The sequence below is a fragment of the Gluconobacter frateurii genome, assembly GCF_002723955.1.
GTDB classification, from domain to species: domain Bacteria; phylum Pseudomonadota; class Alphaproteobacteria; order Acetobacterales; family Acetobacteraceae; genus Gluconobacter; species Gluconobacter frateurii.
Genome location: NZ_BEWN01000002.1, coordinates 456310 through 513980, shown reverse-complemented (window position 1 = coordinate 513980; position 57671 = coordinate 456310). Strand labels below are relative to the sequence as shown.

Annotated in this window: 51 protein-coding genes (2 of these 51 only partly in view); 22 read left to right on the top strand and 29 right to left on the bottom strand. The window is 56.9% G+C overall.

The window, feature by feature from the left end:
* Together GFR01_RS07805 and GFR01_RS07800 are read left to right on the top strand one after the other, a co-directional pair.
* Window positions 1-193, top strand: partial view of a lytic transglycosylase domain-containing protein gene (locus GFR01_RS07805; protein ID WP_099181958.1) — the 3' end only. It extends 1049 nt beyond the left edge of the window; the window shows 193 of its 1242 coding nt (coding positions 1050-1242); the start codon falls outside the window, past its left edge; the stop codon is at window positions 191-193.
* A gap of 169 nt (window positions 194-362) precedes the next feature.
* Window positions 363-1778, top strand: a complete 1416-nt coding sequence (locus GFR01_RS07800; protein WP_099182135.1) for an amino acid permease — start codon at window positions 363-365, stop codon at window positions 1776-1778.
* Between the two features lie 70 nt (window positions 1779-1848).
* On the opposite strand, the gene GFR01_RS07795 is transcribed toward GFR01_RS07800, so the two are convergent.
* Genes GFR01_RS07795 through pstC form a run of 6 tightly spaced genes read right to left on the bottom strand, consistent with a single transcriptional unit; the run spans window position 1849 to window position 7185 of the window.
* On the bottom strand, window positions 1849-3108 hold the full coding sequence (locus GFR01_RS07795; RefSeq protein WP_099181957.1) for a sensor histidine kinase: 1260 nt from the start codon (window positions 3106-3108) through the stop codon (window positions 1849-1851).
* A gap of 3 nt (window positions 3109-3111) precedes the next feature.
* Window positions 3112-3834 carry a response regulator gene (locus tag GFR01_RS07790; RefSeq protein ID WP_007281579.1) on the bottom strand — a complete coding sequence of 241 codons (723 nt, stop codon included), beginning with the start codon at window positions 3832-3834 and terminating at the stop codon, window positions 3112-3114.
* Window positions 3831-4553, bottom strand: coding sequence for a phosphate signaling complex protein PhoU (gene phoU / locus GFR01_RS07785; RefSeq protein ID WP_063903135.1), 723 nt, complete (start codon window positions 4551-4553; stop codon window positions 3831-3833). The genes GFR01_RS07790 and phoU overlap by 4 nt, the downstream gene beginning before the upstream one ends.
* A 6-nt stretch (window positions 4554-4559) precedes the next feature.
* Complete coding sequence (gene pstB, locus GFR01_RS07780; RefSeq protein WP_240284709.1) at window positions 4560-5330, bottom strand: phosphate ABC transporter ATP-binding protein PstB; 771 nt, start codon at window positions 5328-5330, stop codon at window positions 4560-4562.
* A 17-nt stretch (window positions 5331-5347) separates the two neighbouring features.
* Window positions 5348-6220, bottom strand: a complete 873-nt coding sequence (gene pstA / locus GFR01_RS07775; protein ID WP_099181956.1) for a phosphate ABC transporter permease PstA — start codon at window positions 6218-6220, stop codon at window positions 5348-5350.
* Complete coding sequence (gene pstC, locus GFR01_RS07770; protein ID WP_099181955.1) at window positions 6217-7185, bottom strand: phosphate ABC transporter permease subunit PstC; 969 nt, start codon at window positions 7183-7185, stop codon at window positions 6217-6219. The genes pstA and pstC overlap by 4 nt, the downstream gene beginning before the upstream one ends.
* Window positions 7186-7444: 259 nt before the next feature.
* On the opposite strand from pstC, the gene GFR01_RS07765 reads away from it, so the two are divergent.
* Together GFR01_RS07765 and dps are read left to right on the top strand one after the other, a co-directional pair.
* Complete coding sequence (locus GFR01_RS07765; protein WP_099181954.1) at window positions 7445-9976, top strand: glycosyltransferase family 2 protein; 2532 nt, start codon at window positions 7445-7447, stop codon at window positions 9974-9976.
* A gap of 57 nt (window positions 9977-10033) precedes the next feature.
* Entirely contained in the window at window positions 10034-10573 is a 540-nt protein-coding gene (dps, locus tag GFR01_RS07760; protein WP_063903139.1) for a DNA starvation/stationary phase protection protein Dps, read from the top strand.
* 88 nt (window positions 10574-10661) lie between these two features.
* Here the strand turns inward: dps and GFR01_RS07755 are convergent, their stop codons facing one another.
* Window positions 10662-11081 carry a hypothetical protein gene (locus GFR01_RS07755; protein WP_063903140.1) on the bottom strand — a complete coding sequence of 140 codons (420 nt, stop codon included), beginning with the start codon at window positions 11079-11081 and terminating at the stop codon, window positions 10662-10664.
* Between the two features lie 215 nt (window positions 11082-11296).
* Between GFR01_RS07755 and GFR01_RS07750 the strand changes: the two genes are divergently transcribed.
* Complete coding sequence (locus GFR01_RS07750) at window positions 11297-12436, top strand: glycosyltransferase family 32 protein (RefSeq protein WP_099181953.1); 1140 nt, start codon at window positions 11297-11299, stop codon at window positions 12434-12436.
* A gap of 19 nt (window positions 12437-12455) precedes the next feature.
* Here the strand turns inward: GFR01_RS07750 and GFR01_RS07745 are convergent, their stop codons facing one another.
* From GFR01_RS07745 to GFR01_RS07720, 6 genes are all read right to left on the bottom strand, one after another.
* Window positions 12456-13691: a glycosyltransferase family 4 protein gene (locus tag GFR01_RS07745; RefSeq protein WP_099181952.1), complete on the bottom strand. Its 1236-nt coding sequence runs from the start codon at window positions 13689-13691 to the stop codon at window positions 12456-12458.
* Between the two features lie 126 nt (window positions 13692-13817).
* Entirely contained in the window at window positions 13818-14729 is a 912-nt protein-coding gene (locus tag GFR01_RS07740; protein ID WP_099181951.1) for a hypothetical protein, read from the bottom strand.
* Between the two features lie 134 nt (window positions 14730-14863).
* The gene (locus GFR01_RS07735) at window positions 14864-17818 is read right to left on the bottom strand and encodes a glycosyltransferase (protein ID WP_099181950.1); all 2955 of its coding nucleotides are present in this window, start codon (window positions 17816-17818) and stop codon (window positions 14864-14866) included.
* 6 nt (window positions 17819-17824) lie between these two features.
* The gene (locus GFR01_RS07730) at window positions 17825-19597 is read right to left on the bottom strand and encodes a tetratricopeptide repeat protein (RefSeq protein ID WP_099181949.1); all 1773 of its coding nucleotides are present in this window, start codon (window positions 19595-19597) and stop codon (window positions 17825-17827) included.
* Window positions 19598-19659: 62 nt separating this feature from the next.
* Window positions 19660-21117 carry an HlyD family type I secretion periplasmic adaptor subunit gene (locus GFR01_RS07725; RefSeq protein ID WP_063903146.1) on the bottom strand — a complete coding sequence of 486 codons (1458 nt, stop codon included), beginning with the start codon at window positions 21115-21117 and terminating at the stop codon, window positions 19660-19662.
* Window positions 21118-21120: 3 nt separating this feature from the next.
* Complete coding sequence (locus GFR01_RS07720) at window positions 21121-23271, bottom strand: peptidase domain-containing ABC transporter (protein WP_099181948.1); 2151 nt, start codon at window positions 23269-23271, stop codon at window positions 21121-21123.
* A 413-nt stretch (window positions 23272-23684) separates the two neighbouring features.
* Between GFR01_RS07720 and GFR01_RS07715 the strand changes: the two genes are divergently transcribed.
* Entirely contained in the window at window positions 23685-25139 is a 1455-nt protein-coding gene (locus GFR01_RS07715) for a protein adenylyltransferase SelO (protein ID WP_099181947.1), read from the top strand.
* Between the two features lie 4 nt (window positions 25140-25143).
* Here GFR01_RS07715 and GFR01_RS07710 read toward each other — a convergent pair whose 3' ends face one another.
* Window positions 25144-25347: a hypothetical protein gene (locus GFR01_RS07710; RefSeq protein ID WP_099181946.1), complete on the bottom strand. Its 204-nt coding sequence runs from the start codon at window positions 25345-25347 to the stop codon at window positions 25144-25146.
* 126 nt (window positions 25348-25473) lie between these two features.
* On the opposite strand from GFR01_RS07710, the gene GFR01_RS07705 reads away from it, so the two are divergent.
* From GFR01_RS07705 to mdoH, 7 genes are all read left to right on the top strand, one after another.
* Window positions 25474-26841 (top strand): adenosylmethionine--8-amino-7-oxononanoate transaminase, encoded by a 1368-nt coding sequence (locus GFR01_RS07705; protein WP_099182134.1) that lies wholly within the window; start codon window positions 25474-25476, stop codon window positions 26839-26841.
* The gene (locus GFR01_RS07700) at window positions 26838-28016 is read left to right on the top strand and encodes an aminotransferase class I/II-fold pyridoxal phosphate-dependent enzyme (protein WP_099181945.1); all 1179 of its coding nucleotides are present in this window, start codon (window positions 26838-26840) and stop codon (window positions 28014-28016) included. The genes GFR01_RS07705 and GFR01_RS07700 overlap by 4 nt, the downstream gene beginning before the upstream one ends.
* Complete coding sequence (locus GFR01_RS07695; RefSeq protein WP_099181944.1) at window positions 28013-28639, top strand: alpha/beta fold hydrolase; 627 nt, start codon at window positions 28013-28015, stop codon at window positions 28637-28639. The genes GFR01_RS07700 and GFR01_RS07695 overlap by 4 nt, the downstream gene beginning before the upstream one ends.
* Entirely contained in the window at window positions 28632-29399 is a 768-nt protein-coding gene (locus GFR01_RS07690; protein ID WP_099181943.1) for a methyltransferase domain-containing protein, read from the top strand. Before GFR01_RS07695 ends, GFR01_RS07690 begins: the two co-directional genes overlap by 8 nt.
* Window positions 29396-30046: a dethiobiotin synthase gene (gene bioD / locus GFR01_RS07685; protein WP_099181942.1), complete on the top strand. Its 651-nt coding sequence runs from the start codon at window positions 29396-29398 to the stop codon at window positions 30044-30046. The genes GFR01_RS07690 and bioD overlap by 4 nt, the downstream gene beginning before the upstream one ends.
* A 165-nt stretch (window positions 30047-30211) precedes the next feature.
* Window positions 30212-31759, top strand: a complete 1548-nt coding sequence (locus GFR01_RS07680) for a glucan biosynthesis protein (protein ID WP_099181941.1) — start codon at window positions 30212-30214, stop codon at window positions 31757-31759.
* A complete protein-coding gene (gene mdoH, locus GFR01_RS07675; protein ID WP_099181940.1) occupies window positions 31735-33909 on the top strand; it encodes a glucans biosynthesis glucosyltransferase MdoH in 2175 nt (724 codons plus the stop codon). The genes GFR01_RS07680 and mdoH overlap by 25 nt, the downstream gene beginning before the upstream one ends.
* 40 nt (window positions 33910-33949) lie before the next feature.
* On the opposite strand, the gene GFR01_RS07670 is transcribed toward mdoH, so the two are convergent.
* On the bottom strand, window positions 33950-34369 hold the full coding sequence (locus tag GFR01_RS07670) for a winged helix-turn-helix transcriptional regulator (protein ID WP_099181939.1): 420 nt from the start codon (window positions 34367-34369) through the stop codon (window positions 33950-33952).
* Window positions 34370-34473: 104 nt separating this feature from the next.
* Between GFR01_RS07670 and GFR01_RS07665 the strand changes: the two genes are divergently transcribed.
* The gene (locus GFR01_RS07665) at window positions 34474-35238 is read left to right on the top strand and encodes an SDR family oxidoreductase (protein WP_099181938.1); all 765 of its coding nucleotides are present in this window, start codon (window positions 34474-34476) and stop codon (window positions 35236-35238) included.
* A 67-nt stretch (window positions 35239-35305) separates the two neighbouring features.
* On the opposite strand, the gene GFR01_RS07660 is transcribed toward GFR01_RS07665, so the two are convergent.
* Entirely contained in the window at window positions 35306-35788 is a 483-nt protein-coding gene (locus GFR01_RS07660; protein WP_063903158.1) for a DUF2501 domain-containing protein, read from the bottom strand.
* A 233-nt stretch (window positions 35789-36021) separates the two neighbouring features.
* On the opposite strand from GFR01_RS07660, the gene GFR01_RS07655 reads away from it, so the two are divergent.
* A complete protein-coding gene (locus GFR01_RS07655; RefSeq protein WP_218016657.1) occupies window positions 36022-38133 on the top strand; it encodes a S9 family peptidase in 2112 nt (703 codons plus the stop codon).
* A 39-nt stretch (window positions 38134-38172) separates the two neighbouring features.
* Here the strand turns inward: GFR01_RS07655 and GFR01_RS07650 are convergent, their stop codons facing one another.
* Complete coding sequence (locus tag GFR01_RS07650) at window positions 38173-39486, bottom strand: lipopolysaccharide biosynthesis protein (protein WP_099181936.1); 1314 nt, start codon at window positions 39484-39486, stop codon at window positions 38173-38175.
* A 228-nt stretch (window positions 39487-39714) separates the two neighbouring features.
* On the opposite strand from GFR01_RS07650, the gene GFR01_RS07645 reads away from it, so the two are divergent.
* Window positions 39715-40830 carry a CDP-glycerol glycerophosphotransferase family protein gene (locus tag GFR01_RS07645; RefSeq protein ID WP_099181935.1) on the top strand — a complete coding sequence of 372 codons (1116 nt, stop codon included), beginning with the start codon at window positions 39715-39717 and terminating at the stop codon, window positions 40828-40830.
* 37 nt (window positions 40831-40867) lie between these two features.
* On the opposite strand, the gene GFR01_RS07640 is transcribed toward GFR01_RS07645, so the two are convergent.
* From GFR01_RS07640 to GFR01_RS07620, 5 genes are all read right to left on the bottom strand, one after another.
* Window positions 40868-42055: a lipase family protein gene (locus GFR01_RS07640; protein WP_099181934.1), complete on the bottom strand. Its 1188-nt coding sequence runs from the start codon at window positions 42053-42055 to the stop codon at window positions 40868-40870.
* A gap of 117 nt (window positions 42056-42172) precedes the next feature.
* Window positions 42173-43123 carry an efflux RND transporter periplasmic adaptor subunit gene (locus tag GFR01_RS07635; RefSeq protein ID WP_063903163.1) on the bottom strand — a complete coding sequence of 317 codons (951 nt, stop codon included), beginning with the start codon at window positions 43121-43123 and terminating at the stop codon, window positions 42173-42175.
* A 16-nt stretch (window positions 43124-43139) separates the two neighbouring features.
* Window positions 43140-43340 carry a DUF1656 domain-containing protein gene (locus GFR01_RS07630; RefSeq protein WP_099181933.1) on the bottom strand — a complete coding sequence of 67 codons (201 nt, stop codon included), beginning with the start codon at window positions 43338-43340 and terminating at the stop codon, window positions 43140-43142.
* Complete coding sequence (locus GFR01_RS07625) at window positions 43334-45343, bottom strand: FUSC family protein (protein WP_099181932.1); 2010 nt, start codon at window positions 45341-45343, stop codon at window positions 43334-43336. The genes GFR01_RS07630 and GFR01_RS07625 overlap by 7 nt, the downstream gene beginning before the upstream one ends.
* Before the next feature lie 166 nt (window positions 45344-45509).
* Window positions 45510-46004 carry a hypothetical protein gene (locus tag GFR01_RS07620; RefSeq protein WP_244902200.1) on the bottom strand — a complete coding sequence of 165 codons (495 nt, stop codon included), beginning with the start codon at window positions 46002-46004 and terminating at the stop codon, window positions 45510-45512.
* Window positions 46005-46140: 136 nt separating this feature from the next.
* Here GFR01_RS07620 and ykgO point away from each other — a divergent pair, with 136 nt between their 5' ends.
* From ykgO to GFR01_RS07605, 3 genes are all read left to right on the top strand, one after another.
* Window positions 46141-46266: a type B 50S ribosomal protein L36 gene (gene ykgO / locus GFR01_RS07615; RefSeq protein ID WP_007281615.1), complete on the top strand. Its 126-nt coding sequence runs from the start codon at window positions 46141-46143 to the stop codon at window positions 46264-46266.
* 5 nt (window positions 46267-46271) lie between these two features.
* Entirely contained in the window at window positions 46272-46934 is a 663-nt protein-coding gene (locus GFR01_RS07610) for a tetratricopeptide repeat protein (RefSeq protein WP_099181930.1), read from the top strand.
* Window positions 46935-46998: 64 nt separating this feature from the next.
* Entirely contained in the window at window positions 46999-47229 is a 231-nt protein-coding gene (locus GFR01_RS07605; protein WP_082872605.1) for a hypothetical protein, read from the top strand.
* Between the two features lie 47 nt (window positions 47230-47276).
* Here the strand turns inward: GFR01_RS07605 and GFR01_RS07600 are convergent, their stop codons facing one another.
* Entirely contained in the window at window positions 47277-49517 is a 2241-nt protein-coding gene (locus GFR01_RS07600; protein WP_099181929.1) for a primosomal protein N', read from the bottom strand.
* 33 nt (window positions 49518-49550) lie between these two features.
* Between GFR01_RS07600 and GFR01_RS07595 the strand changes: the two genes are divergently transcribed.
* Window positions 49551-50501 carry a tyrosine recombinase XerC gene (locus GFR01_RS07595; protein ID WP_099181928.1) on the top strand — a complete coding sequence of 317 codons (951 nt, stop codon included), beginning with the start codon at window positions 49551-49553 and terminating at the stop codon, window positions 50499-50501.
* Window positions 50498-51397, top strand: coding sequence for a retroviral-like aspartic protease family protein (locus tag GFR01_RS07590; RefSeq protein ID WP_099181927.1), 900 nt, complete (start codon window positions 50498-50500; stop codon window positions 51395-51397). Before GFR01_RS07595 ends, GFR01_RS07590 begins: the two co-directional genes overlap by 4 nt.
* On the opposite strand, the gene GFR01_RS07585 is transcribed toward GFR01_RS07590, so the two are convergent.
* Window positions 51394-51669 (bottom strand): helix-hairpin-helix domain-containing protein, encoded by a 276-nt coding sequence (locus GFR01_RS07585; RefSeq protein ID WP_099181926.1) that lies wholly within the window; start codon window positions 51667-51669, stop codon window positions 51394-51396. The genes GFR01_RS07590 and GFR01_RS07585 overlap by 4 nt on opposite strands.
* A 72-nt stretch (window positions 51670-51741) precedes the next feature.
* On the opposite strand from GFR01_RS07585, the gene GFR01_RS07580 reads away from it, so the two are divergent.
* Window positions 51742-52527 (top strand): meso-2,3-butanediol dehydrogenase, encoded by a 786-nt coding sequence (locus GFR01_RS07580; RefSeq protein ID WP_099181925.1) that lies wholly within the window; start codon window positions 51742-51744, stop codon window positions 52525-52527.
* Window positions 52528-52535: 8 nt separating this feature from the next.
* On the opposite strand, the gene GFR01_RS07575 is transcribed toward GFR01_RS07580, so the two are convergent.
* The 5 genes from GFR01_RS07575 to GFR01_RS07555 all read right to left on the bottom strand — a co-directional run.
* On the bottom strand, window positions 52536-53519 hold the full coding sequence (locus tag GFR01_RS07575) for a hypothetical protein (RefSeq protein WP_099182133.1): 984 nt from the start codon (window positions 53517-53519) through the stop codon (window positions 52536-52538).
* Between the two features lie 219 nt (window positions 53520-53738).
* The gene (locus GFR01_RS07570; protein ID WP_099181924.1) at window positions 53739-54299 is read right to left on the bottom strand and encodes a hypothetical protein; all 561 of its coding nucleotides are present in this window, start codon (window positions 54297-54299) and stop codon (window positions 53739-53741) included.
* A gap of 58 nt (window positions 54300-54357) precedes the next feature.
* On the bottom strand, window positions 54358-55701 hold the full coding sequence (locus GFR01_RS07565; RefSeq protein ID WP_099181923.1) for an ammonium transporter: 1344 nt from the start codon (window positions 55699-55701) through the stop codon (window positions 54358-54360).
* Window positions 55701-56039, bottom strand: a complete 339-nt coding sequence (locus GFR01_RS07560) for a P-II family nitrogen regulator (RefSeq protein WP_029495718.1) — start codon at window positions 56037-56039, stop codon at window positions 55701-55703. The genes GFR01_RS07565 and GFR01_RS07560 overlap by 1 nt, the downstream gene beginning before the upstream one ends.
* Before the next feature lie 149 nt (window positions 56040-56188).
* Window positions 56189-57671, bottom strand: the 3' portion of a protein-coding gene (locus GFR01_RS07555; RefSeq protein WP_099181922.1) for a TonB-dependent receptor plug domain-containing protein. Its footprint extends 1043 nt past the window's final position; 1483 of the gene's 2526 nt are visible here — the last part of the coding sequence; its start codon lies off the right edge, out of view — the gene reads right to left on this strand; the stop codon is at window positions 56189-56191.

The window sequence follows — 57671 nt, the reverse complement described above, 5'->3', positions numbered from 1 at the left end:
AGCCACAATGGCCCGACAGAGCGCCTTCTCTCCCCTTCAGGCTTCGCGCATCGAGATTCAGCCGACTGTCGCACACGGAACACGCTTCTGGAGGGCAAGACTGGCAGGAATCAGCCGCTCAGGTGCTGCTCAGGCCTGCAATACTTTGTCAGGACAGGGGATGGCCTGTATGGCGGTCCCTCCGGGGCATTAAGTTACTCATAAATCGGGGTTTTCGTAAGAAAACTCAATGCGCGTTGGCAACAGGCGTGGTTTGCCGTATGTTCCCATGCAGATTGGACATACCTGCCACGCATGAAGTGTAGGTGATCCCTGTCCAGACATTGTTTCACCACGCCGATCCCGGCTCTCAGGATGCGCAGATGACGACCAGCCCTGCTCACGATTACACTCCCCCATCGGAAGATGTCATCAGCGAGGAAGGGTATCACAAGGATCTCGGTCGTCGACATATCCAGATGATCGCCATTGGTGGCGCCATCGGTACGGGTCTGTTCCTTGGCGCCGGCTCCCGCCTTCAGGTCGCCGGACCTTCCCTTGCGTTGATCTATACCGTTTGCGGTATCTTTTCCTTCCTGATCCTCCGCGCCCTCGGCGAACTGGTCATGTACCGCCCGACCAGCGGCAGCTTCGTCACTTATGCCCGCGAATTTCTGGGCGAGAAAGCTGCCTATGCGGCTGGCTGGCTCTCGTTTCTGAACTGGGCGATGACGGGTATCGTCGATATCACCGCCGTCGCCCTCTACATGCATTACTGGGCCGTTTTCGTGGACGTGCCACAATGGGTGTTCGCCCTTGGCGCGCTGGCAATCGTTGGCACCATGAACATGATTGGCGTCCGCTATTTTGGCGAAATGGAGTTCTGGTTCTCGCTCATCAAGGTCGTGGCACTCGCAGCCTTCCTTATCGCAGGAACGCTGATCCTCGGTAGCCGTGTTCCCGTGGGGGGTCACACGACCGGCCTTCACCTCATCACAGAAAACGGCGGCCTGTTCCCGCACGGGATCATCCCGGCATTTCTTCTGCTTCAGGGCGTTGTCTTTGCCTATTCCGGCATTGAACTGATTGGAACGGCCGCAGGCGAGTGCCACGATGCCCGCGAAGTTCTGCCCCGCGCCATCAACAGCGTAATCTGGCGTATTGCGCTATTCTATGTTGGATCCGTAGTCCTTCTGGTGTGCCTCCTGCCCTGGACGTCCTATCACGCTGGCGTCAGCCCGTTCGTGACGTTCTTCCAGGCTTTGGGCATTCCGGGCGTCGGCACGATCATGAACATCGTGGTTCTGACAGCAGCTCTCTCCAGCCTGAATTCTGGACTTTATTCCACTGGCCGCGTGCTTCGCGCACTGGCACTTGGCGGCTCCGGGCCAAAGATGCTGTCCAAGATGAACCGAAGTTCCGTCCCTTACATGGGTATTCTCACAACACTGGCGGTCTATCTTGTGGGCGTCGGACTGAACTATCTGATTCCGGCCCGCGTCTTTGAAATCGTCCTGAATTTCTCTGCCGTTGGCATCATCAGCACCTGGTCGTTCATTCTGCTCTGCCAGCAACGCCTGCGTGCGGCCATTAACCGTGGAGACATTGCACCCACGGGCTTTGCCATGCCGGGCGCACCAGTTACCAACTGGGTGACACTAGGTTTTCTGGCGTTCGTACTGCTCATGATTGCGTTCGATTATCCGGATGGTACCATCACGATCGGTGCCACCCCGCTGATCGGACTCCTGCTCGTTGGTGGATGGGTTCTTCTGGGCAAGACCCGCAAGACAACCTGATAAGCAGTTGATCTGAAAACGCTCCTTCGGGAGCGTTTTTTTGGCCTGACTTAGGACCTGGCCAAAACCATCACACTGTTTCAGATTGAACGACACTCACCGGCGGGAGCCAGACAAGACACGTTGTCCCCCGCCCCGGAGCGCTCGCCACGCGCAGTCGGCCGCCGTGACGGTCCAGAATATGCCGAACGATGGACAGGCCCAGACCCGTGCCCTGTTGGGCAGGCTCCACCTTGTCCACGACCCGATAAAAGCGTTCAGTCAGGCGTGGAAGATGATGCGCTTCCATGCCACGCCCATTATCCTCCACGCCCAGAAGGACGCCACCGTCTTCCGGCCACCGGTCATCGCGTTCCGGTGCCCTGCGGGCAAATAATGTGACAGAAAAGGGCCGTTCCCGCTCCCGACCATATTTCAGGGCATTTTCGATCAGGTTCAGGAGCACCTGTACCATCTCGTCTTCATCCGCCTTGATGATCAGGTCATCTTCAATAGCCAGATTAAGCGTGCATCCATCCTCATCGAAGCGCGGGGCGACTTCTCCAAGCACAATCGCCATCAAATCCGCGACTTCAACGACATCACGTGGGCGCTGGTGTTCGTGTGCCTGAACGCGGGAAAGATAGAGAAGCCGATCAATCAGCCGTTTCAAACGGGCCGACTGCTGTCCCATGATATCCAGAAACTGTAGGCGCGTTCCCTCGTCCATAGTGCTGCCGCCAGCTCTGAGCGCATCAATAAAGCCGCTCAGAGATGCCAGGGGCGTACGCAGTTCATGACTGGCATGGGCTACGAAATCCAGCCGCATCCTGTCCAGCACCTGTGCCTCGCTCCGGTCCGACATCACAACAAGAACGCGCTTATGACGGTCCTGTGGCCCAGGAAGACCTCTCAACGAGAGATGCAATGTCCGGGGGACGGGAACATCCAGCGTGAAGGTTGTAGAACATACAGGAGGAAGATCATCCGCTCCTTCAGGCTCGGCCCGTAAGGCGGCAGAAAGCGCTGAACGGGCAGCAGGATGCCTGAGAATGGCTCCAACACTGTCTCCGAACTGGATCAGGGCTTCTTCGTTTGCCTGAAGCACAGCCCCGAGCCTGTCCAGCAGAAGCACACTGCCCGGAAAAAGCTCGATGGGGAGCGGAGCATCCGGCAAAGGAAGCGAGAGACCCATCGTGGGAAATTCAGGAACGACGGGCTCGGGTATCGTACGGCGGCGAAAGGCCAGAGCCGCGTATCCCCAGCCAACAACAGCAACACCTGCGAGGATCAGACCAGCCCAGAGAGGCAGCCCGTCATGGGAAATGGCTGCCAGACTGTCGGTCCTCACCCGTTAAAGCCCGTCCGTGACCGGACCGTCATCCAGAGCATAGCCCGCTGCCCGGACCGTACGGACAAGGTCCGGCTCGTTCGGGCCGTTGATAGCCTTGCGAAGGCGGCGGATATGAACGTCAATCGTGCGGATTTCCACATGAATGTTCTGACCCCAGATCCGGCGGAGAAGATCTTCACGCGAGAAGACCTTGCGCGGATTGCGGATCAGAAGGTCCAGAAGGCGATATTCGGTCGGGCCAAGAGAAAGCAGACGCCCCGCACGCTCCACACGATGCGTTTCAGGATCAAGTGTGATGTCGGCAAACGATAGAACATCATAGGATGACTGATGACGCCGCAGCAAAGCGCGCAGGCGGGCATCAAGCGTATCCACGCTGCATGGCTTAACCAGATAGTCATCTGCGCCTGTGTCGAGACCGCGGATCGCGTCCTGCTCTCCAGAACGAGCAGTCAGCAGGAGAACCGGAAGGTCCCGTAGGGCCGGATTGCTGCGAATACGCCGGCAGAGATCCAGACCGGAAAGACCCGGCAGCATCCAGTCCAGAACGGCTGCATCGGGGCGAGCCGTTTCCAGAAACTGAAGCGCTGTTTCCGCATCGGGAGCGGATTCAACACGATAGCCTCGCTGTTCGAGGTTGTATCGCATCATGAGCAAGAGGGCTGGATCATCCTCAACGACGAGGATGAGGCCCTTTGCTCTTACCTGCGTCGTCCCGCTCACCGGTCTTCTGGCTCGGCGGCAGCGTCGATGGATGTCGGACCGCCCCGGGGACGAACTGCGGGAAGATTGTCACCCGTTACGGCATAGAAGACCCGCTCCGCGATATTGGTCGCGTGATCGCCAATCCGCTCAAGGTTCTTGGCAATGAACAGAAGCTCCGTGCAGGCCCGAATATTACGCGGATCTTCCATCATGTACGTGACGAGTTCACGGAACAGGGCCGTGTAATACTCATCCACGGCACGATCCGCATGCCAGACTTCCATAGCCCGGTTGGAATCCTGCTGAGTGATGGCATCAATGGAACGCCTCAGATTGTCCTGAACCAGACGACCCATGCTGCGCAGACCAGAGAGAGAAATCTGACCGTCGGAACCACGGATCCGCAGGGAGCGGCGCGCAATGGACGATGCATAATCGCCAATCCGCTCCAGATCGCCCGTGATCTTCAGAGCCGCAACGATTTCACGAAGATCGCTCGCCATCGGGCTGCGCAGGGCCAGAAGACGGATGGCGAGACTTTCGACATCACGCTCAAGGCCATCCACATCCGGATCCTGACGGGCGGCTGCATCGGCAGCCTCCTCGTTTCGATCTGCGATAGCCGAGAGGGCGAGAGCCACCTGGTTTTCCACGATGCCGCCCATCTGGGACATCATGGACCGGAGCTGACCCAGCTCCTGCTCGTAGCTTTTGACGATATGAGATCTGTCAGCCATGGCGGATTATCCAAATCTTCCGGTGATGTAGTCCTGGGTCTGCTGCTGGCGCGGGTTCGTGAAGATACGATCCGCAGTATCCACTTCAATCAGACGGCCCATATAGAAAAATGCAACCTGATCCGCACAGCGTGCAGCCTGCTGCATGTTGTGGGTCACGATGGCAATCGTGAACTCTTCCTTGAGTTCATCCAGCAATTCCTCGATACGCGCCGTCGAAATCGGATCCAGTGCGGAGGTGGGCTCGTCAAGCAGGAGCACTTCCGGGCGCGTGGCAATCGAACGGGCAATGCAGAGGCGCTGCTGCTGACCCCCAGACAGACCGGCCGCCGGAGCATTCAGACGGTCCCGGACTTCATTCCACAGGGCAACACGCGTCAGAACGTCCTGCACACGGGCATCCATGTCCGCCTTGTTCAGACGCTCATGCAGACGCACACCGAATGCGATGTTGTCATAGATCGACATGGGAAACGGTGTTGGCTTCTGAAAAACCATGCCGATCCGGGCCCGCAGAATATTCAGATCAAGGCCGGTCTCAAGGATATTCCGCCCGTCAAACAGGACTTCCCCTGTCGCCCGCTGCCCTGGGTAGAGGTCATACATACGGTTGAAAATACGCAGCAGCGTGGACTTGCCACAGCCGCTGGGTCCAATCATCGCCGTGACCTTTCGGGCAGGAAAATCGATGTTGATGTCGTGCAGGGCGTGATTCTGTCCGTAGTAGAAATTAAGGTTGCGAACAGCGAGGGCCACCTGCGGCTTGGTCTCGGTCATGTTGAAATCCTGTAAAATCATCCGCGGCGGGCCGAAAGACGGACGGCAATATTGATGGCCAGAACACCCATGGTCACGAGCAATGCGCCTGCCCATGCGAGCTGAACCCAGTCTTCGTAGGACGCCCCTGCATACTGGTAGATCGTAACGGGCAGGCTGGCCATCGGACGGTTCAGGCTGAAGGACCAGTTCTGGTTGCCCAGAGATGTAAAGAGTAAGGGGGCCGTTTCGCCACTGACGCGGGCCAATGCCAGAAGAATACCGGTCAGAACGCCGGTCTTGGCAGATCGCAGACACAGGAACAGCGTCACACGCCACCGCGTTGCCCCTAGCGCAGCCCCGGCTTCCCGCATTGCAATCGGCACAAGCCGGAGCATGTCTTCTGTCGTTCGAACGATGATGGGAACAGCAAGAATTGCGAGCGCGACCGACCCGGCAAAGGCCGAGAAATGTCCAAACGGGGCAACGAGAATCTGATAGACGAACAGCCCGACCAGAATGGAAGGAACCGACATCAGAACATCCGAGACGAAACGGACGCAGGATGCGAACCGGTTCTGGCGGTTTCCATATTCCGAGAGGTAAATGCCACAACCCAGTCCAAGCGGGGTCGCAATCAGAAGAGCCAGAAAGGTTTGGATCAGGCTACCGAGAATGGCATTTGCCAGACCGCCCCCAGAACCCGGAGGCCCCATGGGCTTCATGATCGCAGCTGCAGAAAGGCCAGTTATTCCCCGGGACAGCAACGTCCACAGAATAGACGTCAGGACCAGCACCAGAATGCCGGCCGCAACCATTCCAAGCAGTGTTGCCAGCCGATCCATTCGGCGCCGGCGGGCGCCGTTGGCGTTCGGAGCCCAGCCGCTGGATGACGTCGTCATATCGCTCATTTCCCGTCCTTCCGCAGCATACGGGCCAGAGACAGGCTGGCGAAAGACAGCAGCATGAGAATGAACCCAAGCGCCAGCAGGGAGGACAGTCTCAGGGATCCGACCGGGCTTTCCGGAAACTGGAGCGCAATCAAAGAAGCAACGGTGCTGCGGGGCGCAAAAAGCGACCACCCAACAGAGGTTACGTTTCCGATCACAAACGTAACCGCCATGGTCTCACCCAGCGCACGTCCCATTCCCAGAACGGTGGCGCCGATCATTCCTGTCCGGGACCAGGGCACAACAACTTTCCACATGACGTCCCATCGCGTCGCACCCAGTCCGTAAGCACTTTCACGCAGCATTCCTGGCATCGCCCCGAAAACATCCCGCATTACGGCGGTCATAAAGGGAGCAATCATCATGGCGAGGACAATGCCTGCGGTCATGAGACCTGTACCAAACGGGGCTCCGTGGATCAGCAGGCTGATCCCAGGCACATGCCGGAAGTTATGCATCATGAAGGGCTGAACATGCCGGGCCATAAACGGCACGATTGTGAAGAAGCCCCACATACCAAAAATAATGGATGGCACGGCTGCAAGCAGCTGAACTGCCGTTCCCACAACAGCCGCAATCTTGGGGGGCGCAATCGCGGTGAGCCAGAAAGCCGTTCCAAACGCGAGAGGCATGGCAATCAGCACACCGATCAGCGTACTGACAATCGTGCCGAAAAGAGGGGCCCACGCACCATAATCATTCGTAACCGGGTTCCACACATCACGAAACGTGAAGCCGAGCCCGAAAGTCCTGAAGGCTTCCTGGCCACCAACCCCCATCAGAACGACCAGGCCGCCCAGAGCGATCAGCACGACAAGCGAGCATCCTCCAACGATGGCCTGAAATGCGGTATCCGCGCTGCTCCGCTTTTCCTTGTATTCAGGAGCGGAGACTTTGTCGGGCTGCCTGGCTGGGGCAAGTGTCATGCGTCAAAGGCTCTGGCTGTGATAACGGTGCAGACTGACGGCACATACCGCCATCTCCGTGCATTAGCCTTCCGGAACGGGAAGAACAACCGGTGCGTGCAACAGGCGGCATGAAAGATTTATGTCATTCGCGACACATTTTTTTTTACCGCCCACTCCTGAGCTACCGAAGACATGCCCGTACAACTCATTTAGGATCACGGAAAATCTTCGCGCTGACCCTGAATTTGAGGCAAGCGCCGCCTGGGAGACAGAGTAAATGACCAAACCGCCGATCCCTCAATCTCCAGCTCCTACCGCCAGCGTTTTCCTTGGACATTTTGACCAGTTTGTCGACGGTCAGGCTAAAGGATGGGTAATCGACACACGAGGTATTGGTCCTGCCCGACTACATGTACTGATAGATCAGCAGGAAGTCTTGCAGGTGGTCTGCGATGTGGAACGGGCGGATGTTCAGGCAGTTCTGAACCTGCCTGTTGCGAAGGTCGGATTTGAATTTTCCGTGCCCGACAAATACATAGACGGCAAGCCCCATGAGCTTTCCATCCGCCTTCCGGATCGCTCCGTCCTCGCGCTGCCCAACCTCGCGGATCCAGAAGAGCCTCCGCTCCCGGTGGTTACCTTCACGCACAAATTCAAACCCCAGTACCAGAGCTTTGTAGACGGCGTTAAACAGGGCGCTCTCAGAGGGTGGCTTCTGAAAGCAGACCGCCCAGGTGCGGAGATGCATGGCGGTTGCATGATTTCCGTCATGGTGGATGGTGTACGGATTGCGCAGGCGCGTGCCGATCGATATCGCGGCGATGTCGCCGCCGTGCTCGGCTGTGACCCCAATTGCGGCTTCGAAATTCCTATTCCGCAGCGGCTGCGCGGCAGTACGCCCCGTCAGTTCAAAATCGTCACGCTGCCAGACAATGCCGAACTCAACGGCAGCCCCTTTGTCACGTCTCTTGCAGACGATGCTCTTGAAACACGCCTGGTCGATTTGCTGGGCGTCATTGACGGGCTGCATCGTCAACTATCCGCTCTTCGGCAGGAAGTACGTGATCTGGTACCCCGTCGAGGCTATAATCTTGGCGACTACAACCGATGGGCCCAGAAATACTATCCCCTTCTGCGCGAACGAACAGCCCGTCAGAGGCAGCTTGAAGATGGAAAGGGCTTTGAAGAACCTCTGGTCTCCATCCTTTGCCCAACCTATCGCCCTCTAAAGAGCGATTTTGAAGCCGCCATCAATTCCGTCCTGTCCCAGACCTATCAGAACTGGGAACTGATCATTGTCGATGACGCAGGAAAATGCGCTCAGACAACAGCCATTATCGAAGGATTCTGCAAGGCAGATAAGCGCATTCGCGCAGTCCCCCTGAAAAAGAATGCAGGCATCTCCGGCGCAACCAATGCAGGCATGGACGCTGCACGCGGGAAATATGTAGTTTTCTTTGACCATGACGACCTCATGGTCGACGTCGCCGTAGAAATTATGGTCCGCGCGGCACGGGAAACCGGAGCAAAGCTGCTCTATTCTGATGAAGACAAGATTGATCAGGCCGGTTACTTCCTGGAGCCAAATCTCAAGCCAGACTTCAATTATCGCTATCTGCTTGGCTGCAATTATGTCTGCCACCTGACCATGGTGGAGGCCGATACCATGCGCGCCATCGGGCACCTGAAGTCCGACTATGATGGCGCCCAGGATCATGACTTCATCCTGCGGGCGACGGAAATCCTGAAGCCTTCAGAAATCTACCACGTGCCGGAAATCCTTTACCACTGGCGCAAGACACCGAACTCCACAGCCGTAAATGTCGCCAACAAGACCTATGCCATCGAGGCGGGGGTCCGTTACGTTCATGACCATCTCAAGCGTCGCGGCGTCAAAGCAAAAGTGTCGTCCATCCGTGGCCTCACGCTCTATGGCGTCAAATGGCTGACACGGAAAACGCCGAAAGTCAGGATCATTATTCCGTTCAAGGATCAGGTGGACACGACGCGTCAGTGCGTCGAAGCCCTTCTGACCAAGACAGCCTACAAGGCTTTCGACATCATTCTCGTCAACAACTGGTCGGTGGAAGACGAGACGGCTGCCTTCATTGAAGAGATGCAGGCCCACCCGCAGGTGTCCGTCCTCACTGTTGAAGAACCCTTTAACTACTCGCGCCTTAACAATCTGGCCGTTGAGCAGACCAACGCCGATTACCTGATGTTCATGAACAACGATGTGTTTGTGGAACACAAGGACTGGCTGCACATCGCCATCGGGGAAGCCCTGGCCGCTCCTGACGTAGGGGCTGTGGGCGCAAAGCTGCTGTATCCGAACGATACCATCCAGCATGCGGGCGTGATCGTTGGACCAGCGGGCATCGGCGCGCATGTCCATCGTGGCGATCCGGTTTCTGAATATGGTTTCATCGGGCGGACCATGCTGTCCCACGAAGTCACAGCCGTCACGGCTGCCGCTATGCTTGTCCGTGCGGATGTCTTCCGCGAAATCGGGGGCTTCGATGAGAAAGAACTGACCGTCGCCTATAACGACGTCGATCTGTGCCTGAAGATCCGTGATACAGGTTACCGGATCATTTTCTGTGCAGAAATCGTGGCTTACCACCATGAGAGCCTCTCCCGCGGTAGCGATGACCGTCCAGAACATGAAGCCCGCTTCTTTCATGAAACCCAGACGATGCTGGCCCGTTGGAGCAACAACCCACTTTTCGAACGTGACCCGGCTTACCCCCGCTATTTCACAGTGGACCACCAGCCGTTCTTCGATCTCGTGGATCCGGAGACGCTATGAAACCCATTTGGGAATTTGGCGTTTCTGGATAACGAACCCTGTTTCAGGAGATTTATCGTGGCTACAAAGTCCAACCGTCATGTCACGCAGAACAACACGGCAGACAACACCAAAAGCGTCTCCATCGAGACGCTGAATGCCCGACTGGCAGATCTTATTGATCTTGCCCTGATCACCAAGCAGGCTCACTGGAATCTCAAGGGCCCGCAGTTCATCGGCGTACACGAAATGCTGGATGGCTTCCGCTCCAGCATTGACGACTTCGTCGACACCACGGCAGAACGCGCAACGCAACTGGGCGGCACAGCGTACGGGACCGTGCAGGCTGTTGCAAAGAACAGCAACTGCACGCCTTATCCAACCGATATTTACCGGGTTGCAGATCATATCGCGGCTCTGATTGATCGCTATGCGACTGTTGCCAACAACGTTCGTGAAGCCATCAAGATCACGGATGAAGCCGGCGACGATGATACTTCCGATCTGTTCACGGAAGTTTCCCGTGGGCTCGACAAGCATCTCTGGTTCCTTGAGGCGCACGTTCAGGAACCCACAGGCCAGATGCGTGATGGCGACCATGATGGCAAGCGTAGCTGATTAGCAACCGCTTCCAAAATGGATAGAAAACGAGGCAGCAATCTGCCTCGTTTTTTTATGCTTATTCAAAAAAAGATTGTATGCTCTTTTAGAGACAGCGGGCGAGATGCTCTCTGGCAAAACGAAATGCGTCCATATCCAAAGTCTCAATATTTCGAATAACTTCAGTAGGGCTTTCTGGAATATCCTGCCTCTCAGCTGGAACCCTAACTGGCGTCACCAAACCCTCCAGCGCCAGCCTGACAAAGCCCTGTAACTCTTCAGTCGTGAGGGCAAAGGGCATCTGCCCCCTCTCACGCTGCACAATCCAAGAGCCTGTCAGCTTCTGAAGATTACCCCATTCTGAGGCCTGACCTCCAACAGCACGCTGTCGCAGCGTCTCAATACTCGCCTTTGCAAGGGCTTCGATATCTTCGTCGGTCAAGCGCAACGGCATCTGGGTAGGATCTTTCTTCACCACCCAGCGATGTACGATGTCACGCAAGCCAGGAAGCATTTCGAAAGACATTCAGACCACTCCTGTTACATCTACTCAGCGACGCAGATGTATCTGTAATTCTCTATGATAGAAACGTTATCATACCTGTCAGGGCCATGGAATGTGTCGTTGTCCATTATCACTTTCGTTGCCGGGTAGGCTTTCACAATGAAGCACTGGCAATCAAAAAGGTTTCTAGATAAGATTTTGTCAATTTCTAATGAAATATGAAGAAGTCGTGGAACATGAGTGAAAATACTGAAAACAATCATCAAGAACCACCTTCTTTCACGACAGACGATCTTGCGCATGATGATCAGGCTATTGCCTATCTGGAGAGACATGGGGCCGATACGGTCGAACATGCCTTCGCAATTGCCAATATTCTTCATATCCACAGCAATGTTCGAGAAGCATCTTCTTTTTACCGCCGGGCCTTTGAACTCCATACCAAAAGCCAGACTGAGTACCCGCTGGCGCAGTCTCTCCTTCAAGTCCGCCTTCTTTGTCTTCTGAAAGCATCCCTCCCCCTACCTCCCGAAGAGATACAAGAACTTGAAAATATCGAACCGTCGTTTGCAAATTATATTCGTGGCGTAAACACTGCATGGCGAGAGAAAGATTTTGAGAAAAGCCTAAAGCTTATTGGTAATACATATGAAGGTTTTCATTCTGGAGAAGAAATAGACAGGCTATATCTGGAAATAGCCTTGTTGTGGTTGCAATCTCTGGATACAGGGAAAAAGTCCAACAAAAACTGTAATATTCCGCATCATCTTTATATGTACTGGGATCGTAATCCTCCTTTAGAAATCAGAGAAAATATTCAGTATCATCAAGACCTTATAGGCGAGGATTTCACCGTCTTCGACCATGAGAGTGCTTCACAGTGGATGTATGAAAATTACGGCAGGGAAGCCTGCGAATTTTTCCAGCAAGCCCGGCATCCTGCAGAAGCCGCAGATCTTCTGCGGTTGCATGTCATTGCAGCCAAAGGTGGCTGGTGGCTTGATGCAGACCTTCGTATCAAATCTGATGATGCGTGGGACCATCTTGCCTTCGTTCCTACCAGTTGCCAGTTGTTCACCACACACAACTTCGTCTTGCATAATGATTTTTTTGGCGCTGCCCCCAGTCACCCCATTATTTCAAATGCTCTTCTAACAGCATGGGCCAATACTTTCCGCCACCCCGGCCTGTATATTGCCTTCAAGACAGGACCAGGTGTTTTAAATCGAGCCGTCAGTCGGACGATATTCCAGAAAGTTAATCACGGGGAAGAACTTCCTGATGTTTCCATAGACAATCAGGATCGCTTCAATGACTTTGTAGAAGAGTATGAAGTCCATTATAAAAATGCCAGTGGTTCATGGCACCATCATTGATATAGCCGATTGAAAATTGTCAGCAGCTATGCCTGCTGACAACCTGTTCTACCAGCCTGTCATATCGCTCTAGATAATCCTGCAGAGACAGTTCAGCCTCTGCATATCCCCTGGCACCCTGCCCAAGGCGGCGAGCCTGTTTTCGGTCTTCCAGTAATTCCAGGACCACCTCGGCAATCCGGTCTGGCTCCAGGAATGGAACAAGACGGCCTGTCACACCATCAGTAATAAATTCGCTAACCGGAGCCGTATCACTTCCGATGATCGGGCAGCCTGTTGCCATGGCCTCTCGCAAGGACCACGACGCGACAAAAGGATAAGTCAGATACAGATGGGCGTCCGAGCGCTTGAGCAGGCTGCGAAAATCGTCGTAAGCAACTTTGCCGACGAAATGCACCCGACTGAGATCCAGTTTCCCTTCCAGCTCCTTGAGCATGATGTCTTTCCAGCTTCCGCGGTCCGGAGGCGGCGCACCATAGCTGACCTGATCTCCGCCAACCAGAATGATTTGCGCGTCCTGCCGCTCAGTGAGAATACGCGGAAGAGCACGCATGACACTATGGAAGCCACGATAAGGCTCAAGGTTACGCGCGACATAAGTCACGAGTGCATCACGAGGGGAAATTTTCACCCCATTGATGACCAGATTACGGCGACGTGCCTGAGCATCTGGCTGGCAAAGCTCAAGATTTACGCCTTCCCGCAAAAGGGAAATCCTGTCCTGCGCCCAGCCGGGATATGTGGATTTCTGAAACTGTGTGGGGGTCTGACCATAGCCATTTGGCAAAGAAAGCGCCTGAAGATTTATGGCATTTTTTACCCGGACAGCCGCCGCCAGATCCGGGCCAGGCGGAAACTCAGGATCGAACCCGACGTCGTTTCGATCAGTGTGATAAAAAAATTCAAAATATCCCAAAATCGGGCAGCCGGGAAAAACATCCACGAGGTTCAGAAGCTCGCCCCAGCCATGATGTCCGATGATGATATCCGGCACATATCCAAGGCCTTTGAGCGTCTTGGCTGCCGTCGCGACTGCCTCAGCGCGCAGAAGTCCATATTCAAATTCCCGCAGATGCGGGTGCGTTGAAGACGAAGGCAAACGCGGCACCCGGTAGATAGCACGCCTTACTCCAGGAATTTCTCCTGCGTTTGCTTCGGAAATAAAGACGATTTCGTGCCCCCCCTGCTCATGGAGGTGACGCACAAAATGCAGAAACTGACCGGGAAAATTCTGATGGACAAAGAGATACCGCACACCAAATTCCGGTCGTTAAAGAGTGCCTGGATTCAGGGTTGAAAAAGCTAATGCTTTTCTCTTCCCTGATCTTTGAAAGTCAGAGAAACCTGGCTCCCCATTCAGGCAGCCAGTCTCCATTCAAGATCAGTCTGCTGACGCAGATTTGCGCTTTGCCGGCGCTTTTGTCGACTTGGCGCGGGAAGTCTTCACGCTTTTTGCAGCAGGAGCTTCAGCACCCTCGTTCGGGATGATTTCAAGCAGAAAGGCTTCCAGCGGTGCGAGGCTTTCTGCTTCCAGCGCGTCGGTCCCGTCGAGCGGACCAAGGCGCGAGCCATCCGTAAAAGTGGACGACAGACGAATGTGATGCGTTTCTGCCGATGCACCCTTCAGGCGGACGCGCAGGCCGAGAATAGGGAGCGCCATACCACGGGAGCCACAATACTGCCCCCCTTCAGACCATGGAGAGAGCCACCCCTTACCCAGAACTGCCTGATATTCAATGTCAGAAGCAGGAATGCTGCTTTTCGGAGCAATGGCAAAACCTTCGATCCATGACTGGCTTCCGGGCGTTCCCATCCATTCACCGATCGGTGCTGCGACGTCACCAACACGCTGAACATGAGCAGAAATTTCAGCCGGAGCGGCCGACAGATCAGCGGCTTTCTGTGCAGGCTGCGCGACAGCAACAGAAGCGGGACTGACAGATGTCGGGCCGGCAAGCTGCGCCACTTGAATCTTTGGCGCGTCGTGTGGGCTACCCGGCTCCTGATACGTGGTCACAAGAACGGCTGCAGGACCACGCGTGATACGGACCAGAGCCGCCCCGTTGGCACCCCCAATCCAGCCGTCTTCTTCAAATGTGCTGACCGTTACGATTCCTGGCGGGGTACCCGGAGCCCGGGAGATCCGAACACCCGGAAGCCCCGCAGGTCCAGGGTCTGGCTGTCCCGCGGCATGAAAGATGCAGAAAATTCCAGCATCGAGAACCATCATGTGAGCGCCAGACTTGAGGTCAATCACCCGGTTCTGCGTTGGTGCTTCAGCCGTCTTTGACATTCCCTACTCCACTTGTTCCCGCAGTACGGGAGGAAAAACTTTTCAAGCCCAGCGGCTATGGCAGCCAGTTCAAGACAGGCATTGTTTCTGGGTTATATTTACCCTTTCCAGTCGAAGCGTAAACCCCGTTCACTTCAACTTACTGGCCCCCAGCGGCGCAAAATAAAACTAACAAGAAATTCGACAGGCATCCCGAGTGGGACTACCGCTCCCACACCACTGAAACGCACTCGCTCGGACTGCGCCCCAATATCGAAACACAGAACCTCTAGGCCGCTTTTCCATAATACTCCAAGTGCGTAGCACCAGGTCTCAGGAGAAACAGAGGGAATAAACCCAATGTCGGCATTCTGTTCACGAATGAGGTCCAGCGCCTCGTCTTCCCGATACTCTCCCGTTACCTTGACCCCGGCTGCAATCAAAGTTTCATCGTCGGGCGTATGTCCCACCAGAACAAACTCGACTGGAAGCGACAGGCTTCGTACGCATTCTGCCATCGCCAGCAGAATATCATATCCTTTCCAGCGACTTAGCCCACCTACGACACAAATCCGCAGAGGGCGTCCAGAAACTTCCCTCTTTTGTCCTGAAACATTTGACAAAAGGACGGGATCATCCTCGAGAGGGACAGGTACAAAATGATTCTGAGGGAAATGTCGCGCCATTCTTTGAGCAGTATCGCGAGAGGGCACCATTAACCTGTTAGCCCGGCCGAACTCCTGCCCGGACCGAAGCACAAGCTCCGAAACCTTGAGGTTTTCTCCCAGATAACTGCCCCATGTCGCAATACATGTCTCACAACCTGCCACATCCGGCTCTCCGCAATAGCGGCCATGTCCATCCAGCAGCGAAATGCGCGGACAGAACCAGATATGATCGTGGACAAACACATCATAAGGCACACGCAATTCCTCATGAAGCGTACGAATACAGGGCGCGTGCCCCACGAGATGATGCCACTCGATACTATGGATTTTCAGCCGTGACAGGGCGGCAATCAAAAACGGCAGTTCTTCAGGAAGGGTGAACTCCAGATTCGGGAAAGAGTTCTCCTTCTCCAACGGCCACTCCAATTTGCAGCCCAGGAATGTTGGCCGAAGGGCCAGAGCCAGAAAATCCTGCTGTTCAAACATCTCCGCACGCTGACGGACGACACGCCCTACGCCACCGCCCGCATCATGCTGGATCAACAGGATGGAAGAACGCTCTTCCCGTAGATCATCCATCCGAGACAGATCCATCTGCCGCCGGAAATCTCTGAGTGGATCACTTTCAATGAATTCGGCGACCTTCTCATCGTATCCCGGATGCAAGGCATTCAGAATTTCGAGATTACGCCCCATCAGGGCTTTGCGACTACTCCCGAATGATGTGGACCCAATGTGAGCCACATAGACATCGGGGGCTGGGAAATGCCGGTATCCTTGTGCTGACGCTCGGAGACAGAAGTCATTCTCCTCACCATAACCCTGTGCAAACAGGTCTTCTCTGAAAAGCCCCGTATCTGCCAGACATTCAGCCGAAATCGCCATGCAGAAACCATTTCCGGTCGGCAGATCAATGCACACCTCTTCCCGCGAAAAGAGAGCCTGACACAGAAGATCCAGTTTCCGCGCTTCGACTTGATCAGGCACAGCGTTTTCCGCATCGACGGAAGGATAGGACAGAATACTCGCATCGTTTGAAAAAGGCGTGACAGTCCCGACATCCGTGAAAGCCAGCCTCGCTCGCAGACGCTCGATCCACCCTGGAGATACAAGTGTGTCGCTGTTCAGCAGGATAACATCCCGGCCTGCTGTCAGACGCATTCCGTCATTTGCCGAGGCCGGAAACCCCTGATTGGACTTATGCCGGACAAGCGTAATTTTACTGTCCTGCACCAGATTATCCAGAAAATCGGCCAGCTTCGGTTCCGGCGTCGCATCATCTACAACAATGATTTCGATGCCCGGCGGCACTGTCTCCAGAACACTGCGCAAACAGGCCGTGGTTCCTGCCAGATCACGATAAACAGGAATGACGACCGCACATCCGGTGGTTATCCTGGCGTCTCGTGGTCGGTGAGCCCAGGATTTCACAGGAACTGGATACAAACGTCTTGGAAGTTTACCCTTCCCAGACACGAGTCGTCCGACCACAGGATCTACTGGTGCACCCGTGAGAGATCTCCCGTGCTCGTCCTGAAGTACGAGCGGTCCACAGTCGCCTTTTGGTGTGAAGCTCTTATCAAGAAGGAAGGAACGCGGCCTGGACAGCGGAACATCACTGTCCACATCTGGCGCGAACTCTGGCACCAATATGACCCTGCCATCCCAAAGGGTAATGGACGGGACATGCTCTGGCTCTGAGGGAAACCACAGCCATCCTTCTAACCCTCTGGCCGTTGCGCGCACCAGCGATTCACAACGCATCAGTGCCTGAAGATCAATCGGGCTCCCGAGTGCATGCTTGCGACCAGCACGAACCTCCAGACGCCGCGCGGTTCGCCAGCCCTCCGGAAACGTATAGCGCCCGCAATTACCCCGTCCGATTTCTACCCCATCAAGAAGCACCCGGACGCTGCCAGATGCCTCCACATCCACCCAACCAGCATTGGAAGCCGTACACCAGCCTTGTAGTCCTGTTGCTTGAGACAGTTGTGCGGCCAATTGCCTCAACTCAGGCAGGATATGGAATTTCGATAATGCGGCCCCCAGTCTGGACGTTGCCTCTGTCGTTTCATTCAGTCGAACAAGACAGACAACTGACAGAAATGCCGCTTCCCGCAGACCATATTTGCCGTAAAGCCGCTCCATCCGTTTCAGACAGTCCGGAACGCGTCCCACGTTCAGAAAAGCAATCGCCAAAGCCCAGATGACATTAGGGCTCTGCCGCGCCATCCTCTCGGCACGTTCCAGCCAGAACACGCCATCCTGCAAGTCCCCGGCATGAATTGCATCCTGCCCCCGTTGAAAGGCCGCTTGCGCACGGGCGCTCATGACTTCCCGCCATTCGGCCCGCTCTTCGGGAGTTACTTCGTGCCCATATCCACTAAAAGCCGCGCTGGATGTGGTTCCTGTGAGATCAGGATGCTTCTGGTCGGACGTCACGCCGGATCAATCATCCTCATCAGGCTCCGCCGCATCAAGATTGACGAGTTCTGCTTCAGCATCCGCAATTCCCTGGGCTTTGGCGTGCTCCAGCCATTTCCGACCTTCCTGCAGGTCCGTTACCCCGGCCAGTCCACGGATCAGATAGCGTCCAAGCATCAGCTGCGCCAAACCGTTTCCAAGCTGAGCCCCCTTGGTAAACCACTTCTGCGCCTCGGCGCGATTTTCCGGGACATCATGTCCGCCGCCATACATGGCTGCCAGCGAGAACATGGCGTCCACATTTCCACTCTCCGCGGCAGCACGATAAAGCTCCAGCGCACGAGCATGATCCCGACGGCCGTTGATCTGCCCCGTGACGAGAAGCTGGCCAACAGCGACCTGCGCTTCACCCATTCCGGCGTCCGCAGCTTTTTCCATCCAATACATCGCCTGCGTTGGATCAGCCTGCACGCCCCGTCCTTCAAGCAACATTCTGCCATACCAGAACTGGGCATTCACAATGCCATCTGCCGCTTTCTGCATCCAACGGGCCGCTTCCCGATTGTCAGCCGTTCCGCCGACACCCTGATCGAAGCAGACACCAAGATTGAAAGCCCCAACCAGATCTCCACGTTCGGCTGCACGCTCGAAACGTTCTTTAAGAGCCTGTTTTTCGTCGTCTGTCGCAGAAGCGCCTGTAAGAATCAGATTGCCAAAATCTGCATCGGCATGACGGTCTCCCGCTTCAGATGCCACCTGGAACCAGTGCGTCGCCACGTCCGGGTCGCGGTGAACACCGCTGCCAGTCAGGTAAAGCAGTCCCAGCGCTCGTGCCGCACCCCCATGCTTCTGCTCAGCGGCAAGACGATACCAGTTTGCTGCCTCCATCAGATTGGGAGGGAGCTCCCCCCCCTGTGCGTAAAGATCGCCCAGCAACGCGGCTGATTCCGCATCTCCATTCAGGGCGGCTCTGCGCAGCCAGGTTTCGGCGCGACCGTAATGCCGCTCCACCCCGACGCCTTCCAGCAGGAACAAACCAAATCGCGCCTGAGCGCCAACCATGTTCCGTTCAGCAGCCTGCTGGTAATACCGCGCGGCAGCTCCCATGTCTCGGGGAACGCCAGCGCCAGCTTCGCTCATTCGCCCAAGAATATCGAAGGCTGTTCCCAGCCCTCCCTTGGTCGCCTCTTTCAGATGGTGGGCAGCAAGAGCCCTGGCCTCGTCGGTCTCAGCCTGATGCAGTATGGCCAGCGCCAGCCCGAGATGCCCCTGCGAACAACCAGCAGCAGCGGACCGTTCATACCATGACCGCGCCTGAGCAAGATCGCGCAGGTCTTCCGGCCCGTTGGTCAGAATATAACCGAGCAGTGCCTGGGCATCGGCAGATCCCGCATTCGCAGCAATCTGACCCCAGTGAAACCCCTTGTGAAAATCAGGCTGACGAGGCCCGATTGCGGGGCGCGCCGCCAACTCCAGAGCAGCTTCAGGCCCACGGATCTCAAAACCCTCGGGGAAACCAATCGTATAAAGCGTCGCCAGAACGAACGATGCCTCAATGTGACCGGCCTCTGCCGCGCCAAGCATCCAGCGCGCACCCTCTTCGAGGCTGGGTGGAACACCTGTGCCGTCAAGATATGCCCGTCCGACGCGAAAAGCAGCTTCTGTATCGCCAGAGATGGCAAGACGACTGAGAAGGGTGAAGCCTCGGACGGCATCGCCCTTCTCCATCAGACGAACGCCTTCTTCCATCTTTCCCTTCGAGGAAAGAAGAGACGCAATACGACGCTTGAATGTCATGATCCCTCAACCTGATCCAATGGAAATGGAAAACGCCCGGGAAGGCCGGGCGTTTTCTGGTCTTAGGGCTCTCTCATGCCGTCGGTTGCAATCGGAGCCATCCGCCCGAACAGGTATTTCAGGATTGTCCGCTTTCCAATATCGATATCCGCCGTGGCGGGCATGCCTGGCGCAGGATGGAAAAAATCCGGCTGACCATGCAGCGTATAACGATCAATCCTCAGACGGACGCGGTAATAGATAGAGTCCGTCGGACCCGCTGCAACAGCGCTGTTGTCCCCTACACTACCGCTATCAGATTTCTCGAAAGAGTCTGCACTGATGACATGCACAGTAGCCTCCGCACCCCCATACTGATTGTACGGGAAAGCTGCGAACTTTACGATCGCATGATCACCAAGTTTTACGAAGGCAGCATCATTTGCCTTCATGACAGCCTCCATTTCAACGCCAGATCCCGTAGGAACCAGCGTCATGAACTGAGCTGCCGATTGCAGAACAGAACCAATAGAGGCCTTGGCAATTGTCAGGACAACGCCATCTTCCGGCGCCTTGAGAAGAACCAGGTCCTGTCTAAGGCGGGCTTTGTCGTATGAGCTGCGATATTCGTCCAGATGATGCTGTGTTTCCGTCAGGCTCGTATAAACCTGAGCTTTCCAGTTTTCCATGTAGCTGTCACGCTCAGCTTTCATGGCTGCCATTTTGTTTTCGGCAGAATTGGCACTCTGCTGAGCGGCGATCTCGGCGCGTTCCGCTTCCATCATGTCATTCTGAGCAGCAAGTGTGGACAAACGCGATCCCACCTGGTCGGCCTGCTCATGCTGGCGCATTTTCAACACTTCAGAAGCGACGCGCATCTTGCTTGCATACATTGCCGCATTCGCCCGATAGCCCTGCAGATCACTTTGCAGACCCGCAATCTGCTGATCGTAGTTCTGGACCCGGGCACGGTATTCACTACGACGACGCAGGAAAGCTGCTCCCTGACGAACAGAATCAGGACTGGACGTATCAGGGACATAGTCCTTGTCGTCAGCTTCAGCCTTCAAACGATCCAGCTCAGCCTGATAGGCGTTACGCTGCTGAGCCATGTTCGTAATATCGGCTTCCGTGATTGTCGGGTCCAGATGTGCGAGCACCTGACCTTTTTTCACGAAATCGCCTACATGGACATCAATGGACCGGACAATGGACGTCTCAAGAGGCTGAACGACGAGTGTTGGCTGAGTGGATGTCAAACGCCCCACTGTGCTGACCACCCGATTGATTGGAAAGAACGCCATACCGGCCAGGCTGGCCAGAAACAGGCATCCAATCAGCACAATCGTATATCGGGCAGATGCAGTTGCTGGAAGATTAACAAGACCCGCAGTTGGGGAATGGAATTCCAGCAATGCAATCGGCATGTCCTGCGGTGCGAACGGGTCGGTCGCAGAGCGGGGCACATGACTGTTAAAATTCTCGCTGCCGCCATTTTCAGGCGACTGCCCATTCTGGGGAATCATGTCAGAGGAGCTCATGTCTTATTCTCCTTCGCTCAACTGACCGGCCGCCTCTGAAGGGCCTGAGGAATTCATATGGCGGTTCTGTTGCAGCCATAGGGTCCGATAGATCTCGCAACGTTCCAGCAGGACATGATGAGGGGCTATGTCCACCAGTTTCCCCTTATCCATGACGGCAATCTGATGACAGTCCACCAGGGACGAGAGGCGGTGAGACACGATGACCATCGTTCTCCCCTTGCCAATCCGCTGCAGATTTGCATTCACCAGAGCTTCGGATTCCGGATCGAGCGCAGATGTTGCCTCGTCGAGGATCATCAGCTTTGGATCGCTGATCACCGCACGAGCGATCGCTAGACGCTGTCTCTGTCCACCAGAAATATTGGTCGAGCCTTCTTCAATGAAGGTATCGTATCCCGCAGGCATACGTTCAATGAATTCTTCTGCACCTGCCAGACGGGCCGCACGAATCGCATCATCAATTGTAAGGCCCGGACGCCCTGCAGTGATGTTCTGCATAACCGTACCACGGAACAGAAAGTTATCCTGAAGGACAACACCGAAGGAGCGGCGAAGGTGGGTCAGATTTATCTCTCGCAGATCAACACCGTCCAGACGGAGATAACCCGTATAGCTACGGCTTACGCCCTGGAGAAGACGGGTTACCGTTGACTTACCTGATCCAGAGCGTCCCACAAGCCCAAGCATGGTGCCCGGGGGGATTTCAAAGCTGACGCCATTCAGCGCCTTTGTTGAAGATCCCGGATAAGAGAAGTTCACATCCATAAAGGAAAGCGCGCCTTTGATCTGAGGGCGCATTCCGGTCGTGAGGGCTTTTGTCTCTGTCGGCTGGTTTAGAACAGCTCCGGCTTCACCAAGGGAAACAGTCACTTCGTTGACGGCTTCCAGAAGTTTGGCAAGCCCCACCAGGGGGGCTGCCACGCGGCCACCCAGCATCATGAATCCGGCGAGAGCACCTGCCTGCATATCACTGGCATTTGTCAGAACCAGGTAGGCACCCACAAGAATGACGCCTCTGTTAATAAAGGCATCAAATGGCATAACGAGGGTCTGCGGCCAGTTGGACATTCGGCCGGACGCGAGCTTCCAGCGCACAACATCGGCAGTTTTCTCATCCCATTCTTCCCGACGGGTCGGCTCAAGAGCCAGTGTCTTGACGGTACGGATACCAGCCACAGTTTCATAGAGCGTTGAGTTGCGGTTCATTTCCGCCTTGACCTGTCGACCCATGGTACGCGTCAGAATGGGGAGGAACAGCACGACAATCAGGCCAATGCATCCTGCTGCTGCAATTGTCATCCAGGCCAGCGTTGCACTGAGAATGAAAAGAATTGGCAGAACAACAACAAGCGTGAACAAGTCCAGCATGGTGCTCATCAGTTGTCCCGTGAGGAAGTCACGAACACGGAAGACAGCCATGAAACGGCCCAGCACCTGCCCCGTCTGCTCACGCTCATAAAATTCAAGCGGAAGAGCAAGCAGGCGATTGAAGGCATGAAGCGAAATTCTTGAATCCAGCCTTGTCGACAAAATCAGCGACAGTTCCCGACGGGCATATGACAGGAGGATTTCATAGAACGTCAGGATAATCACAAAAGACGTCAAGGAAATCAGGGTGGCCATTGAGTGATAGTTCACCACTCGGTCCAACACCTGCATGACGATCAGCGCGGGGAATATCTGCAAAACGCTGAGAACCATGGATGCAAAGGCGATATCGCGAAGGAGCTTCTTCTCCCGCAGCGCCATTTTCGCAAACCACAACAGATCAAAACGCGCATCGGCTTCCGATTCATTGAGGCGGCGCCTCACCAGAAGCACATCTCCCGTCCAGACCTGAGAAAGACGCAGTTCATCCACAGGAACAGGGGTGTCGCCTTCGCCGCCCATCGGGTCACGAAGCCATACAATACCTTTTTCCGGATTAGCCCCGACCATCAATCCTGCCGAGCCATCCTTGAACATCAGGACAATCGGAGGAGTGTTCTGCAAACGAATCAGGTAACGCCACCGCAGACGCATGCCTTTTGCGACAACACCCTGAGACGTCAGCCAGCGAGCCAGAGACGCCGGAGACGGAGAGGCTTCGCCCGGCTCTGCCGCGTAATCACGAATATCAAGATCGACCCCGTGAAAACGGGCAGCAGCCATGGTTGCATATAATCGAATGACTGCCGGGCTTACGTCCCTTCCGGGGCCAGACACGCGCTGGGTTTGCTCCACGAAATGTCCTCTATGCTGTGGTCCCGCACAGGCGGCATCAAAGGCAGAAACGCCCGTTCATAATTCATGAATAGAGAATACTGTCTTTTCCGTCACCTCCCCGTTTCTTCCATCAGAAAAAATCTTTGCAGAAACATAGTTCCAGCGAGACGAAACATGGTCTTTGTTCAAAGAAAGACCGCTACATAACTTTTAGCCGATGTGTTTTTTTTATGACGACAGACCATCCGAACTCTGAGCTGCATGGTACAAACCCTCATAAAAATTCTGTGACTTCTTCCCTTATCCTTGGTTACCCCCCATGTGATGAGGCTCCAGTATAAATTTAACAGAGACGTTTCATGCAGCTTCTTCGCCAGTATGCCGCTCTGCCGGAACGGTTCTCTACCCCCCTGCAAAACCGCCCCTTCCGAGCGCCCGCAATTATCGCACTCAACGAACCGCTGGCCACAGAACTCGGCATGTCGCCTGAGTGGCTAAAAAGCCCGGCGGGGCTTTCCCTTCTGTCTCACGGCCTCCGACCGGACAGCTTCCCCCCTCTGGCCATGGCCTATGCCGGCCACCAGTTCGGACATTTTGTTCCTTCTCTGGGAGACGGTCGCGCCATGCTGGTTGGCGAAATCGTGGATACGCACGGGAAGCTCCGGGACCTGCATCTCAAGGGCTCCGGGCCAACCCCCTTCTCACGCCGCGGAGACGGGCGCGCAGCGCTCGGGCCAGTTTTACGCGAATACGTTGTCAGTGAAGCCATGGTCGCGCTGGGCATTCCGACAACCCGGGCACTTGCTGCCCTTACAACCGGCGAAGACGTTCTTCGGGAGACGCTTATGCCCGGCGGCGTGATCGCACGTGTCGCGTCCAGTCACGTCCGCGTTGGCACCTTCCAGTATTTTGCAGCCCGCGGAGATCAGGAAGCGCTGCGGGTTCTGGTCGATCATGTCATTGAACGCCTCTATCCCGAACTGGCAGACAGCCCCAATCGCGCACTGGCCCTTCTGGAAGCCGTCGTGGAACGTCAGGCCCGACTGGTCGCCCAGTGGATGCTCGTCGGCTTCATTCATGGCGTCATGAACACGGATAATATGTCCATTGCAGGCGAAACCATCGATTTTGGTCCCTGTGCGTTTCTTGATGCCTATGATCCGGGAAAAGTTTTCAGCTTTATCGACCAGAACGGGCGCTACGCCTACGGCCAACAGCCAGATATGGCGCTATGGAATCTGGGTCGACTGGCGGAGACCCTTCTGCCATGCATTGATAAAGACACGGACTGTGCCGTCAAAATGGCGACAGAAGCCCTAACAGGTTTCGACGATATCTTTGGAGAAGCCTATCTCGCAGGCTGGCGTCAAAAACTGGGACTAGCCACCGAGCAGAAAGCTGAGACTACACTGATTTCCAGACTTCTCACGCTGATGCACCGAGATGAAGCAGACTTCACCCTGACGTTCCGCCAGCTTTGCAGCATTGTCCAGACTGGCGACACATCAGGCTTGCTAGCTCTTTTTAAGGATCAGACTACAGTCGCTGTCTGGCTACAAGACTGGCAAAACCGCCTGAAAGCAGAGAATATCAGCGCAGAGGATCGCGCGCAGGCGATGAGAGCCGTCAATCCACGGATCATTCCCCGCAATCATCAGATCGAAGCCGTCATCACTGCAGCCGTTGGGGGAAATTATGAACCTTTCCATCGTCTGACAGAAGCTTTGTCACATCCGTTTGACGATGGGGACGATGGGTTCGACCAGCCTCCCGCCCAACATGAGCGTGTTCAGAACACGTTCTGTGGAACCTGACGGATCAGGCGCCCTGAAGGGTCAGTCGGCTGTTGTTGAAGAGACGCCTGACCTGACAGTAAAGTGCCAAAAGATCCGGCATGCAGGCATTATGCAACGTCCGTACACTCTCATGAGTGGCATAGAATCGCAGAGTGCTCATGCTGGTGTTCATGATGGCCGTGCCTAAAAACACGCCGTTGACATGAATAACCTTGGAATTCAGCATCGATCCTGACCTTGATTGTCCTTCCAACTGCGAAAGAACGTCCTTGCTGCCGCCACCGACACAGGTCAGGGCGGTGCAATAACGGGGTTCATGCCAGATCGTTTCCCGTTAAAGCGTGACCTTTTTATGATATCCGATGACAGCATCATGGCCGGGGGGATGGACTTGCCCAAAGCCATGCGGGAAAACGCTGGAATGTCCTGTACAGTCTCACCCGCCACAGTTTCATCCACCGAGGCGAACCGGCTCGCGGCCGACCTCCCGCATCTCTGGCTGCCGTACACACAGATGCAGACCGCGCCCTTCCCCGTGGAGGCCGTTCGCACATCCGGAAGTCGCATCACACTGGCAGATGGGCGCGAACTCGTGGATGGTGTGGCCGCCTGGTGGACCGCCTGTCACGGCTACAGCCATCCACACATTCAGCAGGCGCTTATCCAGCAAGCCAGCATGATGCCGCATGTCATGTTCGGGGGCATGGTCCATGAACCGGCCCGCCGTCTGGCTGCACGGTTAGCAGAGCTGCTTCCGGGCGATCTGGAACGGACATTCTTCACCGATTCCGGATCGGTCGCGATGGAAGTGGCGGTCAAGATGGCCGTGCAGTATCACATCAATCGCGGAACAGAGGGACGCACGAAGATGCTGTCCTTCCGCGGCGGCTACCACGGGGACACGCTGGGCATGATGTCCATTTGTGACCCCGAAGAAGGCATGCACAGCCTGTTCGCCGGGGTTCTGCCGAAACAGGTTCTAGCCGACCTGCCCGTTGATGATGCCAGCACGGCCCAGCTTAAGGCGCTTCTGGAAAAGGAGGGCCATACGATCGCCGCCATCGTCACGGAGCCCTTGGTTCAGGGCGCAGGCGGAATGCTGTTTCACAGCTCCGAGGTGTTGCGTCGCCTACGGGAGCTCTGTGACCAGTTTGGTATTCTCCTGATCCTGGACGAGATCTTTACAGGCTTTGGCCGGACCGGGACCATGTTCGCTTGTGAGCAGGCCGACATCGTGCCTGACATTATGGCCCTCTCCAAAGCCCTGACGGGCGGGACCATGGCACTGGCGGCCACCGTTGCAAGGAAGAGTGTGTTTGAAGCGTTCCTGTCTACGGATGGCGGCAAAGCGCTGATGCACGGCCCGACCTTCATGGCCAATCCTTTAGCCTGCGCTGTAGCAAATGCTTCGCTGGACCTGTTCGAGCAGGAGCCCCGCCTTGAGCAGGTTGCCCGGATTTCCGATCAGCTTCGGCGCGAACTGGAACCCTGCCGAACGATACCGGGCGTCAAAAATGTGCGCGTTCTGGGCGCAATCGGCGTCGTAGAGCTTGAGAAGATCGAAGACCCGGATGTCCTGCGTCGCGCCTTCGTCACGCACGGCACCTGGATCAGACCTTTCCGCAATATCGTGTATCTGACACCGGCCTTCACGATTACACCCGAAGACCTCTCCCGCCTGACGTCCAGCATTGTGACCGTTCTTCAGGACAACGCATGACTCTGTTTGACGCCCATTTCGCTGCGGCCCTTAAGAAACGAGAGGCTGCCGGAACGCGGCGGGTTCTACGTCCCGTCACCCGCGAGGCAGGAGCTATCCTGCGCGATGGGCGACGCCTGGTCGACGTTTCCTCCAACGATTATCTGGGTCTTGCGGATCATCCCCTGTTGCGGGAAAGGGCTGCAGATTGGGCTCTCCGGTATGGAACCGGCGCACGGGCTTCCCGCCTGGTCAGTGGCACGCTGGACCTGCATCAGGCTGTCGAAGAAAAACTGGCCCGATTCAAGCACTGTGACGCGGCGCTCCTGTTTGCATCAGGCTGGCAGGCCAATGCCTCAGTCGTTCCGGCACTCTGCGCCCTTTCGGTGGCCCAGACCGGCCATCCGATGATCGTGTTTTCGGATAGGCTGAACCATGCCAGCCTGCATCATGGATGCGCCGCAGCAGGCGTTCGGCAGGTCCGGTTCCGTCACAATGACCTTGCCCATCTGGAAACACTGCTCAAACGCGAAGCCGCCACACCCCGCTTGCGAATGATCGTGACGGAAAGCGTGTTCTCCATGGATGGAGACCGCGCCGACGTCCCAGCCCTTCGAACGCTGGCAGACCGTTACGACACATTCCTGTATGTTGACGAAGCCCATGCGACCGGCGTTCTAGGGCCTCATGGACAGGGTCTTTCGGGCGGTCTGGCAGATCTGACCATGGGCACGTGCAGCAAGGCACTCGGCGGAATGGGCGCCTATATCGCCGGCTCCCGACTGCTCTGCGACTATCTCATCAATCACGCGTCAGGGTTCATCTACAGTACGGCGCTCCCTCCGGGGGTTCTCGGAGCCATAGATGCTGCACTGGACGTCATTCCCGACATGGACGCAGAACGGAAAACCCTGCTGGGACAGGCCGAGACGTTGCGGACCATCCTGAACGATGCCGGGTTTGATACTGCCGACTCCACAACCCAGATCGTCCCTGTTCTGATCGGAGAAGCTCAACGTGCGCTGGATGTTGCGACAGCTCTGGAGCGTGAAGGGTTCCTGACCGTCGCCATCCGTCCACCCGCCGTTCCCCCTGGAACAGCACGTTTGCGGATTGCCCTACATGCCGGCCTTCAGGATGCCGATATCATGCGTCTGGCCGAAGCCATCATTCGACTGGCCGGAAACGAGCAATGACCCTTCCCCTGTACCTCATGCATGGTTGGGGGTTTGATGCGTCGTTCTGGACCCCCATGCTGGGCCACTTGGCGGGTGTCGAAGCCTCCGTCGTGGACGCTGGCTATTTCGGCGTTCCATCCCGCCCACTTTTTCCCCAAACGCCTTATCTCGCCATCGGGCATTCAGCAGGCAGTCTTTCCCTGCTGTGTCAGGATCTTCCGGGGTGCGAAGGTCTTGTCCTTTTCAACGGATTTGCCCGTTTCTCCGCTGCCGCCGACTTTCCAGACGGTGTTCCCGTCCGCGTTCTGGAACGGATGAGACGCCAGCTTCAAAAGTCACCAGAAGCCGTTCTGACCGACTTCCGCAAGCGGTGTGGCACGGATGAGCCACTCCCCGGTCCTGCCGTGATGGAACGCCTTGATGTCGGACTGGAAAAACTGCTGCTGGACGACGCACGGGAGCAGGCCGCCAGATGGGGCGACCGCCTGCACTGGATGACAGGGCAGTCAGATCCGTTCCCACCAGCCCGGCTCGGCTTTGCCAGCCCCGGATCGATTGTGGATGGCGGCCATCTTCTGCCTCTGACGGAACCTGCTCTTTGCGCCAGCTTTATCCGACAATGGTCGATACGCCATGGATGAGCGCAAGCACCAGATTGCTCAACGGTTCAACGCGGCGCAGGACTACGATACGGCGGCAGATATTCAGCATCGCTGTGCCGGGCTTCTGGCCGATCATATCCGCAAAGAACTGGCACTTTCACACCCGGCACGGATTTTGGAATTTGGCTGCGGCACAGGCTTTCTGACCGAACAACTCTCTGCTGCCTTTCCTGACAGCGCTCTGATCGCTACGGATCTGGCGCCCGGCATGATCGCCCGAGCACAGGAACGCCTGACAGACCGGCCTGTCACGTTCCATGTCATGGATGGCGAACATCCCGACGTGGACGGCCCTTTTGATCTGGTCGCTTCCAGCCTCTGCTTCCAGTGGTTTGAAGACCGCGGGGCTGCCCTTCAGCGTCTATGCCAGAGACTTGCACCCGGCGGCTCTCTTATGCTCTCGACGCTTCTGCCCGGAAGCCTTGGAGAATGGCGATCGTCCTGCGAGCAGGAGGACGCCCCGTGCGGCGTCCCCCATTATACGGACACAGTAGCTCTTCAGCAGGAATGGCCACGGGGCGGCTCTGGAACCTGGGAGGTCATGACCCTTCATGATCCCGTCCCGAGTGCGCGCGTTTTCCTGAACAGACTGCGCCAGATTGGGGCCTCCCTGCCTCAGTCTGGCAGTCCTCCGGCAGGTCTTGGCGCCCTGCGCCGGGCCATGCGGCACTTTGACAGGCACCATCAGACTGTGACCTACAGGGTTGGTCTCGGAATTTTCAGGAAGGACACTCCATGAGCAGTTTTCGCGGCGTGTTCGTCACTGGAACGGACACGGAAATCGGCAAGACGCTCGTCAGCGCAATCCTGACGAAAGCTTGGAACGCCACCTACTGGAAACCGCTTCAGACTGGGCTGGCCGATGAAGCAGGAGACACGCCAACTGTCCGCACCCTCGCCGGACTAACTCCCGATCGCATCATTTCCCCGGCTTACGGTCTGAAAGCCCCACTGGCGCCTCTGGCCGCCGCCAGTCTGGAAGGCATGACCATCAATCCGGGGCGCCTGGTGCTTCCAGCCGTACCCTCACCCCTTGTGGTCGAAGGTGCGGGCGGCCTGATGGTACCAATCCGTGAGGATATGCTGATGATTGATCTGGTTCAGCAGATGGATCTACCGGTCGTTCTGGTTGCCCGGAGCGGGCTGGGCACGATCAACCATACTCTTCTGAGTCTGGAAGCCCTGCGCAAACGCGGCATTCCGGTTCTTGGGGTGGTGCTCAGCGGTCCTGAAAATCCGGGAAATGCGCGGGATATTGCAAGGTTCGGGAACGTGCGGATACTGTTCAGCGTTCCTCAGCTTGAGCAAATAAACGAAACGGTTGTTTCCGAAATATCCGAAAGCGTTCCACCTCTTCATGTCTGTCAGCAACAGAGTTCACAATGATGTGTCATTTTTGGCCTCTGCCATGAAAAGGACATGTCCAGCCCTTGTGAAATAACTCTGCAATCATAGAACGTCTCTTCGCAACGAACTGCATCCGGCGTATCGGTGGGCAATCACCACTCCGATTTCGGGAGTTCGGTAGAAACTGGGACTGTAGGGAAAAGTATGAGTATCCTGCGTCGTGATCTGGTAAAGCTTGGAGCGGGAATGTCCCTTATGGGTGCTTCCGGTCGTATGGCTTATGCTCAGTCCGCGCCGCCTGCCGCCAAGCAGGCTCCGAAAACTGTTCCGTTTGATAACGGGACCGTTCGCGCTATTGCAGAAAAACTTTCCAGATCGCCCTACGCCCCTCCCCCCCAGAGTCTACCCTCCGCAATCGCCAATCTCGATTTCGATCAGTTCCGTGGCATCGCGTTCAATCCTGACCGCGCCCTGTGGCATGGCCAGAATCTGGCTTTCGAAGTCGAATTTTTTCCACGCGGCTTTCTCTACAAGCCCCGGATCGGGATGAATGAAGTCATTGGGGGTCAATCAACCCCCATTGCCTATGATCCGGATCTTTTCACCTACGCCAACTCAATGCTGCGCGTGACGGATGATCTGGGATTTGCCGGTCTACGTCTGCGCTATGCCATCAACACACCGGGTGTGATGGAGGAGTGCGCAGTTTTCCTCGGTGCTTCCTACTTCCGTGCTGTCGCAAAAGGCCAGAATTACGGCCTTTCAGCCCGCGGCTTCGCGAATGGTACGGGCAACGCCAAAGGCGAAGAATTTGCCCTTTTCCGCGAATTCTGGCTGGAAAAGCCTGAGCCGGGTGTTGAATCCGTCGTAATTCATGCGCTTCTCGACAGTCCATCCGTGACCGGCGCATTCCGTTTCACGATCCGCCCGGGCGATACGACTGTTTTCGATGTTCAGTCATCGTTTTTCCCAAGACAGGACATTACCGAGTCTGGCATCGCGCCACTAACCGGCATGTTCTATTTTGATGCCAACGAGCACAACCACGTCGATGACTGGCGCCCGGCAGCCCATGATAGCGAAGCCCTTCAGGTCTGGACCGGCTCGGGACAGCAGCTCTATCGTCCGCTGGTCAACCCGACAGACCTCCAGTTTTCCGCCTTTCAGGACAGTAGCCCACATGGCTTTGGCCTGATGCAGCGCAAGCGTTCGTTCCACGACTATGAGGATCTGGCCCTCAACTACGAGAAGCGCCCGTCCTTATGGATCGAGCCGATTGGAAACTGGGGCGACGGCGCTGTTGATCTGGTGGAAATTCCGACGCCCAATGAGGTCAACGACAACATCGTGTCGTTCTGGCGCCCGAAAGCGCCGCTCAAAGCAGGGCAGGAATACAGCTTTACCTACCGCATGTACTGGGGCTGGGACACGCCATGGCCAACGTCACTAGCCCGCGTAGGCGGCACCCGCATTGGCGGTGTGACGGATCATGCCGATGCCCGCATGTTCGTGATCGACTTCACGGGAGCGCCGTTCCAGAACCTGCCGCCGGACGCGCATTTCCACCTGATTTCACAGAGCACGCCCGGCACAATCCGCAATGTCGTCGTGGAGCCCAACCCGAATATCAAGGGTTGGCGCACAACATTTGAGTTTGTGCCAGGAGACGCCAAAGCCTCCGAACTTCAGGCCCAGCTTGCAAACGATCAGGGCCCGATTTCTGAAAAATGGATGTATCGTTGGACGCCGTGACAGATTTTTTCCCGTCCGAAGCCCCTTTTCTTCCCCATGAGGCTCCACTCAAGATGGAGCCTCAGAACCTCCATCAGCAGCCGGATCGTCACGGGCGCCCCTTTCGTATTCTGGACACAACGCCAAAGCTGCTCTGGCTGCGGCGGCTATTCGTGTTTGGCACGGCCATTCTGCTGACGGGCTTTGGCGTTTACAAAATCAACCAGGTCTTCAACTCGTTAGGCGTTTCGACGCTTGGCGTGATTGTACTGGTTCTGTTTGCCATTCTCGGGTTCTGGATTGCACTGTCCTTTACATCCAGTCTTGGCGGCTTTGCATCCCTGATCTGTCGGGGCGGACTGGGCCTTGGTATCCAGCGCACCGGCGCATTGCCGCAGCTGAAGGCCAGAACAGCCGTTCTGATGCCGACCTACAATGAGGACCCGACACGGGTTCTTGCAGGGTTGAAGGCTATCTACGACAGCATACTGGCAACGGGCCAGATCGACGCATTTGACTTCTTCATCCTGTCAGACACAACCAACCCGGATGTCTGGCTTCAGGAAGAGCGGGCTTTTCTGGCGCTTCGTCAGGCCACTCGAGATAATCAGCGTATTTTCTATCGCCGCCGACACCAGAACACGGACCGCAAGGCCGGAAACCTGCATGACTGGGTGACGCGTTTTGGTGGCTCTTACCAGCAGATGCTGACGCTCGATGCTGACAGCGTCATGGATGGCAGCCTGATCGTCCGCGTCGTATCCGCCATGGAAAACCACGAAGGTGTCGGCCTGATCCAGACACTTCCGGTGATTGTTGGTGGCCGCACGCTTTTCGCGCGAATGCAGCAGTTTGCCGGGCGTGTTTATGGTCCGCTCATCGCACATGGCATTGCGTGGTGGCATGGCTCGGAAGGCAATTACTGGGGTCATAACGCCGTCATCCGTACCCGCGCCTTTGCTGAACAGGCTGGCCTTCCACACCTGAAGGGCCGTCCGCCCTTCGGCGGCCACATCCTGAGCCATGACTTCGTCGAAGCGGCTCTGATGCGCCGTGGTGGCTGGGCCATTCACATGGTGCCCGGACTATTCGGCTCATACGAAGAAAGCCCACCGTCGCTAACGGACGTCGCCATCCGTGACCGCCGCTGGTGTCAGGGCAATCTCCAGCACGCCAAGATCCTTGGAACAAAGGGCCTGCACTGGGTCAGCCGCACACATATGCTCACGGGCATTGGCTCGTACATCATGTCCCCGCTGTGGCTGCTGTTCCTGCTGTTCGGAATCCTGATTTCCCTTCAGTCGCATTTCTATCATCCGGAATATTTCGGCACCAAGCCAACGCTTTATCCGCACTGGCCACGGGTTGATCCTGTACAGGCAAAGTTCGTGTTCATCGGCACGATGGGCATCCTGCTGGCCCCCAAGGGATTAGCCTTCATCGCCATGCTGTTTGATCGTGCGGCTCTGCGCGGTTCGGGCGGCGCCATACGGCTGTTCCTGTCCATCATTCTGGAAACGCTGATTGGCGGCCTGATTGCCCCGATCGCCATGCTGATCCAGACATCTGGTGTGATTTCCATCCTGCTGGGCCGGGATTCGGGCTGGAATGCCCAGAACCGTGAAGATGGCCGGGTTTCCCTGCGGGAAGTTGCACGTGGCTACTGGGTTTACACGGTCTTCGGGATTCTTCTGGCTGCGGCTGCGTGGTCTGTCTCACAGGCGCTGTTCTTATGGATGACGCCCGTACTGCTCGGGCTGGTTCTAGCCATTCCGCTTGCTGCTTTGACGGCGAGCCGCGATGTGGGCCTTGGGTTACGCAAGGCCGGACTGCTGCTGATCGAGGAAGAAACGGCACCCCCGCCAATTTTACGCCTAGCGGCAGAAAATGATCGCCTGCGAACTGAAGCCATGCACGGACCGCATCAGCCGCCCAGCGAAGCCTTTGCGCTGCTTCGCACGGATCGCACCCTGCTCGATGCGCATCTCGGTGCGCTCCCTCCGGCACGCAAACCGGGGAGCGCGATTGACGCGCACCTGCTAGTTGGTCTGGTTAAGCTTAAGGAAGCCCCGTCTCTTAGAACCGCTCTTTCCAAACTGAACCGTCAGGAAAAAGCCGCTGTCCTCGGATCTGCCGAAGGTGTGGCCCTGCTCGAAAACCTGCCCGAGTAAACTCATTCCATGCCTGACAGAATAGAGTCAGGCATGGATTTTATCTGGCATCAAAGGCCGTGCGCGCGGCTTCCACTTCCGTCAGGTTTTTCTCCGCCCAGATCCAGACACCACAAAATGCTGCCCCCAGACTCAGACCCAGCGGTGTGAGGCGATAGTCCACGCGTGGCGGAATAACGGGATGAATGGTTCGGGTGACCATGCCGTCGCGCTCCATGTGACGGAGCGTCTGCGTCAGCATTTTCTGGCTGATACCCTCCACTTTCCGCGCCAGTTCCGTGAAGCGCAGTTCCTTGTGCTCTTCCAGCACTTCCAGAATGATCATCGTCCATTTGTCAGCCACACGCCCGATCAGTTCCGTCACCAGTCGCTCAACACGCACGTCACATTCCGTAGGTGCTGTCTCTGCCAGCCGTTCGGCCCGGCGTTCGGGAGACGCCTCATAGGGATTATCCGTCATGGGGTCACTCTCCTTTTGGTGCGTATAAATCTTTGGGGTGCCTTCTTCCGGATCGACGATAGCCCGCTAGATAGAGTGTTCCAATTCAAGATGGAGCAACTCCGATGAAACTGACTGGAAACACAATCCTGATGACGGGCGGCGGCTCGGGCATAGGGCAGGCCCTTGCGCATCGGCTGCATGAAGCTGGCAATACAGTCATTGTCGCCGGACGACGGAAAGATGCTCTGGAGAGCGCCATTGCAGGCCGGCCCAATATGCACGCCCTGACGCTGGATATTGAGAGTGCTGAAGGCATTGCCGATTTTTCGGATCGTCTCCTGAAAGCCTATCCGGATCTGAATGTCGTCATCAACAACGCTGGGATCATGCGGTTTGAAGATCTCACCAAGGCCCATGATCTGACGGATGCTGAAGCCACGATCACAACGAATTTGCTCGGCCCGATCCGCCTCATCAACGCTCTGACCGATCATCTGGTGAAGCAGCAGGATGCGGTCATCATTAACGTGACATCCGGGTTAGCCTTCGTCCCGTTGACCACCACGCCAACCTACAACGCCACGAAGGCCGCGATCCATTCCTATACGATCGCTCTTCGCGAAGTCCTGAAAGGGAAAGTCGAAGTCATTGAACTGGCCCCGCCTGCGGTCCAGACGGGACTAACGCCAGGTCAGGAAACACGTCCGGGCTATCAGCCTCTGGATGAATTTTCCGATGAAGTCATGGCACTCCTTTCCCAGCAGCCCACACCACCGGAAATCCTTGTCGAACGTGTGCGCTTCCTGCGATTTGCCGAAGCTAACGGACAGTTTGACGACACATTGGTCAAGCTAAATGCCTTCGCTGCGCAGGCCCGCAACGGCTAACACCCGAAACACAAAAAGCCCCGGAGGATAACCCCCGGGGCTTTTTCAGGACGAAAACGCAGAAGTCTCAGTTGCCGAGGCTCTGGGCCTTCTTGAAGAGATCGCGGCAGACCAGAACCTGCTTGTCCTTCGGCAGCGTGGAAATGTCGAAAGGCGTGTTACTGCTGGTCTGGAGAAGACCACGGCCGCCAAGGGAGTAATACTGGTCGTTCTGCACGTCCTGACGCTTGGCCAGATTACGGGACGCAGAGCGCGGAGCCGTACCCAGCGACAGCTTCTTGTGGATGCAGTAAGACGTCAGACCTGCCACGTTGCCCGCCTGTGCATTGTCAATGGAAGGCATGCCATTGTCACCCAGCGTACCTGGCGTTGCAGCTGTTGCAACACCATTGATGCCACCAACGGCTTGCACGTGGTTTGGCGTGATAACGGCCTGAGTTCCCGGAGGAACAATCGGCTGACCCGGCTGTGGTGCAGTCTGGGCAACAGCAGCGCCAGAGAATGCAAGACCAAGGGCAGCGAAAGCGGCGAAATACTTATTGGTATTCATGGATAGAGTCTTTCCATGTGTGATATGATTACATGACGGCTACTGAGACCAGACATTCCAGAGACATGCTCCTTCCTGAGAGGTCACCCGCCGTTGCATGAGAAACACCTGAACAGCCTTTCGGTTTCTTTTCCGATTATTTTTCCTGACCTTATGCTGCGTAATCCGCATCAGTTTGCCACGCCTGTGCATGTGGATTGAGTCATCCGCGTTTCTGCGCCAAGGTTTCGATCATGTCAGAGACCCAGTATCCCCTCCCTGTTCCGCCCGTTCCAAAACAGGAACCCGTTTCGACCACGCAGCTTGGCCGGACCCGTACCGATTCCTACGCCTGGATGAAGGATGAGAACTGGCAGCAGGTTCTGCGTGACCCTTCCGTCCTGCGCCCGGACATTACCGAGCACCTGAAAGCAGAAAACGCTTACGCCGAGAGCGTTCTGGCCGGTATGGAGCCGCTCCGCAAAGAGCTTCTGCAGGAAATGATTGGGCGCATCCCACCGGCTGAAGAATCTGTGCCTGTACCGGATGGGCCTTGGGCGTATTACAGCCGTTTTGAAAATGGCGCCCAGCATCCACTCCGGGCACGCCGCCCCCGCGATGGCGGGAACGAGCAGGTTCTGCTGGATGTCGATGCCCGCGCCAAAGAGTTCGACTACTATGCCCTCGGTGGAACGGCCCACTCCGCCAATCACCGCTATTTTGTGTATTCAGAAGACGTGCAGGGATCTGAAGTCTATCGCATCCAGGTCAAGGATCTGGAGAGTGGTGAGCTTTGCGCTGAACCAGTTGAAAGCACGACTGGCAGCTTCGCCATTTCGCCAGACAGCGCGTGGCTGTTCTGGATCTTCCGGGACGACAACGGCCGCCCATCCCGCATCTATCGCCGTCCGCTAACGGGTGGCGAGGATGTTCTGGTCTTTGACGAAACCGACCCCGGCTTCTTCCTAAGCATTGGCACCAGCGCGTCCCGCAAGTGGATTGTCATCGAACGCGGCGACCACGACACGAACGAGACGCTGCTGATTCCAGCTTCTGATCCGACCGCCCTGCCAGTCGTGGCCGCTCCCCTGATCCGTGGCGAACGTTATTCCTTCACGCATTGGAATGACCGTTTCATCATCCTCACCAATGCCGGCGGTGCTGTCGACTTCCAGCTCATGCAGACGCCTGACACGGCCACCGGACGGGAGAACTGGGCACCGTTCGTGCCGTATCTGGAAGGGCACTATATTCTGGGTGCGACTGCGTCTCGCAACTATCTGGCCTGGTCAGAGCGGAAGGACGGCAACGTTCATATTCGCGTGGTAAAGGCTGGCGTCAGCGGGGACGTTCGCAGTCAGGCCGTGACCATTGGCATGGATGAACCGGCTTACGATCTGACGCTTCAGGGCGTTCTGGAATATGAAGGCTCCGTCCTGCGCTACGTCTACCAGTCCCCGACGACCCCAGCGCACTGGTATGATTATGATCTAGCGACCGGAGAACGCACGCTCCAGAAGGTTCGTGACGTCCCCTCCGGGCATGATCCGGAAAAATACGAGACACGTCGCCTGTTCGCGACGGCCCCAGACGGAGAGCAGGTTCCCGTGACCGTCCTGATGCGCAAGGGACAAGTTCTGGATGGGTCCGCGCCCCTGCTGCTTTACGGTTACGGCTCATACGGCATTGCCATGGACGCCAGCTTCTCCACGACGGTCTTCAGCCTTGTGGACCATGGCTGGGTTTATGCCATCGCACATATCCGCGGCGGCTCGGAAAAGGGCTGGAACTGGTTCCTGCAAGGGCGTGGCAAAACCAAGCCCAATACCTTCACGGACTTCATCGCATCAGCGAACTATCTCGTGAAAGCAGGCTACGGCTCCGCAGGGCGCATCGTGGCCCATGGTGGCTCGGCGGGTGGTCTGCTGATGGGTGCTGTCGCCAATATGGCACCGGATCTTTTTGCCGGGATCGCAGCGCAGGTGCCGTTCGTGGACATGCTCAACACCATGTCCGACACGTCCCTTCCCCTCACGCCCCCGGAATGGCCGGAATGGGGAAATCCTCTGGAAGATAAGGACGCCTACGACCTCATCGCCAGCTATTCACCGTACGACAACATTCAGGCACGGCCTTATCCACCTATTCTTGCCATGGGGGGCCTGTCCGACCCGCGTGTCACGTATTGGGAGCCCGCGAAATGGATTGCCAAGCTGCGTGAAGTCGCTTCTGGCGGCCCATTCCTGTGCCGTATTAACATGGACGCAGGCCATGGCGGATCATCCGGGCGCTTTAAGCGACTGGAAGAAGTCGCGCTGGTGCAGGCCTTTGCCATCTGGGCCATGGACCGCGCGCCTCTGCGCTAACAGATGAGGGGCTGGCCCACACCAAACATGGGCCAGATCTCATTCCGGCTTCGGTTTCCCGATCCGGCCCCCAAACATCCAGACACCCGCAAACCGTGACAGCAGAATGGCCGCATTGCAGGCTGCTGTTGTCAGGCAGGCACCCGCCAGCCCGAACTGCATGGTGAGCGCGTAAAGAGCCGGGAAATAAATGGCCATGATGGCCGTACGACTGGTCATCAGGAACTTCACATGCCCCACGACGATCAGCAGCGGCTCCAGCGGAATGACCAGCAGACTGAAGACCGCGGCCATCAACATGATGGAAATATAGAGCGATGTGTGATGCACATGAACATGCAGCATCAGCCTGAAAATCTTTGAGCCAAACACTGCAGACAGCAGCAGAAGCAACAGGGACAGCGCCGTCAGAACGCCAAACATCTTCCATGTGACGCGCTTGAGGCCTTTCCAGTCCTGCTTGTCCCGCATCTTGACCAGTTCCGGGTACAGCACCGGCGAGATGAGCTGGGCGGGTGTGACGATCCCGTCTGCGATCTGACGGCAGACTCGGAAAACAGCAGCCTCCGCCGGACCAAGGCCATTACCCACCAGAAGCGTCGCCACATGCCCGGAAATATTGCCGAGCGTCTGGTTCACACTGGCCGCGCGGGTAAACTGCCACATCCCGGGAATTTGCCAGCGCCAGCTCCGATAAGCCTGGAAATAGCGGAACCGGAACTTCTTCCGCAGGATGTCCATCGCGTAATAGAAGTAAAATCCGTAGTCGATGATGATGGCGAGCGCCCACATCGCAAGGAAATATCCCAGCTTCAGATGCAGGACGTATCCCAGCAGAACACCAAGCGTTTTTACAACCGCTGCACAGGTGTCGATGATGGGAACAAGATGGAATTTGCCCGCCATTCGCAGGATGCCGTTTGCCCAGCCCGAATACATGAGCGGGCTCACAATCACATACAGATCCGCCAGAAACCGCACATGCCGGGACCACTGCGCCGTCACGCCATAGATCTGCACGGCAATCAGCCCGAACAGAATGGCAAAAGCCGCGGACAGCGTATCCAGCCGAATGCAGAAATGGACTACTTTCCGTAGTAGGTCCGTATCGTTCTTCGTAAACGCATCGCTGCCAAACCGGATAAGCGTCTGCCAGGACTGCATGCGCGACAGCACAGACCCCGTAGACGCCAGGGAATGGATAAGGATCAGCAGTCCGAAGTCAGACAGACCCAGCGCCCGTACCGTAAACGCAATGTAGACGAAGCTGCACAGCGCGTTGACGACACGGCCGACGGTGAGAACACTGACATTTCGGAAGATAGATCTGAAAACGGAGTGTTCGGCGGACATGCGGGCTTTCTGACCACAAAGCCCCCCGGGTGTCCATGCCAGAAGCCATATCTTCGCCTCTGGCCCGATTCCTTGACAGTCAGGGGGTGAGGATTATGAACGAGGCCATATCTTATGCCAGTGAAGCGCTTCACTGGCATTCGCACCCGGTCTGACTTCCGCTTTCCGCACACGTCATTCCGGGCATAAGCCGCAGGTCGCGGTGACGTCAGGACGCAACAGACGACCATGAACATCGCCTTCATTTACATTGCCGAACCGTATCAGTGCTACCACACAGCCTCTGTCGCCAGCGCTCTGGCCGCCATTCCCGGATGTGAGGTCACGGAATACTACAGCTTCCCCGAGACCGTGACTCATCTGACCCGTATCCGTCGCGCCCTTGGCGTTCCTGCCCTTCCACTCAAACCCTTTCCCAAATCATGGAAGGCAAAAGTGCTGAAGAAGGCCCGGCGTCTCGATCAGGAACGACTGCTGGTTCTGCGTGAAAACCTGGCTGAACTGAACCGGTATGACGTAGTGGTCGCGACGGAATATACGGCCGGTGTTCTGAAAGAAATGGGGCTGAAGGGGCCGAAACTGGTCCTTCTGATGCACGGCGCGGGAGACAGATACGTCAATGACGAGCACCTCGTGCGAGAGTTTGATCTGACGCTGGTTCCCGGCCCAAAAGTAGAGACTTATTTCCGGGACAAGGGCATGTTCCAGACAGGTGTATCCCAGATCGTGGGGTACCCGAAATTCGACGTCTTTGAAGCTGTTCGCAAAGAGAACGCCATCTCATTCCCAAATGGCCGGCCTTTTGCACTCTACAACCCCCACTATCAGCGCGCACTGACATCGGCGCCAACCTGCATGACCCCTCTCATCAAGGGCTTCAAGGCGCAGACCGACTACAATCTGGTTGTGGCGCCACATATCAAGATGTTCCACAGAGGCTTCGGCATCCGGGAGCGTCAGCTCAAACGGCAGCAGAGCGCGGATGTTCTGGTCGATACAGGCTCGGACGCCATGCTGGACATGACTTACACGTCGCAGGCCGCTCTCTATATCGGGGATGTCAGCAGTCAGGTTTACGAGTTTCTGGCGATCCCGCGTCCGTGCATTTTCCTCAATCCGCGTCGTATTCCTTGGCGCGATGATCCCTATTTTCTGCACTGGACGCTGGGCGATGTTGTGGATGACCCCGCAGACATCATGACGACTGTGGCACAGGCGCAGGAACGCCATGCGCTCTACAAGCCCGCTCAGGAAAAGCTGTTTCGGGAAACATTCGGGGAGCCGCTGCTGGGCGCGTCACAGCGTGCCGCAGAGGCGATTGTCCGCTTCCTGTCGGACGCATGAAAAAGCCCCGGATGGCAAACATCCGGGGCTAAAGACATTATTGTGGGATTGGCGTGCACTGCGGCGTCACAGGCTCACCCGCCATGACCGCCTTGGTAAAGGCTGCGGAATCCGGCAGGGACGCGTTCACTGTCTGGGAATGATCCAGCCCCTTGTACAAATGCGCCTGCACCACAGTTCCAGCCGCACAGGCCGCCCTGACCAAACCAACTTGCAACTGCAGCGGGACGTCTTCATCAGCGGTTCCCGTGCCGACGAAGAGAGGCTGTGCCAACTTCAGGGTCGGGTACATCATGCCCTTCATGGCCGGGGACATGGCCTTGGCATAGGTCGGCTGAAGAGCATTCGCCAGCGTCAAGCCATCTTTCTCAGCCAGATCGGACAGACCGGTCAGGCAAGACGTTCCTGCCGCCTTAAAAGCCGGCATGGCCTTGGCTGTAAACGCCTCTTCCGGGCGGAAATGCGGGTTCAGGCCAGCGTAGGACGACCCGATCAGCAGCGTATAGGCCACAAGCGGGCTGTAGCCCTTCGCCTTGCCAGCTTCCGCAAGCATGGCCGAAAGGATTTCCGGCGTCAGATACGGGATACCCGTTGCAACAGTTCCACGGATGTTGAGATCTGGCGCATAGGCCGGTGCAAACGCTGCTGATGCAAACGCTGCGCCACCACCCTGCGACTGGCCAACGATCATGATCTTGTTCTGCAAGCCCGGAACAGACTTCAGGGCAGCCCGCACAGAATCCAGAACGCTGTAGGCTTCAGCACGGGTATTCAGATAAGGGTGGACGCCCGGCGTTCCCAGCCCCTGATAGTCCGTGGCAACAATGGCAAAGCCACGTTTCATCCATTCCGAGAGATACTGGGTGTTGCGAGCGCTATATGGGTTCAGAGACGGCGCGCAACTGTCATCATTACCAACAGTTCCGTGCGCCCAGGCGACAATGGGCCAGCCACCGGCGGGTGCTTCGCCAGGCGGCACAATCACCTCGGCCGTCACGGGCACGAGCCCTCTGCCTGTCACACCATCAGTCGAAAGGTAGGTGATCCGCAGCGACTTTCCCGCATCGGGCAGGCTCAGCGCATCTGCCAGAGGCCCCGAACTGACAAGTGTTCCGGCTTTGCGGGCCTTGTCCGTAGATGCGGCTTCAGCCGTTGAGGATGCTGCGACAAGACACAGCCCACCCAGGACGAAACCCAGTGTTTGGCAGGAAAGGGATGCGCGCACAGTTCTTCCTTCTCAGTTAGCAGAATCAGGGCAGACTGACAGAAGCCCCGTTTTCAAGTGCGAGACATGCTAACGGCTGAAAGAAGAAATGGATTGTGAAAATCGCAAGACAATCCGTCACTTATGACCAAAAAGATGGCGGACATCGTCCCCGAAATGCTGGAACGCATCCTGTGTCGAACGGTGCCTCCGGTTTCCGGACTCAGACACCACCGTCACCGTCGCGGTCATTCCTGCCGCAAGTGTGAGGTCATCCGGGACCTTGTCGATCTTCACACGCACTGGGATACGCTGCGCCAGGCGCACCCATGTATAAACCGGATCGACCGTCGGCAGTCCCTGCTCGTTCACAAGGGCATTGTTGCTGGCAATACCCCGGGTAATACTCTCGATATGGCCGAACAGCGGGTCATGGTAGCCCATCAGATCCATGCGGACGAGATCGCCTTCATCCAGATCATGAACCTTGGTTTCCTCAAAGTACCCGTCAATCCAGTATGAGCTCGTGTCGATCACGTGCATGTTTACGACGCCTGCCGTCGCGAAATCACCGGGGCGCATGATCAGATTGGTCACAATTCCATCCAGCGAACTGCGGACCTTCGTACGATCAAGATTGATTGCCGCCTGACGCAGATCTGCCTGCGCGGAGGCATATTGCGCCGCCGCCTGCTGCGCGAGGGCGACATACTGCTTCTTCTCTTCCTGTGACACTGCCACACCGGGAATGGCTTTGCGCCACTCGGCCTGAACTTCCTTGAACTCCATGTCGGCCTTGCGTTCAGCAACTTTGGCCTTGGCCGCGTCCACGGCCACCTGAAAGTCGAATGGATCAATTTCGTACAGGACGTCTCCCCGGTGAACAGGCTGGTTGTCCTGCACGTTCACATGCAGGATCTGGCCCGAGACACGCGGTGCGATATTGGCGACCTGAACACGCACCTGGCCGTTCCGGGTCCACGGAGAGGCCGTGTAGTAATCCCAGAGGATCACCACCACGACAGCAGCCACCACAAGGATGGAAATGGTAATGGTCAGGCGGATCAGACGATGAGCACTGGAGAGCACTTGAAACGGCCTTGTATCAGAGGATCAGGGTATAAAGCCCGAGAAGGCAGATAAGGATACCGAACTGGGCCAGTGGCGGGTCCCAGACGAAACGCCAGAGATCAAACCAGCCCATGAGCCAGCGAAGAACAGCCAGCGTCAGAAGCGACAGCGCCAGATTGACGACAAATGCGGATACGAGCAGACCGCCGAGGTCTACAACCTGTCTCATCACCATCGTTTGCGTCCTATTCCATAGTGATGAACAGCCGTCCGGTTCCGCAGGAGCATGACGCGTACCGCTTCCAGCCCGCCCACACAGTTGAGGATCAGAAGCTCTTCACTAGGCGCACCAAGACGCAGCCGATCAAGAAATTCCTGCGTCATGTCGGCCAACTCGCTTTCCAGAAGCGCCAGACTGTCCCGCGCAAGAGCCTTCCGGGCCGGACGAACCAGGTGCCTGAGGGACGGCATCCGCGCAGCCTGATCAAGATACAGTCGCACACGCGCAATCGTGCTGGACAGATCCTCCAGCGCCACAAGACGTTCGAAAACATGCTCGGAGGCCGTCCCCCCTTTGGGAAGACGCTTCGTCCAGAGCAGAAGCTGACTGAGGCGGTCGTACTTCCGGCTCAGAAGGGCCGGACCCATAGCCTCCCCGTGACCACCCAACTGAGATTCCAGATCTGACGAAATCGCAACCGCAATGCGGAAGCGATGCCGCCGGGCCGTCGGCGGCCACAACAGAACCAGCAGGATGAAAGAGAGAACCGCTGACAGGAAATAGAAGGTGTTTCGTTCCAGAAACGCAGCTGGATCGTAACTGTGATGATTACCAAGCCCAACAAAGACCAGAAAGAATGCACCGTAATGAAAACCGATTGCCGCAGTTTTCGGGTTCATGAGCAGCAGACAGGCAATCACGGTCTGGGGGAGCAGAACAAACGCCAGCCCCTGAAGGGTATAAACGTAAGGCAGAACCCAGAAAGACAGAAAACCTGCGGCCAGAATTCCAAGCGGCGTCCCGATCATCGCACCTTTACCGAAAACGGCCGTGTCCAGTGAAGAGGACGCAAGGACAAGAACCAGAGCACTTTGCGAAAGTGCTGTCGCAGATGCAGGCTGTCCCGTCCCGATACAGAAAGCAGCAATAAAACTGAACCCGATCAGCACACGCATGCTGTTGATGAAGGCCGTAATATAGTCCGGATTATTTGAGAGCTTTGCCAGCTTGAGTGCTTCCCCGGCGGGGGTCGCTTTCATCAGCGTACTGATGCCTGTGCGAATATGAAGCCGGTTACTCAACAGCGTTGCGGCACGTTCCAGAAACCAGGCATCGCGCGGGGTCGGGAAATACTCCGGATCTTCCTTCCGGATATTGGACAGGATGGTGCCCATGGTTTCCTGACGGTTCGTGCCGTCTTCAACCCGCTCGTGCCACTGGCGCACATAACGGACCAGAATATCCGTTACCCCGCCTTCTTTCAGCAGGATGGAAATGGCACGGCTACAGGTCAGAACCGTCAGCATGCCAATGATACTGAGCTTGGCACCCGCCATGCGCAGACGGCTTCGGTCCAGTTCCGTCCGCGCGTAGGAGATCTGCGTCATCAGGGACAGGATTTCAGACGCCAGCGCCGTCGTACCCTGAGCAGAGGGCGGCGGATCTCCCATAATGGCAGCGTGACTCAGCCCACGGATTCTCTGGCCAAGATTCTGGAGCCCCTTGGCCAGATTGCGCCAGGCCTGCGGAGAGGCAGACAGAAGATTGACGACCGCGACGGACGCCACGCCAATGGCAACGGTTGAGGCACGCGCCACACTGACATGATAGATGTTCTGAGGTGCATCAACGCTGGCGACGGCGACCAATGCCACCATGTAGCCAGCCAGGAGAGCACCATAGGCCCGGAAATCCCGCTCCAGCGTCCCCACAAAGGCACATCCGGCCATCCACAAAGCCACTCCCCCCAGGAAAAGCCCACGATCCTGACTGAACATGGAAATCAGGAGGATGGAGACACCAACTCCCAGAAGCGTTCCAAGGAAGCGATAGAGTGCTTTGGAGAGCGCCTGTCCGCGCAGAGGCTGGGCAAGAATCATGACCGTCACGCCCGCACCCGCAGGCGTATCGACCTGAGCCCAGAAAGCCGTGGCCAAGGCCACGACAAGTGCAATCCATGTTCTGAGGCTGAACTGGATCCATCCCGGACGGAAGACCGACTGTAATGCGGCGGTCAAGAAAGGCTATCCCTGCCAGGCAAACGGGTCATTCCGGAGCAGTCTACAGTTCCAGTCATCAACTTAGACTGAAAACCCTACTCCTCCCGCAATACGATGGTTAGCCCCTGAATGCCGATGACATGATTTGACGGAATTTATCGCCGTGTTGTGATGCTCAGCCGCTTCAGTCTTCTTCATGCGGAAGAGCGTGACAGGCAGCGGCGAGCGTCGGATTCCCCCCAGCGGACTCGCGACACAAAGTACGGGCATCTGTCCCACAGATCGTCGTGACATCTTCCATGGTGGAGGCCGTGACGTCCCGTGCCACATCGACATCCTGATTGTTTTCGTGTCCTTCTTCCTTGCTCAGCTGATCCTGCGCCGCGTGCATCTCCTTAAGCGCGCCAATGCAGGAATCGCTGGCGGAATCAGGATGAACCTGCAGGACCTTGAGAATCTGGTTTACCCCGATCCCCAGAGCGTTGATCGACGGATCGTCATCATTGGTTTTGGCCCCTCCGTCCGCAGCATGAGCCAGGACTGGAAAGGAGAGCGGGACGGCCAGAAGCAGGGTGGCCACAAAGCGACGCTTGATCATGACGGCATGATTAGGGGAAAATATTCTCCGGACAAGCCTTCTGACAGGGTCGTCACACACCGTTGCAGAACCCGTTGCCACAGCTTTTCCGCGCTGTGGGACGCAGTTGTCCTTGACTCACTGGCGGACCATCGGTAAGCGGGGCCATCCTTTTGCGGGCGTTCCGGCCCGCTATCCGGTCCGTCTTGGGCCACACAGTCGAGAGCCTGGAAACATCATGAAGATCCGCAACAGCCTGAAGTCCGCAAAGGTCCGCGACAAGGACTGCCGCGTTGTCCGCCGTCGTGGACGCGTTTACATCATCAACAAGAAGAACCCGCGCATGAAGGCACGTCAGGGCTAATTGCCTTGATCCGCCGGATGACAACTGGACGGCGCTGGCTGATGGCTGGCGCCGTTCTGCTTTGTACTTCGGTATTTTCTGCCTCTGCTGCCCCTGTGCCTGCCGCCCCAACATCCACAGGCCAGACTGCCTCCCCGTCCCCCGCGAAAATCGATTCCAGCAAGACACATCCGCACCACAAGACCGTTCAGGAACGGCTTGCCGAAGCGGAAAAGGCTCTCGCTCTGGCTGGAAACGACAAAGATGCGCGCAAACTCGCCGATCAGGCTGAGACATTGCGGAACCGCAGCCTCACGGGAGCCGTGCGGCTGCTCCTGACCGATTCGCAGGAAGCTCTGGGCAAGCATGATTTCCAGACTGCCGAAGACGATCTGACGTCCGCCATCGCCATTCAGCCTGATCAACCCGTTCTACGCCGTTACCGTGCCGCCATCCGTGCAGCCGCAGGTGACAATAACGGGGCAATTTCCGATCTGGGCGTCGCGATTCAAGCCGATCCGGGAGATGCAACAGCATGGGCGATGCTGGCCGAGGCTGAGCGCGACCGGCATGAGCCAGACGCTGCCCTAAAAGCCTACAAGCAGATGATGCAACTTGATCCGCACACACCTGATGCAGACAAGCAGCTCAAGATCCTTCAGAAAGAGAAAGACGGACAGGAAGACTGACGGAAACAACCTCTTGTATTCGTCAGCGTTCATTCCCTGATTCACTCTATTCAGGAGGATTTTCATGAAGACCAAGACCGTTCCCGTTGAACAGGTGCCCACGAAGCAAAGCTGTTGCAGCAAGATGAAAGCCTGTTGCAAGCATGCAGGGCGCGCCCGCGAAATCGGCCTTGCTGGCATGACAGCCATGGCAACCATTGGCCCGAAGCGTTTCCGTCCCTACTTCCAGCAGGCTCTGGCCGTGATTTCCGTCGTTGCCGCGACCATCCAGTTCTTCCGCAACCGGAAGGGCTAAATCGAAAAAGGCCAGATCCTGCAACACGGTTCTGGCCTTTTCTTTTTTCAAAGAAACGAAATCGGATCGATATCGACGTCGATTTTCGCACTTCCTCTAGGCTTGATGTCTTTCAGCCAGCCTCGAAGGATCGGCTGCACTGCGATCCCCTTCATGGTCCGCAGCAATAACCTCCGCCGATGCCGCCCTCGCAGAACAGCCAGCGGGGCAGGCGCCGGGCCTAGAACCTGAACCCCTTCCCGTTCCGGTGCCGCAAACGCAATTTCCTTTGCCAGCGCATCCGCCGCATCTGCTGTCGCCGCACTGACAATCAACGCCGCCAGCCGCCCATAAGGCGGCCAGAAAGACGGACGTCTCTGCTCCGCTTCCTGCTCCATGAAGGTCTGGAAATCGTTGGAGACGAGCGCCGTCATGACCGGATGCTCACCCACATAGCTTTGAAGCAGTACACGACCCGGCCGTTCAGCACGCCCTGCACGACCCGCCACCTGATGCAGAAGCTGAACCGTACGTTCCGCGGCCCGCAAGTCACCGCCGCCTAAGCCCAGATCCGCATCCACCACACCTACAAGCGTCAGCTTGGGGAAATGCCAGCCCTTGGCGACGATTTGTGTCCCGATGATGAGATTGACCTCGCCATCCGTGATCTTCCGCACAGCCTCCGCCGTTGCAGCCGGAGACCCGAGCGTATCCGAAGACATAACAAGGATCTTCGCCTCTGGAAAACGCAGCTTCGCCTCTTCCGTAATACGCTCGATCCCCGGCCCAATCGGTACGAGCGAATGTTCGGCATGGCATTGCGGACAGTCCGACGGAATACTCTCTGTATGGCCGCAATGATGGCAGGTCAGGATACCGCGCGCCCGATGTTCCACCAGCCAGGTGGAACAGTTAGGACACTGCATCCGATGCCCGCAAGCACGACAGAGCGTCAGCGGTGCATACCCACGGCGGTTGAGGAACAGCATCGCCTGCTCCCCGTTCTTCAGCGTCTCATCAATGGCGTTGCAGAGCACTGGCGAGAGAAACAGCCCGCGCTCCGGCGGATCGGACCGCATATCCACCAGAGAGACTTCCGGCATTGTCGCCCCACCATGACGGGCAGTCAGAAGTTCATGATGGTACCGGCCGCTCTCCACATTCGCCAAAGTCTCAAGTGACGGCGTGGCAGAAACGAGAATGGCAGGAGCATTGGCGAGACGGGCGCGGACGACCGCCATATCCCGCCCATGATACATGACGCCCTCTTCCTGCTTGAAGGCGCTCTCATGCTCCTCGTCCACCACAACGAGACCCAGATCTTCAAACGGCAAGAACAGCGCCGATCGTGCCCCGACGACAACACGGGCCGTGCCGTCAGCAACAGCACGCCATGTTTCACGGCGACGTTTAGTCCCAAGATCGGAATGCCAGACAGCCGGCTCGGCCCCAAACCGGCGGATGAAACGATCCGTCCACTGCGCTGACAGGGCAATTTCCGGCAGCAGGACCAGAACCTGCTTTCTTTGAGCCAGACAGGCCGCCACAGCCTCGAAATACACTTCCGTTTTGCCAGACCCCGTCACGCCCTCAAGCAGGGTCACGTCAAACCGCTGCTCTTTCACAGGACGGCAAAGCTGCTGTGCAACCTCTGCCTGTTCTTCAGAAAGCTGCGGTGCGCCATGGGTCGGGTCCGGGGTTGCGAACGGAGCAGCCACCGAAATCACGGCTTCCCGCAACAGACCAGCCGTCGCAAGTCCTCGGATAACGGCAGAACTGGCACCGCTGGCCGCCGCAAGATCAGACGTCGTCATCGGTGTGCTGGACGCCACATCGAGAACGGCGCGACGGGCTGGCGTTACACGCAGGCCATCTTCAGACTGATCCGTACGAACCCAGCCAAGGACAGGTTTTGGCGCGTCCTTCAGATGAATACGGGTCGCCATAGCCAGCACCAGCCCAGGCGGCGTCAGCGTATAGGCCGCCACCCAGTCGATGAACCGCCGCAGGCTGCCCGGCAAAGGGCGTACATCCAGCTTTTCAACCACCGGACGCAAACGCGATAGCGGAACTTCCCGCCCTGGTGCCGTCGCAAAATCAGCGGGAACCGTGGTGGTTGTATCCCAGACGCACCCAACAATATCCCGCTTTCCCAACGGCACCGCGACCAGATCGCCCGGCTGAAGCGGCATGGATGCCAGATAGTCCAGCGGCCCTGGAAAAGGCAGCGGAACGAGCACCGAAACGCGTGTTCCGGCGGAGGGTGGCTTTCGCCAGAGGTCAGGCTTGGGTAGGCTGCTGGATGCCATGCCTGTGTCTAACCTCCCTGAGCCCGAAATGCCATGATGGCCCATGAAGCATTGCGCGACTGGACCGAATGGCTGACCCATGAGCGGCGCTCCAGCCTGCGAACGGTCGAGGCCTACCGGCACGATATTGTTCTGGCGCTGGCCTTTTTCGAGCAGCATCTGGGGGGGGACGTTGATCTGGCATCCCTCGCAAAACTCTCTCTGGCCGATTTGCGCGCCTGGCTGGCCCATGAAACCGCTCGCAGTGAAAAGCCTACACGCCGCGCCACCAATGCAGACTCCCGTGCGCGGTCCCGAGCACGTCGGGTGTCAGCTTTGCGGTCCTTCTACCGTTATCTGGCCGTTCGGTTCGATGTATCGAACCCAGCTCCCGGGCTTCTGGCCACACCGCGCCTGAAAAAGCGCCTTCCCCGCCCCCTTGGGCAGGAACAGGCCCTTGCCGCCCCCGAAGGGATTTCCGACGACGCCTATACCAGCGCCGCCGCGCTCCGGGACAAGGCGCTCTTCACGCTACTCTACGGCACCGGGTTACGCATTGGCGAAGCTCTCGCTTTAGATGTGCGGGATCTTTCAAACGCAGGCGAGAACATGCTTCGGGTTGTCGGCAAGGGTGGGAAAGAACGCCTCGTTCCTCTCCTTCCCGCCGTACGAGAGGCGTTAGAAACGTGGAAAGCTGCCCATCCGTCCCCCTCCCCCGACGCTCCATTGTTCTGCGGTACACGCGGTGGCCGGCTGAACCCCGGCGTGGCGCAACGTGCCATGCGGGAATGGCGCAAAGGGGAAGGATTACCGGATTCCGCTACCCCCCATGCGTTGCGCCACTCCTTTGCCACTCATCTGATGGAAGGTGGCGCAGATTTGCGTGCCATTCAGGAACTCATGGGTCACGCCAGTCTTTCCACCACCCAAGCCTATACGCTGGCGGACGAAAAGCACCTGCTGGACGTCTGGCGTAAGGCACATCCACGCGCGGAGCAGGAATGAAACGACTGATCGGGGGCTTATTGACGGCCCTCCTGGCTCTGACCGGCCGCGCTGAAGCAAGTGCCTGTCGTATGGAACAAGCTACAGTCCTCCCCTTGCATGATGATGGCGGATACCTGAGCGTTCCCGTCCAGATCAACGGGCAGGCCGCGTCCATGATCGTGGATACAGGGTCGCAAGGCAGTCTGATGACGCCTCAGGGCATTGCCACCCTTCATCTGCCGCAGGACCCGGATCGCCATACTGTCATGCAGGGGCCAAATGGTGCGCCGCGACTTGTTCCGAACATTCGGATCACCGACCTACGCCTCGGGCACCTTTCACTGGGAGCAGGGTCCATGCCCGTCGGGTCCTTGCCCGGTTCGCCCATGATTCACCCACCCATTCTGGGACTTTTGGGAGCGGATGTGCTGGATGGCTACGATCTGGAATTCGACGTGTCACACCAGCGGCTCGTGTTCTGGAAAATCCTGCCCAACTCTCCAGACTGCCAACTTGCCCCCTCATGGAAAGGCGAATGGAGCACCGTGCCTGCCCGAGTCATTGACGGGCGCATGATGGTTACATTCACACTGGACGGTGCTCGCGGAACCGCCTTGCTGGATAGTGGGGCACGCTCGCATATCGTCAGTACGGATTTCGCTTATCGGCTAGGTCTGACGGATGAGCTTCTAGCTCTGGATCCCGGCGGGACAACAGCCGGGGTAGACCTGCATGAGCGCCGCTATCACTGGCATCGCTTCAAACGCTTTTCCATGGGCGGCACGGTCTGGGAGAACCCGGTTCTGACCGTAGCCCCAGTCCACGATCAGACGGATATGCTTCTGGGATCAGACTGGTTCGCCAAGCATGACATCTGGCTGTCCTACGCGACGAGCCAGATTTTCGTTCGTTAGACTTTACAGAACGTCCCGGCTTTCATGCGTTCCTTCCGGGCGGGCGTGAAAGTCCACCAGTTCAGGGCTTCTCCGGTCCGGGCCTGATGGATGGTCGCGGCGAACACATCGTGGACGCAGGGATCATGCCGCTGTCCCGTCAGCGCGCAGAGTTTCACATAGAGATCATCGGGTTCGCACGCAGCCAGTTGCGCCGTTGACGCAATTCCCAGAACTGCGAAATCCGCCAGAGCCGCTTTACCCACATTCTTCAGCTTTGAGAGATCGCTCATCCCGCTGTCCTTATTCAAGCAACCCTGCACGCACTGACACCTTAATGTCCTAGCAACAAAAGGACATTATTCATGGCACTCCACGGATTATCACGTTTCATTGGCCGGAAGGTTCTTGTAACGGGCGCAGCGTCCGGGATCGGGCATGCAACGGCTCTGCGGTTTCTTGAAGAAGGGGCCCATGTCCTTCTGGTCGACCGGGATGACGCCACGCTCAAGACTGTCATGGCATCCCTTGATTCAACAAAAGCCAAGGCATCCCTGACGGATATCTCACAACCCGACCAGGTCGAGGCACTTCTTGCTTTCACAAAGCAGACTTTTGGAACACTGGATATTCTGGTGAACAATGCGGGTGTCACCACCATGGGGACTGTTCTGGATGGTGATCTGTCGGCCTGGCAGACCGTCTGCGCCACAACACTGACCGGTACGCTGAATGTCAGCCGCACCTTTCTGCCACTCCTCATCGAAAGCAAAGGCAACATCGTCAATACAGCTTCCGTTTCAGGCATGAGGGGCGACTGGAACACAGCTTATTATGATGTCGCCAAGGGGGGCGTCGTTAATCTGACACGCGTTCTGGCAATGGATCATGGAAAGGACGGTGTGCGCGTCAACGCCATTTGCCCATCCGTGACACGGACCGCCATGACAGCTGATGCCCTGAAAAACCCGGCCTTTGTCAAAAGTGTTGAAGACCGCGTTCCCCTCCAAAGACTGGGAGAGCCCGAGGATATGGCCGCTGCCATCACGTTCCTGGCCAGCGACGATGCAGCCTATATTACGGGTCTCATCATGCCCGTTGATGGCGGTGTGACAGCATCGAATGGCCAGCCACCATTCCCGATGGACTAAAGAACGCCCTACCGCACATTCCCATGCCCGTCCCGAACAGCAACACTGCCGGAATGAGTCGCGAAGAAGTGGAGCGACTGTCCTTTGGGCATGGGTTTAATATGAGCGGGTTGCACGAAATAAAGGCGGTTCCGGCCAAGGCTCCAGATGATGATCTTGTCAGCGAAAAAGGGCAGTCCAAGGCTGCCAATCTCCACCTCGTCCTGAAACAGAACTTTCTCGTCCCTGATTGGCGCGCCTCCCATAAAGAGGTCCCTGACCTGCGCCGCCTGCCCAACACTCATGAAGCTGTCGTAATGGGTGAATTTCTTCTGGCTATCCAAGACCTGCAAATTGTCTTTCAGGGATGACATCCAGAATGAGGGAAACGTTGTGTATGTCAGGTCCGGGTCGAGACTGACACGCTTCTTTCTGGTCCCGATACGGATGTGAACCGTAAAGTCATCTTCCATTTCAGCAGAATGGCTTTCTTTTCCCAGAAATCTGTCAATCGTGCCTTTGCAGGCCTCTTTGTCGCTGAAATCCAGATAGGCAAACTGCCGCTCTGGAATATCCACCAGGACGGCAAGGCTGGAAAGCGCCGTTCGTCCCAGAACACCTACGACAGGCCTCCCATCAACGATCTGCGCGCTTGGCGTATCGAGGCGAATGACATCCACGTTTTTCAGGGGTGTTTCGTCGAGAACAAGTTCATCAATCCTGGAGCGCGACGCCTGTTCCTTGTAGGTGCCATTGATGATGACAGTGGTAGGCTCATCCCTGTCAGCAAATGTGATGCCCTGCGCGTTTCGCACATAGATACTGTCAAACGACGGGCTGACATACATCGCCGCGCTTTTACCATTGATCGTGACCGGGATCAGAGGGGCATCCCCCTCTCCTCCCAGCAAAGGCAGCAATATCGGGGCGGTGACACAGTCGGAACTGTCTTCAGCCTGCAATGAGCCACTTGATAATGCCCCGACCATAACACACAGGGCCAACCATTTCATGAGAGTGAGACGTCTGCACAAGCCAGGCCAGAGGTTCCGATCCAACGCCGTCATAAGGTCATCGCCATTCTCATAACGTTTTCTGCTGGCCGTTTGTCGATCATGATCCGCATGGGTGCAACCGGTTTTGCCCCGTTATCCCTTCACGAAAAAGCCGCCATAAAAAAAGCCCCCGTCCCGATGAGGAACGGAGGCTTCTGCAACCCGGGAAGGCGAAGATTATTCGCCCTTCAGACGGGTGTTGCACTGAGACCAGTATCCGCCGCCCTTCTGAATCCACTTCAGGTTGCCATTGCCGCCATTGGCCTTGTTGGCATTGTACTGAGCCACGCAGGTCTTCATGCGCGCCTTACCAGCAGAGAGGCTGGAATACTGGGAAGAAACAGCACTCGGAAACACGACGTTGCCAGACGTGACAGGTGCGCTCTTGGACGCAATCGGAGCCTTCGTACCGGCCACGGATGAGTCAGGCGGATTGGCCTTACCCGTCGTGACGGGAACAGTCGTCGTCGGCGCTGTGGCTGCCGATGCCGGAGCAGCAGTTGCTGTCGCTGGAGCCGCAGCGGTCGGTGCAGCCTCTGCCGTTTCCGTACCACAGCTTGCAGCCTTGAACGCCTTATAGCTCTGGCCATTCAGCGTGCCGCCTTTCTTGGCGGACTGGAAAGCGGCGTGACATTCCTTCGCCGTCATGGCGTGGGCGGAAACAGAGGCAAGCCCGGCCGCCAGAACAGTGGCGAGCGAAAGGCGGGACAGCAAACGGTTGGAAACCATGAAAAACATCCTTGTCTGTCAACCGGAGGGTCGCAGCCCTCCGGCCCGGAAACGCCAGTGACTACGCTCAGTTGATGCGCTCACCATGCATGGTCATGTCGAGGCCTTCAAGCTCCTCTTCCGCAGAAACACGCAGACCCATGACGCGATCCAGAATTTTCAGGATCACAAACGTCATGATGACACACCAGACAATCGTCACGCAGACAGCTTCAGCCTGCGCCAGAAGCTGCGACAGGCTGCCAACCGTTCCTTTTGGATTGGCATCCGTCGCAGACAGCGGGCCGTAAGCCAGAACACCTGTCAGCAGAGCGCCGATAATACCACCCGTACCGTGCACGCCAAACGCATCAAGACTGTCATCATAGCCCAGCGCATGCTTGAGCCATGTGGCACTCCAGAAGCAGACCGCACCCGCGATCAGACCGATTACGACTGCGCCACCCGGAAGAACAAAACCGGCTGCCGGCGTAATCGCCACAAGACCTGCCACAACACCGGAAATGATACCAAGCGCCGTTGGCTTACCGGTCCGCGCCCATTCAACGATCATCCACGCCACACCACCGGCGGCTGCCGCAAGCTGCGTCGTCAGCATGGCCATGCCAGCACGCCCATTGGCACCCAGAGCCGACCCGGCATTGAAGCCGAACCAGCCAACCCAGAGCAGGGACGCACCGATAATGGCGTAAGTCAGGTTGAACGGAGACATATCATCCGTTCCAATGCCACGACGCTTGCCCAGAACATACGCACAGACCAGACCGGCCACACCGGAGTTAATGTGCACGACTGTGCCACCGGCAAAGTCAACGGCGCCGAGACCTGCGACCCAGCCTGTCGGGCTCCATACCCAGTGAGCCACGGGCGCATAAACCATCAGCAGCCACAGAATGGTGAAAACGCACATGGACGAGAACTTCATGCGTTCCGCATAAGCCCCTGTAATCAGGGCTGGCGTGATGACGGCGAACGTCATCTGGAACATCATGTAGACACTCTCTGGGATCGTCATCGGAACGGCGGCTGCCGTCCCGGCGCCCAGCGTAAAGGCGGAATCCACACCGTTATGGAAATTGGCAGCCACACCATTCAAGAGCGCGCGGGACAGATCACCGATCCACGGCGTACCGTTCGAGAACGCCAGACTGTAACCCGCAACCATCCAGACAAGGCTGGCGATACAGCAGATGGCGAAAGACTGGATCAGCGTGGCAAGAACGTTCTTCTTGCGCACCATGCCGCCATAGAACAGCGCCAGACCCGGAACGGTCATCATCAGCACAAGAGCAGTGCTGATCAGCATCCAGGCTGTATCGCCCGTATCAATTGCCGCCGGTGCATCCGCAGCCATCGCAGAGGCGGGTAGAAGAGCCGCAGCTGCCATAAGTGAAAGACAGGAGCCCTTCATCACAGAGCGCCCTCCCCGGTCTCTCCCGTACGAATACGAATGAGCTGATCGAGGTTCGAAACCATGATCTTGCCGTCGCCAATCTTGCCCGTGCGAGCAGCCGTCATGATTGCTTCGATCACGTCTTCCACAACGGAATCCGCCACCGCGATTTCAATCTTGAGCTTCGGCAGGAAACTGACGTGGTACTCAGCGCCACGATAGATTTCCGTCTGGCCTTTCTGGCGGCCAAAGCCTTTGACTTCCGTGACGGTCAGACCTTGCACGCCCAGCGGCGTCAACGCCTCCCGGACATCGTCAAGCTTGAAGGGTTTGATTATGGCGGTGACGAGCTTCACGAACGGCATATCCTCGTTGGGTATCAGCAGACTGGTGGGCAGTATGGCCCAGATTGTACCAGTTCAACAACAATATACGAAACAGCCCGGAGGCACCGGGAAACCGGCACCTCCGGGCATTTCTGCTCCGTCTGGGTCTTGAAGAAAGATCAGAACGTGGCGTTGATACGACCGTAATAGTAGCCGCCAGCGATGCCGATACCGGAAGAATCCGTGTCGTAGGCATTTGCTCCAAGGTAGTTAAGATACTTGGTCAGACGACGCGGACGCTGGTTGAAGATGTTATTGGCGCCCACCGCGAAGTGCCACATGTGATTGAGACGGTACCCGACCTCAAGATCCGTCAGCCAGACCGGCGTATTCTTGAACTGTCCCCAGCAAACGTTGGAATACTGAAGGCTCTGCCCCTTGCAGGTCAGGCTGGCAGGCGTCTGATCCTGATAGGTCAGCATGGATGTGGTTTCGCCATAACGGGTCTGGCGAACGTTCACATCCCACTTCCCAATGGTCCAGTACGCGTTCAGGATGATCTTGCTACGCGGAGAGGTGGACGTCAGATACGCGATGCTCTGCTCGTTGAGGTAAGGATTGCCCTGCGAGTTCGTGTTGATGTGGCTGACACGGGTCCGGTTGAGATTCAGAGCCATGGTCAGGTCCAGGTTGCCATACTGATGCATGTGCAGCAGATAGTCAGACTGGATATCCAGTCCCTGGGTGCGCGTGCTGCCTACATTGGCAAAGTAATTGGCGGATACATCAGCTGACGTAATACCTGTTGGTAATGTCGCCCCCGTCATTGCAATGGCCGAGATGGCGGAATCACCATAAACAGAGCCAGCGCCGGAAATCCGATCACGAATGTTGATCTGATAGACATCTGCCGAGATATGCCACCCATCAACAGGCTCGAGAATGATCCCGCCCTCAGCGCTGGTGGAGCGTTCAGGCTTCAGATGCTGCGCGCCAAGACTCTTGCCAGCTGCACCGGACGTGGACAGCAGACCGGATGCACCCGTCGGCGACACATTCAGAGAGCTGAAGTTTTCTTCCGGCAGGGTTGGAGCACGGAAACCATTGCTGATCGTGGCGCGAACGGCAATGCGCTTGGTGATGTCGTACCGTGTGGAAACCTTGCCATTCTCGGTATTGCCAACGTCCGTGTAATGCTCAAAACGGCCTGCAAAATCGAGATCCCAGTGCTTCAGCGGATGGAAGTCACCATCAAGATAGGCAGCCCAGACGTCACGGCTCCACTTACCGGCGTTCTCTGGCATCAAGCCCGCATAACCCTGCGTTCCACCGTCAGCATAAGATCCAACTTCGCCCGGCCAGATCTGGTAGGTCTCAAGACGATGCTCGCCGCCGAAAGCCACCGTGACCGGCACAAGATCGGCGATCTTCAACTGCCGGCGGAAATCCAGATTGTTGGTCCACTGGGACAGGCGATACGTCTCGGCGCGAACCGTCGTTGGAGACGTTCCCGTAGATGCAATCAGATTTGGATTGGCGGTGTTCTTGTTGCCGATATCGTCTTCATCCGCACCATAAGTGGAGCTGAGGTCCCATGAGAAACCGAAGAAATTGTCCCCCTTCAGACCCAGCGTAGCGGCATAATCGTTCTCTTCAATAGTT

Excerpts from the sequence above, each read along its gene's own strand:
- GFR01_RS07800 (WP_099182135.1), top strand. The coding sequence starts at position 363 with ATGACGACCAGCCCTGCTCACGATTACACTCCCCCATCGGAAGATGTC.
- phoU (WP_063903135.1), bottom strand. The coding sequence starts at position 4,553 with ATGGCTGACAGATCTCATATCGTCAAAAGCTACGAGCAGGAGCTGGGT.
- pstB (WP_240284709.1), bottom strand. The coding sequence starts at position 5,330 with ATGACCGAGACCAAGCCGCAGGTGGCCCTCGCTGTTCGCAACCTTAAT.
- pstA (WP_099181956.1), bottom strand. The coding sequence starts at position 6,220 with ATGAGCGATATGACGACGTCATCCAGCGGCTGGGCTCCGAACGCCAAC.
- pstC (WP_099181955.1), bottom strand. The coding sequence starts at position 7,185 with ATGACACTTGCCCCAGCCAGGCAGCCCGACAAAGTCTCCGCTCCTGAA.
- GFR01_RS07765 (WP_099181954.1), top strand. The coding sequence starts at position 7,445 with ATGACCAAACCGCCGATCCCTCAATCTCCAGCTCCTACCGCCAGCGTT.
- GFR01_RS07755 (WP_063903140.1), bottom strand. The coding sequence starts at position 11,081 with ATGTCTTTCGAAATGCTTCCTGGCTTGCGTGACATCGTACATCGCTGG.
- GFR01_RS07750 (WP_099181953.1), top strand. The coding sequence starts at position 11,297 with ATGAGTGAAAATACTGAAAACAATCATCAAGAACCACCTTCTTTCACG.
- GFR01_RS07740 (WP_099181951.1), bottom strand. The coding sequence starts at position 14,729 with ATGTCAAAGACGGCTGAAGCACCAACGCAGAACCGGGTGATTGACCTC.
- GFR01_RS07730 (WP_099181949.1), bottom strand. The coding sequence starts at position 19,597 with ATGACATTCAAGCGTCGTATTGCGTCTCTTCTTTCCTCGAAGGGAAAG.
- GFR01_RS07725 (WP_063903146.1), bottom strand. The coding sequence starts at position 21,117 with ATGAGCTCCTCTGACATGATTCCCCAGAATGGGCAGTCGCCTGAAAAT.
- GFR01_RS07720 (WP_099181948.1), bottom strand. The coding sequence starts at position 23,271 with ATGGCTGCTGCCCGTTTTCACGGGGTCGATCTTGATATTCGTGATTAC.
- GFR01_RS07715 (WP_099181947.1), top strand. The coding sequence starts at position 23,685 with ATGCAGCTTCTTCGCCAGTATGCCGCTCTGCCGGAACGGTTCTCTACC.
- GFR01_RS07710 (WP_099181946.1), bottom strand. The coding sequence starts at position 25,347 with ATGCTGAATTCCAAGGTTATTCATGTCAACGGCGTGTTTTTAGGCACG.
- GFR01_RS07705 (WP_099182134.1), top strand. The coding sequence starts at position 25,474 with ATGATATCCGATGACAGCATCATGGCCGGGGGGATGGACTTGCCCAAA.
- GFR01_RS07700 (WP_099181945.1), top strand. The coding sequence starts at position 26,838 with ATGACTCTGTTTGACGCCCATTTCGCTGCGGCCCTTAAGAAACGAGAG.
- GFR01_RS07695 (WP_099181944.1), top strand. The coding sequence starts at position 28,013 with ATGACCCTTCCCCTGTACCTCATGCATGGTTGGGGGTTTGATGCGTCG.
- GFR01_RS07690 (WP_099181943.1), top strand. The coding sequence starts at position 28,632 with ATGGATGAGCGCAAGCACCAGATTGCTCAACGGTTCAACGCGGCGCAG.
- bioD (WP_099181942.1), top strand. The coding sequence starts at position 29,396 with ATGAGCAGTTTTCGCGGCGTGTTCGTCACTGGAACGGACACGGAAATC.
- GFR01_RS07680 (WP_099181941.1), top strand. The coding sequence starts at position 30,212 with ATGAGTATCCTGCGTCGTGATCTGGTAAAGCTTGGAGCGGGAATGTCC.
- mdoH (WP_099181940.1), top strand. The coding sequence starts at position 31,735 with ATGGATGTATCGTTGGACGCCGTGACAGATTTTTTCCCGTCCGAAGCC.
- GFR01_RS07670 (WP_099181939.1), bottom strand. The coding sequence starts at position 34,369 with ATGACGGATAATCCCTATGAGGCGTCTCCCGAACGCCGGGCCGAACGG.
- GFR01_RS07665 (WP_099181938.1), top strand. The coding sequence starts at position 34,474 with ATGAAACTGACTGGAAACACAATCCTGATGACGGGCGGCGGCTCGGGC.
- GFR01_RS07660 (WP_063903158.1), bottom strand. The coding sequence starts at position 35,788 with ATGAATACCAATAAGTATTTCGCCGCTTTCGCTGCCCTTGGTCTTGCA.
- GFR01_RS07655 (WP_218016657.1), top strand. The coding sequence starts at position 36,022 with ATGTCAGAGACCCAGTATCCCCTCCCTGTTCCGCCCGTTCCAAAACAG.
- GFR01_RS07650 (WP_099181936.1), bottom strand. The coding sequence starts at position 39,486 with ATGTCCGCCGAACACTCCGTTTTCAGATCTATCTTCCGAAATGTCAGT.
- GFR01_RS07645 (WP_099181935.1), top strand. The coding sequence starts at position 39,715 with ATGAACATCGCCTTCATTTACATTGCCGAACCGTATCAGTGCTACCAC.
- GFR01_RS07630 (WP_099181933.1), bottom strand. The coding sequence starts at position 43,340 with ATGGTGATGAGACAGGTTGTAGACCTCGGCGGTCTGCTCGTATCCGCA.
- ykgO (WP_007281615.1), top strand. The coding sequence starts at position 46,141 with ATGAAGATCCGCAACAGCCTGAAGTCCGCAAAGGTCCGCGACAAGGAC.
- GFR01_RS07605 (WP_082872605.1), top strand. The coding sequence starts at position 46,999 with ATGAAGACCAAGACCGTTCCCGTTGAACAGGTGCCCACGAAGCAAAGC.
- GFR01_RS07600 (WP_099181929.1), bottom strand. The coding sequence starts at position 49,517 with ATGGCATCCAGCAGCCTACCCAAGCCTGACCTCTGGCGAAAGCCACCC.
- GFR01_RS07595 (WP_099181928.1), top strand. The coding sequence starts at position 49,551 with ATGATGGCCCATGAAGCATTGCGCGACTGGACCGAATGGCTGACCCAT.
- GFR01_RS07590 (WP_099181927.1), top strand. The coding sequence starts at position 50,498 with ATGAAACGACTGATCGGGGGCTTATTGACGGCCCTCCTGGCTCTGACC.
- GFR01_RS07585 (WP_099181926.1), bottom strand. The coding sequence starts at position 51,669 with ATGAGCGATCTCTCAAAGCTGAAGAATGTGGGTAAAGCGGCTCTGGCG.
- GFR01_RS07580 (WP_099181925.1), top strand. The coding sequence starts at position 51,742 with ATGGCACTCCACGGATTATCACGTTTCATTGGCCGGAAGGTTCTTGTA.
- GFR01_RS07575 (WP_099182133.1), bottom strand. The coding sequence starts at position 53,519 with ATGAAATGGTTGGCCCTGTGTGTTATGGTCGGGGCATTATCAAGTGGC.
- GFR01_RS07570 (WP_099181924.1), bottom strand. The coding sequence starts at position 54,299 with ATGTTTTTCATGGTTTCCAACCGTTTGCTGTCCCGCCTTTCGCTCGCC.
- GFR01_RS07565 (WP_099181923.1), bottom strand. The coding sequence starts at position 55,701 with ATGAAGGGCTCCTGTCTTTCACTTATGGCAGCTGCGGCTCTTCTACCC.